Origin of the sequence: Methanothrix sp., from assembly GCF_030055635.1 — an archaeon.
In the GTDB taxonomy this organism is placed as follows: domain Archaea; phylum Halobacteriota; class Methanosarcinia; order Methanotrichales; family Methanotrichaceae; genus Methanothrix_B.
This window is the reverse complement of sequence record NZ_JASFYM010000016.1, coordinates 1-47,313: the sequence shown is the minus strand read 5'-3', so window position 1 is coordinate 47,313 and position 47,313 is coordinate 1. Positions and strand designations below refer to the sequence as shown.

Below are 47,313 nucleotides of genomic sequence, written 5' to 3'. Positions count from 1 at the left end.
TTTGATCTGAGCCTCAGTCGGATACAACCGGAACCTGTAAGCAGATCTCATCTCGATCGTTGCTCCTTCTATATTGCGTACGGGCTTACTCCAAAGATTGGAGTTTGCGCCCTGCTATTCTCTATCATCCGAGACCCATCGCCTCCATAATTCTTCTGTTGATCCTCCGCACATCGAACCGCTCCTCGGCGATCCTGCGGCTGGCTGCGCCCATCCGCTCTATCAGCTCCGGCTCCAGCACGAACCGCTCCATCGCATCCGCCAGGGCGCTGGCATCGCGGGGCGGCACCAGGAAGCCGTTAACGCCATCGATCACGGTCTCGCGGCATCCCGGGGCGTCTGTCGTGATAACGGGCCGGGCCATCGCCATCGCCTCCTGGGTGCTGCGGGGCACGCCCTCTCTGTAAAAGGACGGCAGCACGAAGACGCTCGTCTGAGCGAGCCAGGGGCGGACGTCGGGGAGGTGATAGGCGTGTGGCCCCCTTTCTGCAAATCTCAAGGCCCGCTCAGGATTTGAGCCAGCGTGTCTTCAAGTCGTTCTGCGAGCCTGGCGATGTCATGATGCTTTTCCACGTAGTCCCGCCCCGCGCGGCCCATCTCCTCTCGTGCATCCTGAGGCATGCTATAGAGCCTTATGATCGCCTCAGCCATTGCTTCCGGATCCCTCGGCTGTATGGTGAACCCGCAGTGTGCTGCATCCACGGGGTTTGCCGGCGCCTGCACGGAGGAGATCACAGGATTGCCAACCGCCATGAAGTCAAAGAGCTTGTTGGGGCTGATGCCGTATCTGAAAACTGCAACGTCTTCCAAGTTAAACAAAAAGGCATCAGCTTCACTAAGAACATCTGGTACCTTGCTTTTCGGCACAGGATTCCTGAACTCCACATTCTCAAGCCCAAGCTCTTCTGCCATCTTGATCAGCCTGGGCTTCTCCGGGCCATCCCCCATGAGGACAAAGCGTATCTCACTGAGGCCTCTCTCCTGGATAATCCTTGCCGCATCGAGCAGCACATCGAGAGCATTGGCCTGGCCGTGCGCACCGAGGTACATCACCTGGAATCCATCGTGGTTCGCTGGTTTCGTTGAAGCTCTGCTGAAGCGGGATAGATCCACTCCATTCGGGATCCATATAATTTTGTCGCGCGAGATCCCGCAGGCTGTGATGTATTCGTGAGACATTGGCAGCAGGGTGATTATGCGGGTGGCCCTATGGTACAGAAACCGCTCCAGTACCTGGAGAGCTTTTATAATCGGATGGCTGGGGCCCATGACGCCCATATCGATGATCGTCTGCGGCCACAGGTCTCGAACCTCCATCACAAAGGGCACTCGGAAGCGCCTCGCAACCATCCATGCTGCAAGGGGGTTCAGAAGATGTGGAGAGGAGCCTATGATCACATCAGGCGTTCCCACCTCCGGCGCGATCCTGGAGATCCTCTCCCCCAGCCGCCAGGATCGGAGCATGAACGCAACCATGTTTCTCACCCTGCGCCAGTCGTTCCGCTGGTATGGAGGTGTGCGGATCCAGACGAAACGCACGCCCTCGAACTCCTCGATCCTCCAGTCCTCACCCGGCTGCAGACGGACCTCCTTATGCATATGATGGTGGAAGCTTGTTGCGAAAATGCTCACACTGTGCCCGCGCCTGACCAGCTCTCTGCTCAGATCGTAGTGCCTGGTGCCTCCGGGAAGGTCAGGTGAGTAGGCGTTCTCGTTGAAGATCCAGATGTTCATTGTCTCAAAAGCTCCTCATACAGTCTGATAAGCTTCTTCCCCTCATTTTCCCAGTTATATCTTTCCACCACAGCGCGCTGGCCGTTCTCGCCCATCACTCGCGCCTCCTCAGGGTGTGTTATCAGGTACTCAATCGCCTCTGCTATCTCTCCGGGTTTCAGCGGATCGACAGTGATTCCACAGCGGGCCCCCTCGATGATCTGCCTCCATAGAGGAAAGTTCGAGGCGATCACTGGAAGTCCAGCGGCCATGTACTCGAAGAGCTTGACAGGGAGGCTTAAAACGTATCTGGGTTCAGGATGGAGACATACAAGACCTATATGTGATTTGTGCAAATGCTCGTAAACCCTTTTCGGTTGAAGCCATCCAAGGAAGCTCACACGCCTATATCCAGGCATCATCTGAAGCTCCCTCTCAAGGGTGGGGGGCTCAAACCGCCCGATAAGGTCCAAGCGCACGTTCCATGATGAATCCAAGATCTCTAGAGCTCGAATCAAATCAATTACTCCTCGAAGTCGGCTAATTCCCCCCACATAGACCAAAACATTATCTTTCTCTTCTTTTGATATTCTCGGGGTGATTGGCAGCATCCTCAGATCCGGGTAATTGTGTATCACAACTGGATCCAGCCGCTCGAACTTCTCGGCTATCCCCTCAGTGGCTACGACCACTGTATCTAGCGCTCTAGCCATGAGCTTCTCAGCGATGTTGAAAGCCATTGAGAGCGGGCGCCTGAGGGGCGCGGCGATCCAGTGCTTGGTGAGTATCTGCTGGGGCACGTCCTCGTGGACGTCGTAGATGACCTTCGCGTGTGTAAACAGCTTGAGCATGACACCCACCGGAAGTAGCTCCGGGTCGTGGAAGTGATAGAGGTCTGCTTGCTGGCGAATCGCAAGTCTGAATGCCTGCCAGGTGAGCCCCAGGATGCGGTGGAGGCGGTTCCTGGGCCTTGGCAGGGCTATTATCCTTATTCCATCAAGGACCTCGTTACGATCATGCTGCACTATCAGGGAGACGTCATAGCCTGCGCTGGCCAGAGTCCTGCACTCCTTGTGGAAGATGCGGGTGTCGAAGGAGGGGTGGACGGTGGTGAGATGGACAACCTTCTTCATGGGGTCACGTCCATGCAGCATTATAACCTGTAACGCCTCCGTCTGATACCGGTTGCTTTCACCAGTCCATCTTTAAATGCAAACAGCAATTTGGATGAAGGAAAATCCTCGTGCTGTCTTGGGGGGAGAGCTAGAATCTCCTCCCATTCTGAGAGGGATAGGCCAAGACGTTCCGCGATATACGTCTTATCCTTCTGGAGCAGCTCCTCATTAGGATACGGTGGTTTCTTTAACTCCTCCAGTGCCTGCTCCCGTGTTATTTGCCCTGAAAGTATAAGACTTGATAGATGCGCTTTTCGTTTGTCGATACCAAACTTGGTTGGGAGATAGTATCCCTGGAAAAATCTTGTTAAGACAGATTCGTAATGCTTGGCTCCGTAGTCCTGCCAACCAAACTTCTCAGCTAATATTCGTTTTGCCTTATTTTTGTTGTATGGCACATAGTTGAGGAGCCTCACCTCTCGGATACTGCGCACAAAGGGATAGTACAAATAACGCCGCCAGAAGCTCAGAGTCGGAAACTTCCTCAGAGGCCTGGTGCCGAAGCGACTGTGAATTGCAAGAAGATGGCGCAGATCACCCGCATTGTAGCCCCAAGATCGGGGAAGAACTGACTCGGTTGCAAGATTTCCTCCAGTTAGTATATAACGGACGTCTTCTTGGGCTGCCTTTTTATAGAGAGCTGCCAGAAAAGCATGGTCTTGAGGGATCTCGCAGTTCTTCACAGACGACCTATAAAAGGCCAGCTGCAGATCGCGCATCTCATCCCAATCGACAGTGATGATCTCCAAATCGAACCCAAGCTTGCTCACAAGGTTCTCAACGTTGCTCTTCGACTCCGGCGTGTCCCAGCCAGTATCGACATTTACTAGCAGTGGTCGCAATCCAAGCTCTGAGGCCAGATATGCTAGGTAAGAGCTATCAGTCCCACCGCTTATGCCCAAGATGGAGTCGTAAGGTTTTCCGTGGGCAGAGTTCTTTATAGAGGCAACAATCCGATTAAGTAATCTCCTACCTTCTGTAGAACCGGCGCGATCCAGAACGGGTTTCACGTTTTCGTCGAAGCTATGACAGAAACTGCAAATACCGCTTGAATCAAAGGAGATCTCTTCCGCAGTCGTGTCCATCACACAACGCGTACACATTTGATATGCAATCATGCAAAATCCCTCACAGTAAGTTTTCCTCCCTTGCAGCCTCCATGAAACACGATCTTAAGATAGCTCGAATTCAAATTATGAAGCGCTATGTTCAGCCCATCCTTTGTCGCGGAAACATCAGGGGAGATTGTCCTGTATTCCTTAAGGTCTCTGGTCTCGAGAAGTGTAAAGCAACACTGGCGGTAACAACCTTCGAGCTTGATGAAAATATCTTTTGGAATCGGATCTCCCAAATATACAACAATCCACCCAATCTCCGGAATATTCCATCCTTTGCCAAATACATGAGCTGGCAAGTTCCCCGAGCTAAAAGATTTCCAATCAGAGACCGCTATGGACCCTCTCGCATTTCCTAGAACTGCAAAGCCAGTTAGTGCCACATTATTATTGCCATTATCGTTGAAGATTACAAGCTTAACAAAACGGGCTAAAACAGGCTCGAAACTTTCAATTATTTGTATCTCTGTGTTATTGACTCTCTCCAATATCTTAATCCAATCCTTTCCATTCTTTGAGACTAGAACCTCAAGGTTGCGTGGCGTAGATTTGTTTGTGTAACCAAATACTGCTATTCCATCTATCTCCCTCAGTTCGTGTAAGTCTAAAACCACCCAGGTTGGAAACTCGTTATGTGACCAGAACTGGCTGCCCATCTGGAAAAACAGCTTATCTGGACCATGACCGATCGGGTCCGTAGAACCTGCGGTTGTGATGTTCCACATTGGTGAATCATAGCTGGCAAACTGCAGAGCATAATTGAGGAATATGGATTCCTCGGTAGCATCATAAAGCCAGAGAAGCTGGTGGACATGAAGCGTGTTATAGTCTCCAGATGGGGCATATATTCGTGGGTTGGTTGGATATTGGCTATAGTAAGAAAGAAACCCAGCGTCGTAGGTGGCTATATCTCTTTTCACCGCTGCGATCCCAATGTCAAGATATCGCTTTACATCCTCTCGACCAGTCCATTTCCAAAATGTCCATAACCCTTGCACTGCAGCGATATGCCCGTTCAGGATTTTTGCAGATGGCGCATCATAATCTGCCACCTCCTCGTACCAAGCCACATTATTCTCGAAAGTCGAGACGCCTCCCTCAGATGCTGGAACAAGGAAAGAACGAAATGTGTACTCTGCTGCACGGAGGTAATGTGGATCATTTGTAAGATCATATGCAGCCAGAAACACAGATAACACCCTTCCCTGTGAAAGAGCTGAGACCCATGGAGCTTTAGCTTCAAATGTTGGATTATTAAAATCAAACTCCCATACCCAGAACTCAATGCCTCTGTTTTGCCTTTGTGTTTTGTGCTCAAGTAGCCAATGCACCTGCTTATTAAATGCCTCGAGCAATGAAGGATCCTTGGTACTCAGGAAATCTCGGTACAGTGCGAGCGCATAGTTCGAAATAAAAGTAGGATTATATCGCTTCCCTGCTCCACCATGCAAAGAACCATAATCGGTCACAGGAACTCCGCTATCATCAAGAGAGATCAAGCGTGAACTCTTAACATACTGATCCGCACTGAAGCGCAATGTGAATGGATAAAGCGGCTTTTCCTGTAGCTTGCCCATCCAAAGCTCACCGCCTCCAGCCAGAACGCTCCACCCCAGCATCACCTCGCCATAGAGATAGTCTTTGTCAACACAATTTATATCGCTATATCGAGACCTGTACACCTCCAATGCATGGCTCAATATCGTCGCATCCCAACGCGAAAGCAGTGCAAAGGTTGCAGCTGCATAGTCGTAGGCTTGGGATTCACCATCAAGATTGTGGGCAAGATAAAATCCCTTACGCCAGTCCGGATCGCACAGCTCGTCTGCCATGACCGAGGATGGCCTCCATAAACGCTCCGCAAATGTTCGGGCGACCGCCTCGAGATCCTTATCCTCGAATACAATACCCATCTGCCAGGCCTCAACCATGAATCGCAGGGTCAGCGTGAAATGCGAGACGTCCTCTGTGGCCGGATCTGGAGAACATTCTGGATACAGCCCATTTACAGGGTTGCTCGCCCGGTTTTTCCAACCCGTATATGGTAAACTATCTCTAACCCAGTAAGGCATTGTCATGGTTCCGTCAGGATTAAACATCATCCCGGATCTTACCTTTCTGGCCAGAGCATTAGCTCTTTCGAGATACTGCATATCTCCTGTAGTCCTGTATAAGTCCTGTATAGCAAGAGGAAAAAGCGGCCATTTGCTGAAAGCGCATTGTAGGGTATCTCAAGTCCGCTGGCCCAGTACTTGCCGCTAGGCTCGAAGATAAAGAAACCACCTCCAGGGTCTTGCCGCCAGGAACTCTCATAATCTCTTGGGGGCTCTTCAAATGCGTGAACATATTCCTCGGCTTTCTGCCTGTATGATGAGAGGTTCTTCTCCCTGAATACAAGGTCAGAAAACCTCAGGAAGGGCGTACCGATAATTGGAGTGTGCAGCTCGTGAAGGACCATCCTGTAAGTTTCATTAAGCTGCCAGACTCCCTGAACAGGTGGAGCATCTCCAATGATACGAACACGTATCAAGCTAGATGGTGTTAGGTTTGCATTAATCACCTTCTCTGCAGTTTCCAGAGTGAGATTCTCGAAGATCACCACCATAGGCTCAATACGGCGGAAGTCGTTTCGCACTATAAGTGTGAACTGTTGGCCCTTCTCTGGGAGTATCTCCACCACCGTATGGTCATTGCCGACGCTGCGAACCGCCTGGACCTCCAGGGAAGGTTTGCCCTCCTCATCGGGGATAATCACCGGAACGCCAAGCGTGTAATAGGAACCTGTCTGCCAGCCAGGTCTAAGCCTTCCAGCATAATCTGGTCGTCCTGCCCGATCATCTCTGATGCTGAGAATGTGATCTGCGTGCTTAATAAAAATATCAAGATACCTTGGATCGGAGGTCGCCTCGTACATATTGAGAAGCGACTCCATGAAATATGCCTCGTTCCAGACGATTCGCCCATTCAGGTTGTTGTTGTAAAGTAATGCGTTCCCAGATTTTGTGGAGTTGAGGAGCTCATCGTATACCTGCTTTGCTTCCTTCAAATAATCCCCCATGTGGCGGTTCTCAAGTTGATCAAATGGAGTGCTGACATTAGTAAATCCCAGAAACCATAAAGCAGCAGCACACAACATCAGACCCAGGACCACCGCGATGATTAAAAGACGTGGATGCTGAATCATATCCATTTCATCTCATTAAAAGTTGATCGTCTACTCGAAATTTGCAGCAAAGTGAACTGGTGCAAGTATTTCCCTCATTCTCACTTGGCTTAACTATCGAGCGAAGTAACCATAACATCAGCATTGAAAGGATAAAACCATGCGTGAGCATTGATGTAAATAATGCAGATTCTGTGAGTGCGTATGCCGGCATCGAAATTGTTGCAGCTACGAAGTTAGATTGTAAACGTGACCCAACACTATCTATAAAACGAAGAATGACTCCGAGTATTACCGAAAAAAAAACCATTCCTAAGAATCCAAAATTTCCATAGGCATCCCCAAGATACCCCACGTCGGGCCAGAACTCTCTATGCCAATATGTGAAAGCAATCACCTGTGGCATATGAACGCCATAAGGATTTTTGATGAAGTATCTCAGGACCGAATCGGACAGCATGTAAAAAGGGTGGCTAGGTTGCGAGAAAAAGTCATAGTAGACTATATGAAGCGATGCTGGAACAAAGAATAAACGACGAATAAAAATCGATGGTATAAGCTCATTCCCACTCAACCCAAAATACGCATACGAGGCCAACATCGTTAAAGAGGCTCCCAAAAAAATATACGAGATCGCATTTTTCCTTTTCCAGATGAAATAGACTCCACTTGCGAGTAACGGAGCAAGGAAGAATGACTTATGGCCTGTCATACCGAATAACATCGATTGCAATACCAAAGCCAAACTGAGCAGCCAATAATTTTTCTTATACAATGCATAGCAGAGTAGCATTACGTTGACGATATTTGCCTGCCATGGAACAAAATATCCCATCAGCGGCCCTCGTGTTTGGACATACTCAGCACGAACTTCGTATACTGAACTAAAATCGAAGCTCAGCCTTTCAGCGCCCCCAGTTAGCGCCAGCCAGCCATATACATAAGCGGATAATCCAATTATTGCAGTCAAACCCAAAAAGAGAAGATCACGCCCGGGACGTGGCAGTCTCACCTTGGGCAGTAGTTCAATAGTAACTAAAAGCATGACAAAGCTTACAGATGCTTCATATACAAAAGTTGCAGGCGCATCTGCCAGCCCATACAAAGAGGTTAGTGGTAGCATAACTACGACTAAGTACAAAACTACGACGATGCCACTCGGTCTCCAATTATGATATAGCGATACAGCGACCATAAGTGCCAATAAAAATGCAATAGCATATGATTCGGCTAACCGAAGCATGCTGTTTGCATAAAGTGGAAACTCGCTTTCATATGTTTGTGTCACGTAACTATAATACAATAGATCCAGCATAACGCGGAAAAAAAATGCCATCATGCAGGCTAATATAACCCGAGCGCTTAGGCTCTGCTGGCTATAAAAAACTCCCTCAATTATATCTCTTTTGATTCTTGAATCCCCCTCTTCGCAGTCAATGCATTCCAGCCGATAAGCCAGAAAAGAACATACGCGGCCGACATCGCCACGCTGTACGCTGCAACCGCCCCGATATGCGAGAATCCCATAGCATTTGCTGTGAGCATTGCACCTACTACCATAACTAGCCTCGCACTATCCCAAGCAAAATAGAGATCCTGCCGTTCGAGTATATTAAGTGTGTGCTGCAGTGGAACTACAGCAAAACGGACTGCAAACATCACCCCCAGTATCTGCACATACCTTCCTGCTGTCTCCCAGCTCTGCCCGAAGACGACAGCAAAAAACCAGGGCGCCAATGCGCAGATCAAGGCCACAGGAATCGCTCCCATCAACGCCAGCCGGCCGGTCAGCTTGAGGAATAGCCGCCTCATAGATCTGTGATCATCCCGTGGGAGCCGTGCAGCCTCTCCGAAGTAAACCTGAGACACCGAGTCCACCACGATATTTAAGGGAGCTGCGATCACACGCTGCCCCAAAGCGAACCAGCCAGCTACATCGGCCCCATAAAATGCCGCAAAGAGAATCTGAGGCGCATTGAGACCAAGGGTATCTATGAGATCAGCTGTGCCTGAGAAGATTGGAAATCGCCGGTATCTTGCTATGGCCTCGCGTATCCCATCCAAGCTGACGGCTCCAAGAACTACGCGATCTCTGTTCAGGGCAGCAGAGGCGAGAGATGCGCTTCCAACGCACTCACCTGCCACCTGGCCCACTAAGAGACCCAGCGGGCCAGAGGCTGAAAAACCCAGGCCAACCTGGAAGAGTGCACGCCCCACTCCACGAGTTAGTCGAGTTCTACCGATGCGCACAAAGTCTCTCTTCCGAACGGTCCAGTAGTTCAGGATCTGGTATGCCCCAGCTCCTAGCATCCCCACGGGAATCAGCCACAAGTATTGCCCGAGTCCTGGGGTATTTGTCCATGTGACAATTTGATCTCTCAACATTTGCAGGAGAGACCAAGAGCATAGGGTTGTGCCGATCAATATAAAAAAACAAAGAGTCATGACGTTTGCAGCTTTCCTATCGTCTTCTGGAAGTATAATGGCATACTCATATCGCAGAGAGGCAACTACAATTGCTATCGCAAGTATCGATGAAAAAACGCCAAAAATTCCAAAATCCTCTGGAGAGTAAAGCCGGGTGAGAACAGGAAATACCATAACATTGATAGCCTGTCCGAGTGCTGCGCCTCCGGCAAGCACAGTCACACCACGGGCGAACCGCCCTTTGGGCAGCATCGATCTTGCAGTTTCCCTGAACCATCTCACCGTCGTATTCCATTCCAGCATTCCTATCATCCAGACCTATATCACGCGCTTGGATCGATCAGGCACTCCTCTACCCCCTGCTCCCGGATCGTGTACCTGCCGCCTTCGAGGGCAGCAAGCTTGATGCCGTCGCTTTCCATACATGTCACACAGTGCCCGATATGTGCGAGCGCAGCGCCTGTTGTGAGCCCAGCGCATCCGGCACCGATGATGGCGATGCGCATGATGTTCATGTAGTTACCTCCCAAGCCCTCGATGCCCTTCGATCGACTTGATCGCTCTGACGATTGCCGGCTGAAGGGTGCAGGCGCACGTCTTCTTACCATCCAAACCCTCGGCAGAGTTACAGCATTCAGGGATAATGCTTCCTCACCTCCAGCAGCCAGATTGCGCGCCTGCTCAATTCAGCTCAGATGTGCCCTCCTGCCGCGCCAGCCTTTACATCCCACACAGCCTGCCTCCGGCCCATTCCAAGCCCCCATCCTGGACCACACCATCTCGATGCCACTGTGCCTTCGATGCCTGCCGAGACCTCCCTATCCCCAGGCGGTCTAGACGCAGCTGCCTCCGAGCTCCCTTATCGCCCTCTTGATCTCAGCGATCTCCTCCTCGATCCGGGCGAACCTCCTCTCCATGTGCTCCTTGAGATCGGATCTCACTCCCCGGAGCTCCTCGATCGTCTCGTCCTGCTTCTCGAGCATGCGATCCTGTTTCTCCAGCATCAGATCCTGTTTCTCAAGCATGCGGTCCTGCTTCTCGAGCATTGCGTCTTGCTTCTCGAGCATCATCCTTCCTATTGACAGGTTCTCCTTGCCGACTTCCAGAGCCTCCTTGCTCACCGCCAGATTCTGCTCGCCCAGCTCGACGCTCCTGTGGAGAAGCCTTATCGCGACATCGAACCTCTCGCCGAGCTCCTCCTGCCAGTCCCCTCTCAGGATCCTGAAGTACTGGAACTCGCCTGTAGCTGCACCCCATTTCACCTCAAGCTCCTCAACCCTGATCATCCTTTCCTGGATGTTTATCGCCTGAACGAACTCCTTCAGCGCAGCCTCCTCTCCCTCGGCGATGATCCTGACATCATAAGGTTCCACGTTCTGGACGGTGCCGGAAATACCGAGCCTCCTGGCTATGCTCTGAACGGCATCCCGGTATCCGACCCTCTGGACGTCCCCCTTCGCGATGATCTCAACCCGATGCATATCACCACGCATCTTATCGCTCTTCATACAAATAGCTGATCAGAGGCGTTTGAGCAGTCGTCTCACGAGCACTCAACCCGCAGGCCCCTCCATCCTGCGATCCTAGGCTGAAGCTCTGCAGTGTAAAGGTCACGAAGATCTATGAGCAAATCCTGCCAGTCGTTCATCCCTGGCATGAACCCGCCCACAACGCCTAGTGGCTACTGAAGGCAGCCGCTGCTTCTGCGCTAGTGGAAGCATACCGGATCGAAGAAGCGGTAAGCTCTTCCCCTTCAGGGAATGGAGGAGATCACCCGAGCTCAAATCCGAGCGCATGTGCTCCCGGAAGTATCGCACCTTGGCGTTAACTTCTTTTTGATCTGCGACATGAACCTGGCTGGTGGTTCCATGAATGCAGATCCCGGGCTCGATGATAGGGATGTTGTAGAGTACTTCAAGCGCAGCTACAGAGCCGTCGACGGACTGTGGTTTATGAAGGTCGAGGAGCGCTACGGCTTCGATACCGCTCTTGAGATAGATGATGATGTCTGGAGGGTGATGCCGAAGATACAGGCGCGAGCCCTGAAGTCGATGATGAATGAGTCAGAGGGTCTGGAGTCTCTTACGAGATGCTTCGCAGCAAAGCTCTCCTTTGAGGACTTCGAGTTCAAAAGCTCATCGGACGGGAGATGTGTCAGTTTCCAGGTGAGAAGATGCCCATGGCATGAGATCATGGTCAGAGCTGGGAGAGCTGAGCTTAACGAGCGCGTCGGATCCAGGATATGCTGGAGCGAGCTGGAGGTCTGGGCATCAGAGTTCGGCGAGGGGATCGTTCCGAGAAGGGGCAGAAGGATCTGCAGAGGAGATGAGATCTGCGAGATCGAGTTTGAGCTTAAGAATGGAGCGGAGCATTAGTATATCGCTGATCGATACAGCTCTCCCGCACTGGGGCAGGCATGGCTCTTCAGCGCACTTCGAGTTATGCATACGGGGCGGATGAGGCATCTCCTCACATTCTCTTCTCGAAGAGATCGATCTCGTCGAGCGCTATCGCGGCGCAGCCGGTGGTTCTGAGGTAGTGCGCCAGAAGCCTTGACCTGATGCCTGCAGGATGGTAGAATATCACAGCCTCAGGGGATACATGATCGAGCATTCTCATGAGCCCGCGGAAATCAAGGTGGTCGCTCAGTCGTATCCGCTTCCATGACGCATCCGCCCTTCCGGTGAGCATGTACCTCTCAGGCGAATGCACATTTGGAAGGTTCTTGGGGGTCACGACGGAGACGCCCTCGCAATCCCTGAAATCGATGATATCGCCGGCATCTGGCATCAGAGCCTCTGTGAGCCTCCTCCCCTCCTCGTCCATGCCGATCGGATCTCTGAACCCCATCGCTCGTATCAGCGATACGGCGCGCTGCGCCTTGCCGAACGCGTATGCGCCGAAGGACGATCCGGCACTGAGCGCCTCCCAGAACCCGTTCAGATCATCATCGAATATGCAGGAGGAGTCCCAGGGATCGCCGTAGTTCGCCTCTGCCACCAGAAGATCGCATTTTGGGAGCGATCTGTAGTCCTTCACATCCCCTGTCACGAGGATCCTCACGCCCAGACTGTTCTCCCAGTAAAACGCCGATGACCCGATTGTGTGCCTGGTGGGGTATGTCCTCAGCTCGACGCCATTAACCTCCACCCTGTCTCCGATCTCGAAGCTCCTGCCAGCATAGCTCCTCTCATGCCTGATCTCAAGCGCGAGCGCAGTCTCCCGGGACGCTATCGCTCTCGGCGATCTCATCGCGGAGCTTCCATGATGATCGCTGTGCGCATGTGTTATTAGATATGCATCAGGCTGTTCACAGCCAGGAGCCCTGCTGGTGTCCACAGAGAACCTGTGATCATCGAAGAGCAGCGAGAGATGCGGAGCAGGGTTACCGTTTCCGTTCAGCCTCCTGATGGGCCAGACCCCTAACTCGCTGAACAGATCATGGATCCGACGCGCACCTATGCGACCGCCTCCTAGAGTATCTCATCGATCGCCCTGCTCAGCTCCTCTTTGGACGTGACGCCAAGCCAGCGGCGCACCTCCTTGCCGTCCTTCTCAAGAACTATCGTCGGCACCACCATGATATTGTACCTGTTCGCGAGCTCCACGTTGCTGTCGACATCTACCTTTTTGATCTCTATCCTCCCGCCGTACTTCTTCTCCAGCTCCTCCATTATAGGCGTCTGCATCCTGCAGGGGCCGCACCAGGTCGCGAAGAAATCTATCAGCACAGGTTTGTCCAAATCTTCAACCTCCTCAAATGATGTCAAACTTGACTCCTATCTTGAAAATCCTGATGGTCGGGAGCACGAGCATCTCCCGCCCGGTCCTCCTCTTTATCTCCGATATTATCTCATCAGCACGCTCCGCAGGTGCTGATATGGTGAACCAAAGATTGTAGCCGCTATCGTTCGGCCTGAGATAGTTGTGCGATACCTCATCGTACCCGTTCACAACAGAGCTCACGCTATCTGCATCTTCAGGAGATACCTTCATCGCGACGAGAACTCCGCTCATGCCGAGGCGTCTCAGATCCAGAATCGGCCCGATCCTGCGGATGAGCCCGAGCTCCTTCAGCCTGGAGACTCTTCTTATGAGCTCATCCTCCTCGATGCCCAGGCTCTCCGCGAGCTCCAGAAAGGGTCTCTCGACAAGAGGAAACGATTCCTGGAGCGCTGCGAGGATCCTCAGATCGATCTCATCCAATGGATCCCCTCCAGGCGCATGCCGGATCCTCCGCCAGATAATCGCCGGTGAGCGCATATGCCCTCGCTCTGCAGCCGCCGCACGTTCTTACATGACCGCAGCTCCCGCATCTGCCCTTCAGCTTTCGCTCCCTGAGATCTTTCAGGAGCTGTGAGCCGCTCCATATCTCCGAGAAAGAGCTCTCGCGTATGCTGCCCGCTGATACAGGGAAGTAGCCGCACGGAAAGACCTCTCCAGTTCTCGAGATGAAAACAAACCTTATTCCCGCTATGCATCCTCCAGCGCTGTGCCCCTGTGATCGGCCCTTCTCCACGAGCACCCTTCCGTACTGCGGCGCGCACGTGGGACGGATCTCGATCGATCGCTCTTCCGATGCGATTCTATCAAGAAGGGATCTCTGCATCTCCGGCGAGATGCCATCCACAGCTCTGCCCCTGCCTGTGGGTACCATGAAGAATACGTGCACAGCTGCCGCGCCCTCCCTCTCTGCGAGATCCAGAAGTGGATCCAGGTCATCGGCGTTTCTTGGTGTGACCGTCATGTTGATCTGGAACTCAACCCTCCCACTCAGCGCCCGCATGCCGCGGAGGGCCAGATCAAAAGAGCCCTCTCCTCTCGTCGCGTCGTTCGTCTCGGCGCTAGCTCCATCAAGACTTATGCTCACCCTGGATATCCCTGAGAGAAGAATCCGGTCCACGATCTCAGGTGTTATGAGCGTGCCGTTTGTGGCGAGGGAGACCCTGACTCCGGAGTTCACTGCGTACTTCGCAACCTCGAAGAGATCTGACCGGAGCAGGGGCTCGCCTCCGGAGATTATCAGCATCGCCCCTAGGGGGGCGATCTCTCTGATCAGGCGCTTGATCTCATCTGTGCTTAGCTCGTTTGCAGATGGCGCCGGCTCGGCAGACGCCCTGCAGTAGCTGCAGCTCAGGTTGCAGGCTCCTGTCGACTCCCAGGCTACGAGCAGCATTCAGAGCAGACCCTTTTTGTGGAGAAGCTCGGCGTTCAGTATGCTCGCTCCTGCCGCACCGCGTATTGTGTTGTGGCCCATGCAGATGTACCTGATACCAGGCCTGATCCTTCCCACAGAGACTGACATGCCCCTACCTGCGTTCCTGTCCAGCCTGGGCTGCGGCCTGTCCGGCTCATCCCTCACTATGATAGCCCTCTTTGGGGATGTCGGGAGATCATCCAGCCCTGGGTTGAAGTCCAGGAATGCCTGCCTGACCTCAGCCGGTGTGGGATCTTCCCTCATCCTGACCCAGACAGCCTCTGTATGGCCATCCATAACCGGGACACGATGACAGCTCGCGCTGACTGTGAAATCCGCAGGCACTATCTTCTCCCCATCAAACCTTCCCAGGATCTTCTGGGCCTCGGTCTCGACCTTCTCCTCCTCGCCTGCGATGTAGGGGATGATGTTGTCCAGGATCGCCATGGATGGCACTCCCTCATATCCGGCGCCGCTGACAGCCTGCATCGAAGCTACATGAACGCTCTCTATGCCGAACTGCATCAGCGGCTTGAGCGTTAGCGCGAACATGATGGTGGTGCAGTTTGGATTCGTGGTGATGTAGCCCTCCCAGCCCCGCCGCTCCTTCTGGACCTTTATGAGATCTATGTGATCAGGGTTGCATTCGGGTATGAGCAGAGGGACATCCGGAACCATCCTGTTTGTCGCGGTGTTCGAGGCGACGACGAACCCGGCCTCCGCGAACTCAGCCTCAACCTTCTTCGCCTCATCGGATGGAAGTGCTGAGAATACTATATCCGCGTCTACCTCCTTCGGATCGACCCTGACAACGGTCATATCCGCAAACTCATCCGGCAGCTCGCTCTCAAGCCTCCATTTCGCAGCCTCCCGGTACTTCTTCCCTGCGCTTCTGTCAGATGCTGCCAGGCTCGTGAGCTCGAACCACGGATGATCCCTAAGTCCTTCGATAAAACGCTGTCCCACAGCGCCCGTCGCTCCCAGGACGCCTGCCTTGATCTTTGCCATCAACGATCACCCTCTGAACTGAGATGGCATAGAGGGTGGTGTGGTATATAATTACTGCTCCAGAAAGGAGGCAGAGAAACCGCAGCACCCGCCAGGCACAGAGGATTCCGCGGAGGGCATCGGATCCCGGACTCGAATCATCGAATGGTCTGGCAGGAAATCAACAGCTAGCGACGCAGCATTTCACACATCCTTCAAAGCCAAATGCCATTGATCTCAATGATACGATTCCAGACCCAAAAGCTTATATTCGTCAAATGTCGAAGAGATTCTGACCGGTATGTTCGAGAGAGATGCGTGCATGTATGGTGTGGCTCAAATGAGCTGGTTTGGCGTTTACGACTGGGAGAAGCCGGAGCCGAATCCTGAGCCCAGGATGCCCAGGAGAAAGAGACCATTTATCAGCAGCCCATGGGGCTGCTAACCTCAGTATTTGAGCATGCCTATCGATAGTCGCTCCACGAATTCAAAGATTCTTCACCTGCCACATTGCTGATTCAGTTGAGACGACTTTTTTGATTGAACTGTGCTAGCAAACAACAAAACGAAATTCTTATATCCGTGATTAACCTTAGTGCTATTGGGGTTTGAGGGCAGTTATACGTATTTTAGGGCAGTGATGCGCATGATACCCAAATCCCTCATTAGATGGAGTGGTGGGCATGTCAGATCTATACAAAAAAATGGTTGACGAGGCCATGATGGCCCAGCGTGCAGATGTTGAGACCGTGAAGAGAAAGAGAGGCCAGGACTTCGTCGTATCGGATACAAAGGCGTATGTCGATGTTGTCAACAAGATGAAGGTCGCGGACGGCCAATCAAAGGCCGTGATAAAGCTACACGTCGACTCTGTGAACGCGCACTACGACATACTGAGCTCCCTCACGAAGACGATACGTCCGGAGGACGATCCCTTTGTGGAGCACTACCAGACGCCGGCCATAATGGAGATACTATACGAGGAGGACGAGAAGTTCAGGAAGAGCGTCGAGGCGTTCATACAGGCAGTGGGAAAGGCGGAGGCGCTGATCGGACTGGAGGTGGTCAGGAGGTACGGCGGGTTCTACGGTCCGACATGCGTCGTTGATTTCGCGCTGATCCCCGGATCGACGAGCAACGTCGTGAACAGGATACTGAAGACAGTGGATATTCCGGAGCACCACAAGCAGGCGATACTCGCAGCCAAATCCTGGGGCATGAACACATCCTATGGCATAGGCGAGGTCTTCGCGCACGAGATCGAGAAGGGGGCCACGCTCTCAGATGCGATCAGGAAGGAGATCGAGATGATCCAGATGGTGTACAGAACACCCATCGAGGCGCAGGCGAAGCTGATGGATGCTGCGGGACACACGTCGTTCGATGTGAGAAAGTACATGCAGAGCTACAAGAGCAGGATGAAGGGCGCGGTCAAAGCTGCAATGGATGATGGCGTGCACTACGGCAACATCGTCACGGTGCCAGCATACTGCGTTGGGGACATAGCGCATCACATCGCCCAGTCGACATTCAACATGTGCAAGGATGATGTGGTGATGGCGACCATCGAGGCCACAACAGAGGTCATGGAGTCGACGCTTAACAATGCTGTCGATAAGTTCAAGAATGAGTACCAGCCGCTCGCCCTTGCCACCGGCGCATCAGCATGCGCTGTCGAGCACATCCTGGAGCTCGATGGGTTCAACGCGATAATGATCGTGGATCTTCTCACCAAGAGATTCCACAACTACGTGCAGCTTTACCCGACGAGAAGCGCGGCTGCGGAGCTCCACAACTGCGACTTCATGGATATGATACTCAGAGGCTGGAAGTACCTCGACAAGGCAATGCGCATGAGGAACGGCGCGAAGACGAAGGTCGTCCCGAAGGTCCTGGGATTCGATGTCGATCTCGATCCGATACACAGGAATGATGTCCTGATGAACCCGCAGAGGTATGCGTATCCGGGATGCGCCATATCCGTCAGATTCTCCGCGCTCATGAGGCTTGCTGATTATCCATGCCTGCTCACAAGCGAGCCTGTGACTGCCACGATGATGACCAACATAATAGCCCTGCACAAGGAAAAGGCTGCATCGCCTGCAAGGGTGTGCAAGGACTGCGCTGCTGCGTCGCTGATAGACTTCAGGCATCAGTACTGCCAGTGGAAGGAAGCGGTGTGAGGGATTGAATGAGATGCTATCTCTGCGCCATCGAGGGCAAAACCACCGAGGCGGTCGCGATATGCATAGTCTGCGGGATGGGCGTCTGCATGGATCATCTCGTCAGGGATGAGATAGAGGTCTGGGAGGGAGGGTATCCCTTCCCCTCGAAGAAGCTGAAGAGAAAGCTTCCCAGGATCCTCTGCAAGCCATGCTACGCTGTATACCATGAGGGATGAGATATGTCCCTGGCTAAGAGATGTGTTGCTGAGCTCATCGGGACAGCGATTCTTGTCTACTTCGGCGCTGGAGCTGCTGCCATAACGCTCATGATCTCGAGGGGCTCCAGCCCGCCGAACCCCTTCAACATCGGGATCGGGGCTCTTGGTGGCCTCGGAGACTGGTTCGCAATAGGCATGGCGTTCGCCATAGCGATCGCAGGCGTCATATACGCTCTGGGGAGGGTCTCAGGGGCGCACATAAACCCGGCTGTGACTATAGCGCTCTGGGCCACCCGGAGGTTTCCGAGCAGCGAGGTGATTCCTTACATAGCGGCGCAGCTGATAGGCGCCTCTTTAGGATCCCTGCTCTTCGCAGCAAGCGCCGGATCTGATGCTGTGATTGTCGGCGGGCTCGGAGCGACAGCGCCGTTCCCCGGCATATCGTTCGGACAGGCTGTGCTCGCGGAGGCGATAGGGACGTTCCTGCTGATGCTCGTGATCATGGGGGTGGCTGTTGACGAGCGGGCGCCCCAGGGGTTCGCCGGGCTTGTGATAGGCCTGACAGTCGGTGGGATCATAACGACCACAGGTAACATCGCCGGCTCCTCACTGAACCCCGCCAGGACATTCGGCCCCTACCTGATAGACCACATCATGGGCGGCCCTGTGCTCTGGAGCCACTATCCGATATACGTCATAGGTCCGGTGCTCGGTGCCCTGGTGGCCGCGTTCCTCTACGATATGCTGGCAAAAGAATGAAAATATTTAATCTTTTATCTCGATTTTATTCTCCTTCTCGGCGTATCCTCCGATATCGTCTTTCACAGAAACGCGTATAACGTATTTGCCCTTTGCAGCATTATTCCACGTCCAGTAGCTATCTTTCTGATAGTTAGTTCCATTCACCCAGTTATTATTCTCGTCCCAGACCTCGAACTTGTACTGGAGGGGCCTTCCGGATGGATTTTTAACGGTGCAGGAGAGCTTCACATTACCTGGTTTGGTTGTAGAAGAGTCCTTTGGATCGAAGCTGGTGATTTCTAGCTTGGCTGCTTGAGATGGCGCTGGAGAACCACCGCCTCCTTTTTGTTGCTCAGTGCTCTGCGTGGCGCGCCCGCCGAAGTAGAATCCGATTATTGAAGAGATAGCTCCGGTCAGCGCAAGGAGTATGTCCTTCAGCATCGAGTTTTCCTGAGCAGAGGGGTTTAAGATGAGCAGGAATATGGCGGCGCCGAGGATGACAGAGAGCGTCAGGGCCATCGTGGCCCTGGCCACGCCCTGCATCCCGCTGGACTGAATGGTCAGAGCATCCTTTACCAGATTGATCAGCTCAGCCTGGTTGCATCCGGTCGACAACTTCTCCCCCAGCAGATTCCGGACATCTCTCATGTGATCGTAGAAGCCCTTGATGTTCCACAATATGGGGAGGCTTGCAAAAGCAAAAAGAAGGATGATGACAAGGTAGACTGACCATGGTTGCAATGAAGATGTGAAATTTTTAATCCCCAGCGTGGCGTTTTCTATCATGAGTGTGGCATTTGAGATGTTTGATACCTGCTGTGCGCTTGTTCTCAATGTGAAATTCAGAATTAAAAGCAATGACAGCACCAAAGAGAACACGCTCAACTTTTGGTTGTAACGTGGTAACATGGTGCACATATTGAACGATACTATATAAATAGATTTGTGATACCATCCTGTAAAACTCCCACCATAAAAGAGCACATCGCAGTTGCGGTTTTCCAAATCCTTGCTTATAAAATTTGTATCCATGTCACTTTCTTTCTCTAGTCCGCTTTTTGTGACTTCTTCTCCCGAATATCAGGGCGTTCTGTGCCTTGATTCTGTCAAGGCCCATCGACACAGTTGAAGCGATCTCAGGTTTGGTTATCGATGAATAGACCAGACAACACCATGCTTAAATACAATCCCCACGAATACAGCAGCGGATCTGTATGACGCGAATCTCCATCCTGTTCCTGGCTCTGATCGTATCTCTGATCTGCGCTGATGCAGCTGACTGGCTTGAGGGAGGGTATGTGGGGTCGCCCGACTACAGCGAGATAAGGCAGTACTTCACAGACCCGATATTCTATACAAAGGTACCTGTATCGCAGCCGCTGAGTTTTTACAGGCCGTACACTGGCGGATTCTCCTATCCGCTCACGGCAGTCCAGTCCGACTTCAGAAACAGATCTCTGGCCACGATGATCTGGGAGCCATTTGAGGTGAACTGGACGAAGACGATCTTCACAGCGAAGAGCAGCTCATCGCTGCGGGTCTTCAGGGACGGGACCTGGCAGAGCCTGTAATACTGACAGGCCCGTACCTTTTTATTCGAGCGGATATGGCGCCTGGTTATGGAGCTGGAGCCTTCCGGAGTATCAGGCAGGTGCCTCATGTCTGATGATCTTCTCCTTAAAGTGATGGAGATCCTAGAGAGAGCATATGGTTTGCCTGAGGCCAGAAGCGTGGATCCCGTGGATCTCCTGGTTATGACGATACTCTCGCAGAACACCTCTGACATGAACTCCGGCAGGGCTTTTGAGCAGCTGAAGAGCAGATTCAGGAGCTATGATGAGATCCTGAATGCCTCTGAGGATGAGATCGCGGATGCGATCCGTCCGGGAGGCCTGGCAGATATAAAGGCTGCCAGGATCAAAGGGGCTCTCGAGAGGCTGAGAGAGGACTTCGGCTCTGTGGAACTCTCGCCGCTGCAGAGGATGAGCCCGGAGGAGGCAAGGAGCTACCTCACATCGATCCCCGGAATCGGGCCGAAGACAGCGTCTGTGCTCATGCTCTTCGGCTTCAAAATGCCTGCGATGCCGGTTGACACACACGTCTACCGCGTCTCAAGAAGGATAGGCCTTGTGCCGGAGAACGCGAGCATAGAGGAGGTGCAAAGAATCCTGGAGGAGATCACGCCGCGCGAGAAGTACCTGTCCCTTCACATCAACCTGATCCGCCACGGCAGGCTCGTCTGCAGGGCCAGGAATCCGCTCTGCGAGAGGTGCGAGCTGGCAGGCCTCTGCAGATACATGCAGGCGCAGCGCAAGCAGAGCCAGCGCGAGCAGAGCTGATTCCAGCAGAAGCACGGCTCAAACATTCAGTACGATCACATACCTCAAGTGCAGAGCAATGTATGCCTCTGCCATTTGAGTGCTACTTTATCCTGCTCAGCAGGCGGTTGGCCTCCTCCAGATCGAACATCTCTGGATCGAAGGGCCTTCCCACCCAGTCCAGCATGCGTTCGTGCTCCGGATGATTTGGATCGGTGATGGCCTCCAGGAACTCGAAGTAACTGCTGACACCACCGCAGTCCTCGGGTGGGCTGGAGCGCGCCCCTGCCAGACAGACAGGATGCTTCAGCGATGGATCTGGAGGCAGGATCTTCTCCACAAGTATCTCGTGGAACCAGCTATCTCCAAAATCGTACTCGTAAACGAATTTGATCTTCTCTGCGGGCGCAATCTTTGAGAGCCTGATGCGAGCTTCGTTCTTAACATCACTGGGCAGAGGGTCATCTGGCAACGGAATCGAATAGCAGGTATCCCCGACGATGAACTGGTGGAGATGATAATCATCCCAAGGCATCACAGCCTGGATGACTTTATGCAGCTTCAGCAGCGTGATGTCTCCCCTGACCACCACCCTGCGCCATACCGGCGGCCTGATCTCATCCAGAGTTATCTTGAGCTGATAGATCGGAACATCTTTTTTTAAATTCATGAGATCACATCCGATCAGATGCTATGAATTCGTACCTATTTAACCTGCAGGTTGCAGCCTGTTGCGCATCTATCAAAGATTGCCAGTTATCGCTGTATCCTCATTCAAACCCATGAAGCAGAATGGTATGCGGATCGGGAACCGATTATATCTCCCCAAATATTCGTAATAGTGATATACCGAAAACTTTATATTCGACTTTAGACTAAGTATTGAACGGCAAAAGTCGAACTCGACACCCTCTTCTCATTGCTACTCCCTTCTACACCCTCCCGACTTTTGCCACCCCCTTTAGTTTTTCGCTGAGGAGCGTTCCCACCATGTCTCCTGTGGACCGGACGTGTGATGAGAAGCTCATGCCTCGCTGGTTGTGACAGAGCGTAACAGGCGCAAGCTCCGGTCTTCAGGCCGGAGAGGAGGTCACCAGTAGCCGAACTGGATGACCCGCTGACTCTGATGGTTCAGTGAATGCTGCAGGCAGGAGTTTTCGTATTCGATGATCCTACACGACCGGTAAGCTCAATCACGTCAATCCTGTTTTCCCGCTCCTGGTCAATCTGATGCAGATGAATGCTCGACTGCAAATCTCATTTGATCCAAACCGCTCACTTTTTAGATGAGTATTGCGTACCGGTTAACAATGCGGGTGATCCGGTTTGAAGGCTGTCATGATCTCCGGAAGGACCCTCGCGCAGGGTGCTGGATGCGAGGATAAGATGTCTCCACTGTACATCAACGAGGTCTCATGCTGCTACCTATCCGAGGAGGACTACAGGGCGCTGGGCCTCTCCGATGGGAAGAATCTGCTTCTGACCAGCCCACATGGAAGTGCGGTGCTGAGGGCTGGTGTGGACAGGGGACTGCCACAGGGCATGGTCTTCATACCCATGGGGCCGTGGGCGAACATGCTGATAGGCACAGATACGAAGGGCTGCGGGATGCCCGGATTCAAGGGTGTGGAGGTGGAGGTCACACCCACAGATGAGAAGGTTCTGGATATCCGCGAACTGATCTCAAGAGGTCGATGATATTGGAGATAGAAGATGTGCTCTGCACCTTCTGTGGATGCCTCTGCGACGATATCAGGGTAGAGGTGAAAGAAGGCAGGATCGAGAAGGTCAGGGGAGCGTGCAGGCTGGGCTCATCGAAGATCATGGGTCACAACAGGATAAAATCACCCATGATACGCGTGAACGGAACCCTGAAGGAGACGAGCTACGAGGATGCTTACAGAAAGGCGGCCGAGATCCTTGTCAGCGCGAAGCACCCGCTCCTCTACGGGTGGGCTTCCACAACATGTGAGGCGCTGAAGAAGGGAATCCTCCTGGCGGAGGAGATCGGCGGCGTGGTCGATACCACTGCGACTGTATGCCACGGCCCGTCGATCATAGGAATAGAGGAGAAGGGGCTCGTCGGCTCCACACTCGGTCAGATAAAGAACCGCGCAGATCTCATAGTGTTCTGGGGGTGCAATCCATCAGAGGCGCATCCGAGACACACGCTCAGGTACTCATCAAACGCGTGCGGCAGGTTCACCCCTGACGGCAGAAAGGGCAGAAAGGTGCTGGTCATCGACGTCAGGGAGACGAGAACCGCCAGGAATGCCGACAGATTTCTGAGAATCCAGCCAGGTACAGATTATGAGATCATATCTGCGCTGCGGATGATAATAGGAGGGAAGGCGGAGTCTCTGCCTGAAAACATAGCGGGCGTTTCCAGAAAAGAGCTCATCGAGATCGCGGAGATGATGAAGAGCGCGAAGTTCGGCGCGATCTTCTTCGGTCTTGGATTGACGCACAGCAGGGGCAGGTACAAGAACGTCGATAACGCTCTCTCACTTGTGTCAGAGCTGAACAGCCACACGAAGTTCGTGATAATGGCGATGAGAGGGCACTACAACGTCACGGGCGTGGGCCAGGTCCTGGCGTGGTCATCAGGTTATCCGATGGCAGTTGATTACGCGCGAGGTGCGCCGTACTACAATCCCGGGGAGACGTCGTGCTGCGATCTCCTGAGCAGGCGCGACGTCGATGCTGCCCTGATAATAGCATCAGATCCGGCATCGAACCTGCCCAGGGGCTGCGTCGAGGCTCTCGCGGAGATGCCGGTGATACAGATAGATCCCTTCGAGAATCCGACGACCCTCTTCGCGGATGTCGTGATACCCAGCGCGATCGCAGGCATCGAGGCTGAGGGAACTGCATACAGAATGGATGGCCTTTCGCTCCGCCTGAGAAAGCTCGTGGATACCGAGCATCCAAGCGATGTTGAAATACTCCAGGCAATTCTCGATAATGTGAGGAGGCTCAGAGATGATAATTAAGGGTGGCATTGTCTACGATCCTGCCAACGGGATCTTCGGCGAGGAGATGGACATATGCATAGAGAGCGGCCGGATAGCTGAGGATGCCAGGGGGGAGGTTATAGATGCCAGCGGTCTTCTCGTCATGCCGGGCGGGGTGGATGCGCACTCGCACATCGCAGGGCCGAAGTTGAACACTGGCAGGATAATGCGCCCCGACGACTCCAGGATCGGAACCGAGCCCAGGACACGGGTCTGCAGGCCGTCAACTGGATACACGGTGCCGAACTGCTACGCCATCGGCTACAGGTACGCCAGGCTCGGATACACCACGGCATTCGAGGCCGCGACGCCGATCATAGAGGCACGCCACACGCACGAGGAGCTGGAGGAGATCCCGATAGTTGACAAGGGCGCCCTCACGCTCTTCGGAAGCAACTGGACGGTGATGGAGTGCGTGCGCGATAACGATCTCGGAAGGCTTGCTGCATACGTTGCATGGGGATTGAGAGCAGCTCGCGGATACGGGGTCAAGATCGTTAATCCGGGCGGCGGCGAGGCCTGGGGTTTCGGATCGAACGTGAAGAGCGTGCATGACCCGGTGCCGCACTTCGATGTCACACCAGCTCAGATAATAAGGGCGCTTGCAGAGGTCAACGAGCGCCTCAGGCTTCCGCACTCGATACACCTTCACTTCAACAACCTGGGGAGACCCGGGAACTACACCACAGCTATCGAGACACTGGAGCTGCTGAAGGACATAAAGCCGAGCAGGATGCGGCAGGTCGTGCACGTCGCGCACATGCAGTTCTCAGCATATGGTGGTACCACCTGGAAGGACTTCGAGTCAAAGGCATCTGCGATAGCGGATTACTTCAACCAGACAAATCATGCGACCATGGATCTCGGCCAGATAATATTCGGCCCTGCCACAACCATGACAGCTGATGCGCCCCTGGAGTACGCAAATGCCAGGATCGGGCACCAGAAGTGGTCAAACCACGATATAGAGCTCGAGGAGTCCAGCGGCGTGGTGCCGTGGGTTTACATGAGAAAGATGCCCGTGAACGCTGTACAGTGGGCCATAGGGCTGGAGCTCGCGCTTCTAACCAGAGATCCGTGGAAGGTGGTCATGACAACAGACCACCCGAACGGCGGGCCATTCGTCAACTACCCTGAGATAATTTCGCTCCTGATGAGCAGGGAGAAGCGCGAGGAGGAGATGAAGACATTGCATGAGATGGTGAGATCGAGAAGCACGCTGCCCTCGATTGAAAGAGAGATGGACTGGTCAGAGATCGTGATAATGACGAGAGCTGCACCTGCGCGAATTCTGGGCCTCGAGGACAAGGGGCATCTGGGCATCGGCGCTGATGCGGATGTATCGATATACGATATAAAACCCGAAGAGATAGACCCGTCGAAGGATCATGCGAAGGTGAAGGCCGGCCTCTCCAGAGCGAAGTACACGATAAAGGGCGGCGTCGTTGTGGTGAGGGACGGCGAGATAGTTGCAGCGCCACAGGGAAGGACATACTGGGTAGATGCCGCTGTTCCGGAGAGCGATATGGATCGCATGCTGTCCTCTCTCAAAGAGAAGTTCGAGAGGTACTACAGCATAAGAATGTCGAACTACATGGTGCAGGACGCTTATATCTCGAATCCGTTTGTGGTGAGGGCAGGAGTGCAGCCTCTGAAGGAGGTGATCTGAGATGCGCACAATCACCATAAAGCTCCCAGAGCATCGCGGAGTTCCGGTGGAGGCGGAGAGGATATCTCCTGATGTTCTTGCGGGTCTCAGCATCAGGGAGATATCTGAGATAGAGGTATGGCAGGGCAACAGGAGACTGCATCTCTCGGATATCTTTTTGGTCTCAGGCGATCCTGATCCGGATACGCCGGAGAACACGAGAATCGTTATCGAGGGGGATCTCTCAAAGGTCAAGCGCCTCGGTGAGGGGATGTCCACTGGGGTTGTGGAGATCATCGGAGACGCTGGAATGCACGCAGGAAACAGCATGCGCGGCGGCATCCTGAGGATAAAAGGAAACGCCGATGACTGGCTCGGCAGGGAGATGCGCGGCGGCAGGATCGAGGTCGAGGGGAACGCTGGCAATTACGTTGGCGCCGGATATCGCGGTGAGCGGTGCGGGATGCGCGGCGGCGAGATAATTATAAAGGGGAACGCAGGTGCATTCCTTGGCGAGCATCTCTGTGGCGGGACGATCGAGGTCATGGGAGATGCCGGCGACTTCCCGGGATGCGCGAACCAGGGAGGAATCATCCGCATACACGGACATGCTCACCTCCCGGGGGCTGAGATGGTCAAGGGCAGCATAACCGCAGGGAGCGCGCGCGTGCTCCCCAGCTTCGTACACGAGGGGACTGTGGAGCTGGGTGGTTCGACTTACAAAAAATATGTCGGAGATCTGGTCGAAAATGGCAAAGGTGAGCTCTACATCGCCTCTGGCCAGATCGGTAAATAATAAATCATGTCAGCATATACAGCTTTGAGGTGTCGAGTTGATCGATCGCAGCAGGATCTATGAGATTCTGGACGGATATGAGATGGATGATGTGCGGATAGGCATGATCGCATCTCATTCCGCCCTCGATGTCGCTGATGGCGCTGTGGAGGAGGGGTTCAGAACCCTGGCGGTCTGCCAGGAGGGGCGGGAGAGGACCTATGTGAAGTACTTCCGGGCGGAGCGGGCACCGGATGGAAGGATAATCACAGGAATGATTGATGAAGTGGTGGTCTTAAAGAGGTTCAAGGATATCCTCGACCAGCAGGATCTGCTGATCAGAAAGAACGTCCTTTTTGTTCCGAACAGATCATTCACATCTTACTGCGGGATAGACTCAGTGGAGGATGAGTTTGAGGTACCTCTCGTGGGCAGCAGGAACCTGCTCAGATCAGAGGAGCGGGGCGACAAGATGGACTACTACTGGCTCCTCGAGAAGGCAGGTCTGCCATACCCGGAGCAGATAGAGCCGGATGAGATCGACTGTCTTGTCATAGTAAAGCTGCCACATGCCGTCAAAACGCTTGAGAGGGGTTTCTTCACGGCAGCATCCACAGAGGAGTACTATGAGAAGTCAGAGCTTCTTCTCCGTCAGGGAGTGATAGACAGCGATGGCCTCGAGCTCGCGAGGATAGAGAGGTACATAATAGGCCCTGTGTTCAACCTGGACTTCTTCTACTCGCCTCTGAGGGATCGCATCGAGCTTCTCGGGATCGACTGGAGGTTTGAGACGAGCCTTGACGGGCATGTGAGGCTTCCGGCGCCGCAGCAGCTGAGGCTGAACGAGAAGCAGATAAACCCTGAGTACACGGTCTGCGGCCACAACTCCGCGACTCTGAGAGAGTCGTTACTGGAAAAGGCGTTCGATCTCGCAGAGAAATATGTTGCAGCGACAAAGGAGTACTATCCTCCCGGGATAATCGGCCCGTTCTGCCTGCAGACGTGTGTCGATAAGGATCTGAACTTCTACATCTACGATGTCGCGCCCCGCATAGGTGGAGGAACAAACGTACATATGGCAGTGGGCCATCCGTACGGAAACGCGCTCTGGCGGACAAGCATGTCCACAGGGAGGAGGCTGGCCAGAGAGGTGAGGCTTGCGATGGAGAGCGATGCGCTCAGGAAGATAGTGACCTGATCTGACACATGGAACCTCTTTCGTCGAAGCCCAGGGAACCATTCTAATCAGGGGGGGTCACCTTGCCCGGATCTGAAGAGCACCCCCGGAAGCTCAGGCGCACGCTGGAGAGGCTCGCAAAGGAGGGGGAGCAGGTGCAGCTCGTCTACCCGGCGCTGCTGGAGCGGCACTGCGACAGGAACACGCTGGCGCTGGCGAGGCTCGGCGGCGACGTGAGGATATCGAGCTGGGTGGTCGTCACTGATAAGAACCTGCACTTTGTGAGGGCCGGCATACTCTGGGACAGCGTGCAGAGCATACCACTCGAGCGCATAACTGATATTGAATATGTTGACGAGTTTCACACCAACACCATCAAGATCCGGGTCGGGGAGCTGTCAGAGAACCTGGTATTCTACGATGAGCTCGAGGGTATACGTTTCTATCAGCACATGAAGTTCAAGAGATGGAAGGATACGTCTACGTCATCTCGCACTGCCTCCTGAATCCTCTCGTGAGGGTCAGGGGGCTCGGGCAGCCCGAGCTCTCTCACAAAGGCCCGTTAATACAGCTCCCCTGCCCGGAGGCGGTCTACCTGGGGCTGGACAGGTGGGCTGTGACGAGGAACCAGCTCGATATTCCTGAGTACCGGAGGTTCTGCAGGGAGCTGATGCGATCATCGCTGGATGCTGTGGAGATGCTCTCCAGGCATTACAGAATAGCGGTCGTGGGTGTTGCAGGGAGCCCGAGCTGCGGTGTGTTCACCACAACAATGGGCTACACGGGGGGAAGGGTGCGGGAGTCGGAGCACGAGGAGATCAGTGGCATGGGGATATTCATGGAGGAGCTGAGGCGCGCAATGGCTGAACGCGGGATCGACGCGGAGTGGTGCGAGGCGCGCAGCCGCGGGGATTGATCGGACGATCAGGATATAGAGAACATCCATGTGATTCCTGGAACAGTGGAGGGAAGGAATTTCCCTCAGGTTCTGATCGATTTCCTGGATTCCAAGTGTAAGGAAGTCTCAGAATGAATATAAAATCTGAGCATCTCATAATGTAAACAGATTCATTTTGGTGTGCTGCATGCCTATGATTGGTAAGACATTTGCCGTAGCGCTGGTTCTTGCAGCCTCATTGATCCTATCTGGCTGCATCGAGCAGCCTCGCGGGGATATCAGAGGCGATAAGCTCATTGTGGTCGCCACGATACAGCCGCTTGGTGAGTTTGTCAGGGCAGTCGGCGGGGATCGGGTCGATGTGATGGTGCTGCTCCCGCCAGGGGCTGAGCCGCACACATTCGAGCCCACGCCGGCGCAGATGAAGCGTCTTGAGGATGCAGATCTGTATGTGAAGAACGGCGCCGGTCTGGAGCTGTGGCTGGAGAGATTCTCCTCAGATGGAATGAAGGTCGTTGACAGCTCTGAGGGGGTCGAGCTGATCTACCTGAACGGCATCCCTGATCCCCACATCTGGCTCTCGCCCCGGTCTGCCGCGATCCAGGTTGAGAACATCTGCCGGGCCCTGATCGAGGTGGACCCTGAGGGCAGGGAGTACTACGAGAAGAACAGAGATGCGTACATAAGCGAGCTCAGAGGCCTCGATGAGTATCTAAAGAGCAGGCTATCCAGAGCGTCCGGCCGCATCTTCGTCGTGGATCATCCAGCATGGAGCTACCTCGCCAGGGATTACAACCTGGTCCAGATCGCAATAGAGGAGGGAGAGCGGGAGCCCGGGCCGAGGCGCATCGCCTACATAATAAAAACCGTGAAGGATAACAACATAAAGGCGATACTCGTCGAGCCTGAGTTCAACCCGAAGATGGCAGAGGTGATAGCATCAGAGGCTGGATGTCAGGTCGTGGAGATCGATCCACTTGCAGGTGATTATATAAATAACATGAGGTCTGTAGGAGATCTCATAGCAGAATCGACTGGAGCATGATGTCAGCTGTCTCTATAGAGGGTCTAACAGTCAGGCTTGATGGCAGGATCGTGCTTGAGGATGTCTGGCTGGAGGTGGAGGAGAGGGATTTTCTGGGCCTGATAGGACCGAACGGCGGCGGTAAATCGACCCTTCTTAAGGCCATCCTGGGGCTTGTGAAGCCCACCTCCGGGAGGATCACGGTATTCGGCAGAGATCCTGTAGCTGCAAGACCTCTGGTCGGCTATCTGCCGCAGCACAGCATCTTCGATCAGAGGTTTCCTGTGAGGGTCCTTGATGTCGTTCTCATGGGAAGGTACCCGCGCGTGGGCATGCTCAGGCGGTACAGAGCGGAGGATATAGAGGCCGCGAGGAGGGCGCTCGATGCTGTCGGCATGTTGGGGCTAGCGGATCGTGAGATAGGAGCTCTCTCAGGAGGCGAGCAGCAGAGGGTCTTCGTCGCCAGGGCGATCGTATCCGATCCGAAGCTGCTTCTTCTTGATGAGCCGACCGCTGGCGTGGATGTCGCGCAGCAGGGGGAGTTCTACGATCTCTTGAAGCATCTGAACAGCAGAATGGCCATAATAATGGTATCACACGATCTCTCCGCGATCTCAGCGCATGTCGAGAAGGTCGCGTGTTTGAACCAGAGGCTTTACTACCATGGATCCAAGGAGCTCACAGAGGAGGATCTCACCCAGGCGTATGGATGCCCCATAGTCGATATAATCGCGCATGGGATCCCGCACAGGGTTTTGAGGGAGCACAGGTAGGTCGCCATGAACACCCTGATAGGAGAGATGATGCAGTACGAGTTCATGAAGACCGCCCTTGTTGCGGGGCTGATGCTCTCCGTGCTCTGCGGCGTCGTTGGAGTGTACATAGTTCTGAATAGGATTGTGTTCATAGGTGATGGTGTCGCACATGCTGCCTTCGGCGGCATCGGCCTGGGATACCTCCTCGGAATAGATCCCTTCATCCTCGCCCTCGTAGCAGCGGTCCTCTCCGCCGCGGGCATCGGTGCTGTTAGCAGATCGAAGGTCTCGGAGGACACCGCAATAGGAGTCTTCCTCGCGATGGGAATGGCGCTTGGTGTGCTCCTCATGAGCATGAGCACAGGGTACTCAAGAGACCTCTTCGACTATCTCTTCGGAAACATACTCGCGGTCTCCTGGATCGATGTTAAGATAATGATCGTCCTGACGGTGATCATAACAGCTCTGGCGCTCGGGCTTTACAAGGAGTTCCTGATACTCTCGTTTGATCCCCACTACGGCGAGGCTCTGGGCCTGCCGGTGGGCAGGCTGAAGATGCTGCTCCTCTGCATGGTGGCGTTCACTGTTGTGATGCTGATAAAGATCGTGGGGATAATAATGGTGATAGCCATGCTCACGATACCGGCTGCCATAAGCAGGCAGCACCTCTGCGATCTACGGAAGATAATCGCTCTCTCGGTCATCCTGGGCATGATATTTGTGACTTCAGGTCTTATGGTATCCTATGCTTTTGACCTTCCATCCGGGGCGACGACCATACTCATAGCATCCGCTGCGTTCTTCGCCAGCACAGCAGCTTCACGGAGAAATGCGTTCGTATAGGAAAACGCACATGACGCAGTGTACCCGTTGGATGAAAAATGGTATGCATTCATGGCATGCATTCAATAACCATTTTCGTACCAAGCAGGCAGAAGACTCTCCTTTAGGGGAAGTGATGAATGCCGTACGACTTCAGCGGTAGCCATGTGCCATTTTTACATCGGTATCGCCTTGAAGTCAATGTTGCGGCGATTGCTATCGCTTTCATCGAGCGGGCCTTGTTCGCCAGCGACTCCAGCATGTGCTCATCCGAGCACCCATGGCCCGTAACGTTTAAAACCTAAAAGCGCATGAGCAGTCAGTGCTGATGCGCCGATAGTGTAGCGGTTATCACTAGGCGTTGCCAACGCCTAAACTCGGGTTCGAATCCCGATCGGCGCATGCACATCCTGCGTTTCGCATTAACGCTCATTAGAATTGCATACCTTGCAGCTTGCTGCGGTTGGGATGGCAGGAAAACCGACTTAAGGGGGCTGCATACTCTTAGCACGGTTGGGGATGTGGTTGCATCAGGCGTAACCGGACATTGTTTACCTGCTTATAACAGGCGTCACTCGATGTTTGTATATTTTTATTGTTTCCGCTTTAAAAAAAGACTGCGGGCCAGATCGGGTCGCATCAGATCTTCGCCGGCTTCTCCAGGAGCTTTCTCTTCACCAGCAGATCGCCCGACCGTGCGTGTGGCTTTCTCGATACCGCATCCCCTGACTTCTCAAGCTCCCTCGCCTCGTCCGCGAGCCTGGCAGCAGCCCGAATGACCTCATGTCCTGCGGCTGCTGCGAGAGCGATAGCCTCGAGCTCCTTGAGCTTGAAGCAGGCCTGCGCGTCGATGGATGCAGCTGTCTGGGCCATGTAGAGCGCTGCGATAGCCTTCGCCCTGGCATACGGATTCGCGAAATCCATGCGCTCTGCACAGAGCTCGGGCGTGGCGAGTATGTGCGGAAGCTGTACAGATCCGGCGGCCACAGACGCGATCGCCTTATCGATCTCCTCCTGCACAAGCCTGACAGCCCCGCATATGCTCAGGACCTTGAGCGCATCCGCATTGAATATCGCCATCTCAGCCGGATCTAGGAACTCGCGCTTCGCGCCTATGAGCGGATCCATCGGGAGGATGATGTAGCCGAAGCCCTCCGCCTCCATCGCATCCCTGGCATCCTTCTTCGTCGGGCCATCTGATATGACAACCAGAGGGATCCCCTTCAGCAGGTTCCTCGCAGCAGTCGGCCCGGGCGTCGCAGCGTTCGGGCTCACAACAACGACCATCTGCGGCCCCCAGGAGCGCATCTCCTCGGCCAGCCGCTCGCCCTCGCTCCTGGACATCTTCGGTCCATGCGATACAACCTTTGACTCGATCTCGGTCCTCTCCGCGATCTCATCCAGCGCGAGATCAACAACAAGAGACGATGCGATATTTCCGAGCTTGATAAAACCGATCTTGAACATGCTGATCTCGAGGTATGAGGTGGAGTATTAAATTTGCGATCACCCGGGAAAGAACCGCGGAATCGCTGTAGAAGCCTCAGGAATAGGCAGGTCCTCGCATAATGCGCCCACAGTGTCAGAGCACCCTGAAATCAACGATGCGGTAAGCGATCCGGCTGCAAGACCGCTGAATCAGGGTTCCGACCCACGAGCGCTCTTCTCAGCAGCTCTGGGAGGAGCAGCGCTCGACCGCGAGATCAGAAGCTCCAGGTACGACAGTCTGATCGGTTCGCCCGTGCCAATGCTGGAGATTATCTCGAGCACACGCGCCCTGTCGGTGGGGCTGTCACGATCCGCTGCTATCTCCGCCTCCACGAATCTCCCGAGCCCATCGACATCGTCGAGCGCCACGATCGCATCGCCAAGCCTGTACTTCGCGCGCCTTTTTCTGACAACAGCGAACCTGGAGAATCCCAGGGACTCGAGCAGCCTCTCGGCAGTGGCCGCATCATCAATTCTGAGGCTCAGCTCCAGGCGCGTCTTCGTCTCCGGATCCAGCTTCGGGCCTTTGTATGTGAGATACACACCCTCTTTCTTGATCCTTATTCGCAGCGCTTCGTCGCTGGATGCGAAATCGCGAACAGGGGAGCGGAAATAGATGTCCGTATGGTTCTCCACCCCCTCCAGCACGCCGCCCATCCGCAGGATCCTCTCCTCAGCGTCCTCCGGCGCCCTCGCCTTGGCTTCGACCTCTATCAAGAGCCCCTCCTGATCACCAAAGTCGCTCTATCAAGCCTGAGGACATCGACAGCCTCTCCCTTCGACAGCGTCTCTCTAACGATCTCCACCATCTCAGGCGTGATCTCTGCCCCATCAATCTCGACGCGCCCTGATGCCAGCATCCTCTCAAGCTCAGCCGGATCCATGGACGTGAGCTTCTTTATGATATTCCCAGCCTGGCCCTTGTACCTCGGACCTATCAGACGCATCACGGGCTTAACAGCGACCGCCCTGGTCTCTATCTCAGGCTGACCCTTCCTGAGCTGTATCGGGGCGTTCGCCACCCCTCTCAGATCAAACGTCTCCAGATCCAGCTCTGTGTAGATCTCTATGCCCGGCAGCGGCGCATTCAGCGCCATCCCCCTCTCTGCCTTGTAGCGCCTTATGGCAGCTGTTATCTCTCTTATCAGAGCCCCCTCTGGAGATTTGTAACCATCAGGGGACGGCCAGCTCTGGGTGTGGACGCTCTTTCCTGTGAGCGAGGTGTAGATCTCCTCGCTGATGAATGGTATGAATGGCGCCATGAGCCTGCAGAGGACATCCAGCACCCTGTAGAGAGTCGCCTGCGCAGCCCTCCTCTCCTCAGAGTCAGAACCGTACAGCCTGGACTTCACGATCTCTATGTAATCGTCGGCCAGCACCTCCCAGGTGAAGGTGCGTATCGCCCTGAACGCCTCGTCGAACTGGAAGGCATCCATCGCCTCTGTCACCTTTGAGACAAGCGCACTGAGCTCACCGAGCAGCCAGCGATCGATCTGTGTGGGGGGTGCGTCTGTCTCTGAAGCAAACGGAGCCGCAAACCTGTAGATCGACCAGAGCTTCTGCTGGAACCTGCTCGCAGCAACGATCTCCTTCCACTGGAACATCACGTCTGAGCCGGGCGAGCCGCCGAGGGCTGCCCACTGCCTCAGAGCATCAGCCCCGTTCTTCTCGAAGACCTCCTCCGGAATGACGAAGTTGTTCAGCGACTTGGACATCTTCCTGCCGTCCTCGCCGAGGACCATGCCGTTGATCAGTATCGTATCCCAGGGCTTCACGCCGACGAGCGCCATGGAGCGGAGGATTGTGTAGAATGCCCATGTCCTGATGATATCATGACCCTGCGGCCGGAGCTGCGCCGGATACCTCGGATCCTCTCGGTTCAGCCAGCCTGTGACGTGAAGCGCTGAGATCGAGCTGTCCATCCAGGTGTCGAGAACGTCCTCCTCGGGCTCGAACTCCCTAGATCCGCAGCTGCAGCTCACCGGCGGCTGTGTCTTCGTGGGATCGAGCGGCAGCCACTCCTCCTTCGCGACCAGCACCTCACCGCACTTTCTGCAGTACCATGCCGGTATCGGTGTGGCGAAGACCCTCTGCCTGGAGATGCACCAGTCCCACTCCATGGTTCCGGTCCAGTTCTTGAGCCTGAGCTTCATGTGCTCCGGCACCCACTTGATCTCGTCAGCGGTTTTGATGATCACATCAGGATATATGCGCACGAACCACTGTCTTTCAGAGAGAATCTCTATCGGGGTCTTGCATCTCCAGCAGAGGCCGACGTTCTGCTCCAGAGGCTCCTGCCTGTAGATTATACCCCTGGAGAGCATCTCGTCCACTATCGCCCTCCTGGCATCGTTGATGCTCATGCCCCTGAACTTCCCGGCGATCTCTGTCAGTCTGCCCTCCCTGTCTATCGCCTGCCTGAGCGGGAGGTTGTGCTCGACCCACCAGCGAACATCCTGCTTGTCGCCGAAGGTGCAGATCATGACAACGCCCGTGCCGAACGAGGGATCTACGGCCGGATCTGAGAGGACAGGGACCTCGTAATCGAATAGCGGAACCCTGACGCTCTTTCCAACGAATCCGATATGCCGCTCGTCATTCGGGTTGATCGCGACAGCGACACATGCGGGCAGAAGCTCGGGTCTCGTTGTGGCGATCTCCAGGTGGCCGTGATCAGATTCGAAGCGCATGTAGTTCAGCGTGGTCGTTCTGGTGTCGTACTCAACCTCTGCAAATGCTATGGCTGTGGCGCATCTCGGGCACCAGTTGACCGGGTGGTCCTCTCTGTATATCATCCCCTTCTCGTACATCTGCACGAAGGAGCGCTGCGTCTTCACGTAGTACTCAGGCTTCATCGTGATGTACTCGTTCGACCAGTCAGTTGAGATGCCGAGACGCGTTATCGTGCGTCTCATCCTCTCTATCGCCTGAGCGGTCATCTCCTCGCAGAGCCTGCGGAACTCCTCCCTCGGGACCTGGTTCTTGGTTATGTGATACGTCTCCTCAACCTTCACCTCTGTCGGGAGACCATGACAGTCCCATCCCTGGGGAAACATGACGTTGTAGCCGCGCATGCGCTTGTACCTGGCCACGAAGTCTATGTAGCACCAGTTGAGGGCGTTCCCAATATGGAAGTTCCCGGTGGGATAGGGCGGGGGCGTATCGATTATGTACTGCGGCTTCTCCGATCCCCAGTCGAAGTAATATACGGATGGATCCCACCTCTTGATCCACTTCTCCTCTACCTCTTTGAAGTTGTACTCCTTGGAGATCTCGCTCATCGGGATAGCTCCTGATAATTCTGTACTTACAGGATGTACGGAGGGTTGAACACAACGTTAATAGGATTATCGGTTATCTTCAGTGAGATGCATCTCCTGATATACCACGCGAACCAGTGCGATCCAAAGAAGTGCACGGGAAGAAAGCTGGCGCGCTTCGGAATTGCAAGACTAACCCACAGGATGGCAGATCTCAGGGGTTATCTGATTCTCAGCCCGTTTTCTGAGAGAGCACTATCTCCAGCAGACAGATACGCGGGAAGAGGGCTTGCAGCCCTTGACTGCAGCTGGGCGGAGGCTGAAAGGGTATTTGAGAGGATTCATGCGAACACGAGAGCCCTGCCGTTTCTCCTGGCTGCAAACCCTGTGAACTTCGGCAGGCCCTTTAAGTTATCCACAGCAGAGGCACTTGCAGCTGCTCTTTTCATTCTGGGCGAGAGGGAGCAGGCAGAGCTTGTGCTCTCGAAGTTCTCCTGGGGGCACACATTCCTCGAGCTCAACAGAGAGCCTCTCAAGGAGTACGCAGCAGCAAAGGATAGCGCCGAGGTCGTGAGGATACAGAGCGAGTACATGTGACTTTTCCCCGAATGGGCAGGCTTCTGCGCTTCGGCTCGCAGTCGAAGGCATCTATGATGCAATCCAAAAAGGAGCTAAGTAACAAAGTGGCAGAAAACATCACAATTAAATAAAAATTGTAAGTTTTGCTGTCTACTCTATCTTTACCTCCTTGCCCTTCCGCTTCTCCTTCTTCTCGAGCGTCAGGGTGAGCACGCCGTTGTTGTAGATGGCCTTTGCGCTGTCCGGATCGACCGGGCGCTCCAGCTGGATCATCTTGTAGAACCTCTTCTCGTCATCCGTCCTGATCTCGACGCTGTCCTCGGCGACGTCAAGCTTGATGTTGGACTTGTCCACACCCGGCAGCTCCACGAAGATCTTGTAGCTGTCCTTCTCCTCCATTATATCGACAAGAGGCTCGCGACCTATGCTGGCCTCGATGCCGCGATAGGATGGCCTGATGTTGCCGAACTCCCTGAAGATCGGCTCCTTCCCTGGCTCGACCACATAGCTGAAGCCGTACACAAACGGCCCGTACCTTCTGACCTTGCCCTCAGGGGTCTCCTCCTCTCTTACAAGCTCGCGAAACTCCTTCGGCATCTCGGTCTCGAACCTCTTGATCATCTCCTCGAAGGGGGACAGGAACCAGTCCTCCTCAAAGCGCTCCTTTCGCTCGAACGGGAACCCTCTCATGAAGCTCTCGAAGATATCAAAGATCGACGGATACCTTCTCCTCCACATTCTTTTCACCTCGAGATAGACTAGTTTTGAAGTACTATAAATAGTTTTCTGTAAAATGGGCACACGCTGGTTCATGGTAAATAATTTTGCTTTGTTTCAGGTGGGCAGCATATGTATTAGCAGAGTGAATTCGCGAAGATGCGTGCTGAATATGAACAGGGTTAGACGAACGATCTAACGAAAAGCTGTGGCCGGTTCCCGCTGGCGCACTCCAGATTTAAGTCGCGGGCGGGAAGCACAGCCTGGCCTGTCAGGAATCGGGATCTAGCGGCACAACGTCCATAAACCCTGCGAAGTCGCATTCCATTGATCTCAATGATACGAGTACGCGAGCCATCGCTGATACGACGATGGGTGTGCACGACTATATACCGGACGCGGAGAACAGCACATCTGATGAGAGAAGATTCAAAGAGCTCCAAGCCGAACCATACCGACGTCTCATCCGCTGAAGCTAAGTGGTGGGAGTCCGCTGAGGATCACAAATTCGCCCTGGAGGTTTTGCAGTTACCGCTCCGGCGGAAGATGCTGAGGTTCATAGGTCTGGAAGCCAGGAGCATAGATGAGATCGAAAAGGAGTTTGGATTGAGCACAGATCAGGCCAGGTACCATCTCGAGATGCTCGAAAAGGGGTTGGTTGTTGAGCGGGTGGGCGATAGCTACAGAACTACCATCACCGGTAAACTCTACCTGGAAAAGGTGGATTCTTGTAGTGAGATTATGCCGCCCAGCAAGGGACAGTCTCAACCAAGAGCTTGATCCTGCCTTCCCCATGAAGGGGAGGATCTCCCTGTGCTTCGAATGCTCTCGACTACGTCGAAGGCTTCAGAGATCCAGTTGCCCAGCAAATAAATGCACTCCTGGCCTTATACAACTTGTTTATTCTTGATTGACGATGTACTTTTTGTATGGACACGGATGATCGAGCCATTCATGCTGGAGAGTATTACAAGATATTGCGTGAGATGAGATGGCATGATGGCGTCAGATGCGTGTATTGTGGTTCTGAGCATGTTGCGAGGAAAGGCAGATGGCATGATACGCCGAATCAGCGATACCACTGCACGAGTTGCGATAGGTGGTTCAATGACATGACCGGAACAATTATGGCAAAAACACCAGCAATAAGCTCTGTGGATTCGTTGAGATGGATGATGCATATGTCAAAGCTGGTTCAAAAGCAAGAAAGTGCTGAACAGAGTGCCGGGGAAGCGTGGCTTAAAATCAAATGGCAGAGGCACATACGACACTGATAAGCTTCCAGTAGTGGTGACAGCTGAAAGAGGTGGCGGACTGAATGTTCAATCGCATAGTAACGTCAAAAGTACGCACTTACGTGTCTGACAACTTGGGGTCCGTGCAGTGGAGTTGCTGGAGACACCCATTCATTCGCCAAGAGCGCATGGCATGTCAGTGCCTCTCCGGGCAGGTCATGTTTAACAGCCCGGATTAGGGGATGTATGAGCGGGTAGGAGAGTGGGGGTTCAGTGTGGATCACAAAACAGAACGGTTACCCGCTCAGAGGCTAGGATATACTGGCAGTATTTATAGCTTGCTGTGTATGGGCAGAGCTTGTCCTTTTGGAAAAACTGTGCTCCTTATCGTCAAAGAGTGCTGCAGATATACGGTTCAGGCATATTGAGCTGCAGCACAATGATCAATGTGTAATGGCACGGCTCTCTTCTGAGAAAAACAACATCAACCGTTACATTTTGTCCCGTCTTGCCTGAAGGAGATGAGCTCAGGCGGGAGCTATCTTCACTCCCCCTGTACCTCTCTCTTCGCCATCTGCACGCGCTGCTTTGTTGTGTATCCTGTTGCCTTCTCGAGGAACTTCCTGAACCTGCGGTTTGTATCCATGATTATATCGTCAGGGGCGCCCGGGAGCGACTCGGTCAGCACATTCAGCTTCTTCTTCTCTATCCAGATCTGGCAGCTCTTCAGGGCGCCGTAGCTGAGTGTGATCCTCTCGCCGTTCCTGGTGATTCCTGAGGAGAACAGCTCCCTCAGGATCCCCTCTATTCTCTCTATGTCAGGAGTGTAACCTCTCTTGAACGTGTACTCCATGCTTTGAGGGAGATCTCCTATGGTAATTAGATCTTGCCGTCAGCTAGCAGCACGGAGACTGGTTCCCTCCGATCGTGAAGTAATCTGTCAGGACCTTCCTGAAGTCCACTATCACGTCCACCTTCCATGTGCCTGGAAGGTTCGCCACATCCTCTCCCTTTATACGCAGGCCGCTCCATATGCAGGAGCTCCACATGCCTGCGGGCCCGTCTATGGCGGGTATCACCCCGAAGCTTCTCTTGTACACACGCATGTTCGGCGAGTACCATCTCCACTCCACAGTATGCGCCCGCTGATCCCTCCAAACCTTGAGCCAGCATACCGCCTCCACATCATCCTGAGTGAATGTGTAGGTCCGGGACTGCGGCACGCCGCTCGGGCTCACCTTTGTGGTCATGGTGTGCTCGCTCAAGGGAAAGTAGAGCGGATGCGCATGCGCACAGGCTGTCAGGACAGATGCCACCAGCACGATCAGGATACCAACCCTCATCACACATCTGACCCCAGAATGGGTTTTTGATGCAGAGAACATCATCACTTCATCCCCTTCATTGCCCTGAAAAAGTATAAACACACCAAGTATTTTAAAATTATGTTTTGTGCATCCTGAGGGTCAGAATGTATACATATATTATAATATTTAAAATAATATGAATATGTTGACGTTACTGATCGGATACTCAATCATTTGCACTTCGGGACCACAGGTATCGTTGTGCCCTCGGATGACTGATAATCGGACAGACCTTGACGTCGATGGATCTGGGCCTTCCGGTGCAGATACTGCTAGCTCAGACACGCAACGGAGAATGCATGGCATCCCGAGCTGAGAAGCGATGAGCAAGTTACTTGGAGATTCCGCATGCCACACCGGCACATGAGAGCCCCAAGATGGCAGTTTGCGCCATCTCTCAGCTCTGTTGTGTCCTGGTGACTTCCTCTCCGGCTGAAGACCGGAGCTTGCGCCCTGTCACTCTCTATCAGCATTCACATGCTCTCAAGCGCCTCTATTCCGAGGGTTTCCAGGGTTGCGCTCAGGGCGTTTCTGGATGCCCTGACCAGGCCGAGCCGCGCATTCCGGAGCTCTTCGGGTTTGGCATCCAGCACAGGATCGTACCGGTAGAAGAGGTTGAACCTCTCCGCGAGCTCCCTCGCGTAGGTCGCGAGCTGATGCGGCTTTAGCTCCCTGGCAGCCCTGTCTATGACCAGATCGAACTCTGCGATCTTCTTTATCAGGGCGATCTCGTAATCATCCCTCAGGAGCCCTGGATCGAAGTCATCGAGATCTCCAGCCTTTTTGAGGATGCTGCACGCCCTCGCATGCGAGTACTGTATGAACGGGGCGGAGAGCTTCTCGAAGTCGAGAGCTGCCTTCCAGTCGAACATGGTCGCCTTGTCCGCGGATACCCTCACGATATCGTACCTCACAGCGCCAACAGCCACCTTTCCTGCCACTTCCCTCCTGAAATTATCATCCATCTCCGGCCGTCTCTTCGTGACCTCGAGGTAGGCCTGCTTCTCGACCTCATCGAGCAGCTCATCGGCAGAGATGAACTTCCCGCGGCGTGTTGACATCGAGCCATCAGGAAGAGAGACAAACTCGAATATGACGACCTCAGGCTCCTTTATCCCGAGAATCCGCAGCGCTGTGCGGAGCTGAGCTGATACGAGCTTGTGGTCCGCTCCGAGCACCTCCACAACGCGCCCGTAGTTCTCCGCCTTCCATTTGTGATACGCGAGATCCCTTGTTGTGTAGAGCGTCGTCCCATCTGCCCTTCTAAGCACCAGGCTCTTCTCGAAGCCCTCCTTGCTCAGATCAAGCTGGAGAGCACCATCCTTCAGGACGGTCCTTCCTGTCCTCTCCAGCATCTCCAGAATCTCATCGACAGAGCCGTCCCATACGAACTCCGACTCCCACTTGTAGGAGTCGTGATGGATGTTCATCCTGTGCAGGGTGCTCTCGATGCCCGAGATGGCGTACTTCGCTGCGCGCTGGAACTTCTCCACAGTCTCCGGATCCCTGGACTCGTAGCGCCTCATGAGCTCGTCCACCTCTGCGGAGAGCTCGGGCCGCTCGTTCATGATCCTGTGAGCTGCGATGTAGACGCGCGCTATCGCATGGTCCGGCTTGGAGTCGTCGAGATCGAGGTGATCGCATCCCCAGACCACCATTGCGGTCTGCCTTCCCATATCGTTCACGTAGTACTGTGCCTCGACGCTGTATCCGGCACGGCGGAGTATCCTGACGATTGTATCTCCGATCACGGAGTTTCTTATGTGCCCGACATGGAGCGGCCCATCGGGGTTCGCGGATGTGTGCTCAACTATGACCGAGCCCGACATCCTGCCCATCCAGGCATCCTCACCCTGGGCCTCAACAACAACATGATCCAGAAAGCTGCGGCTCATGTAGAAGTTTATGTACGGCCCGACAATCTCCGCGCGGTCGACCCAGCGCGACGGGGAGCCCATGGAATTGTATATATCAGCTGCAATATCCTTCGGGCTCCTCCTCAGAACAGGCGAGAGCCTGAACGCAATGGTTGTGGAGAGATCCGCATGCGGGCTCAGATCCAGGCTGTTCTCCAGTGATACGCTCAGGCCGCATCGATCGAGACCCTCTTTCAGTATCCCCTCGACCTCGCTCATGAAATCCAGAAACATATGAACACCATCTAGCAAGAATCTTGGAGAGCAACGCTAATGGATATAAGCATTCCGTCGCACGCATCTGAATGCAGAACTGCAATCGCTCCTCCGCCTCTTCAGAGTGCCGGTGCTTTTGGGGGAAGTCTATATCTGGAAGGAGTTCTCAGTACAATGGGGGATTCGATATGAGATCATGGATAATTCTTGCCATGCTCCTTCTCACCGTCTCATGCTCTGCAGGAGATAGCGCGAAGGAGGTCGTGGCCACAACCGCGATAAGCCTGCCTGTCGACTCTGTGACGATCTATCAGGACGGCCTCGTATTCGTAAAGCGGACGGGCAGCATGGACCTGACGGAGGGAATACACAAATTCGTCGTCGACCTTCCGGAGAATGCAGATACTAGTTCTGTTCTCTTCCTTGTAACAAACTCCTCGCTGGAGCGCATAGTCTACGACAAGATGCCTGTGTACACCATGAACGTCTCATCAACTGCAAGACAGAGATTCCTGCTCAGCTATCTGGTGAGGAATGGAGGTCAATGGGCTCCGAACTACTACATACATCTCCTCAACAATTCGATGCTCCTGACCGCAAATGCCCTTATAAACGTCGATCTCAGGGAGGACCTGAAGAACGTTCAGATCAGGCTCGTGGCGATGCCGGAGAGGGAGATTCCGATTCTGATGAGAGCCCCAGCCCCGACCGCAGCCAAAGCTGTGGAGCTCTCTGTGTATGATATCGCCGCAGCCGCTCCGACAGGCGAGCTTGAGACGCTCTTCGTGTTCGTTCTGGAGAACAGGACAGACCTCGTCGCAGGAAAATCGATAGGTCTGCCTCTCTTCGAGGATCTCGCACCTGCCTGGCGCGTTTACACATGGGATGCCTATTACAGTCCGGACGGTCCTGCGAGGGAGGAGATCAGGGCGAACAACACAGCTGATCATCCATGGCCCGATGGAAACGCGCAGATATTCAGGGACGGGGAGTACGTGACCACCCTGAGCATGCCCTACACTGCGAAAGGAGCCAACGCATCCCTGAGCCTGGGGCCATCCGCGGATCTCAAGCTCTCGAAGAAGCTCATGGACTACAACATCTCTGAAAATATCGTCTCCTTCGGAAACGGCACCGCAAAGGTGACCACGGAGAACTGGACATATCAGCTGGAGATCAAATCCAATACCGACAAGGAGATCGATCTCGAGGTAAAAGACACCATACCGATGGAGGCGAAGGTGATCGCTGTTTCCCCCGAGCCATCGGAGATGACCGCGACCCTCCTCAAGTGGAACCTGAAGGTGGCACCGAGAGAGGAGATGAAGATAAGATACGCATACAGGGTTGTGACCGTGGAGACCATCAAGGGGGAATGAGCTCATACCATCCTCTGTGAGCGTCACAGGGGATGACATCTATTCTTTTGTGGTAGTTTAGGGGTCTGGATCTGGTACGGGCTTATGTGCTCATGCACCTCTGTGACCAACTCGCCGGCCTGAAGACAGGAGCTTGCACCCTGCTTTATATCATGCTCGACAACATGACCTGCAGGTGAGATCGCAATAGATCCCACACAGCAAGTTCGATCTGCACCTCGGCCAGCCGCATCCCTACGGAAAGCTCTATACGGTATGCTGGAGGAGAACCTGAGCGAATGTCCCTGCTGGAGGTCAGATCGGTATCAAAGGTCTTCGATGTCGATGGAAAGAGCATGGAGGTACTCCGGGACATAAGCATGTCCGTAGATGAGGGCGAGTTCGTATGCTTCATCGGGCCGTCTGGATGCGGCAAGACCACGCTGCTCAGGATAATCGCAGGTCTCGAGTTCCCGTCCTCTGGAAGTGTGCTGCTCGATGGCGCCCCCATAAGAGGTCCCGGGCCTGAGAGGGGCATGGTCTTCCAGGAGTACTCCCTCTTTCCATGGCGCACAGTTCTGGACAACGTCGCGTTCGGCCCGGAGATCCGGGGGGTGCCGAAGGAGGAGCGGTACAGGCTTGCGAGGGAGTACCTGAAGATGGTAGGGCTGGAGCGGTTTGAGAGCAGGTACCCTCATGAGCTCTCCGGAGGCATGAAGCAGAGGGTCGCGATCGCAAGAGCTCTCGTCAACAATCCGAAGGCACTGCTCATGGACGAGCCGTTTGGAGCGCTGGATGCACAGACCAGAAACGTGATGCAGTCAGAGCTCCTGCGGATATGGGAGCAGGAAAGAAAGACGATAATATTCGTCACGCACAGCGTCGACGAGGCGATATACCTCGGTGACAGGATCATCGTCTTCTCCGCGAGGCCGGGCAGGGTGAAGGAGATCATCGAGATAGATCTGCCCAGACCGAGGAAGAGGACAAGCCTTGAGGTCAATACAATCAGGGACAAGATACTCCAGGATCTCAGAACCGAGATCAAGATCTGATTTGAGCGGAGAGAATGAGAACCAGAAGTGCGAGCTGGATGGAGCTGCCCAGAAGGGTCGTCGCAGGCGCTGGAGCTCTCGCGGATATAGGAGATGTCTGCGTTGATCTCCGCCTCTCCGGCAGGGCGGTTGTCATAACAGGTCCACAGACCCGATCCGTGGCTGGAGACAACCTCGCGGCGCGTCTCGGAGAGCGAGGCTTCGAGGCGGAGGTCGTGATCACAAGGGACTCCAGGCCTGCAGAGGTTGAGCGCGTGAGGTCATTTGCTCTGGACCTCAAGGCGGATTTCCTGATAGGAGCAGGCGGCGGGAGGTCGATAGACATAGCAAAGCTCGCCGCATTCCATCTCGACATACCGTATCTCAGTGTTCCGACAGCCGCATCTCATGACGGGATCGCCTCAGCGATGGCATCGCTCAACATGGACGGCGAGACGAAGTCCATTCCAACCCGCGCGCCTCTTGCGATCATAGCCGACACAGGGATAATATCCAGAGCCCCTCCCAGGCTGATGTCAGCTGGATGTGGTGATATAATATCGAACTACACCGCGATCCTCGACTGGAAGCTCGCGAAGAGGCTCAGGTGTGAGGATTACAGCGAGTATGCAGCCGCACTCTCGAGCATGACCGCCCGGATGGTCGTCGAGATGGCCCCGAGCATCAAGCCGGGCCATGAGCCCTCGGCGAAGATAGTGGTCCAGGCGCTGATATCCAGCGGCGTTGCAATGAGCATAGCGGGATCGTCCAGACCCGCAAGCGGATCTGAGCACATGTTTGCGCACGCCCTGAACAGGATCGCCCCGGGATGCGGGCTCCATGGCGAGCTCTGTGGTCTAGGAACGATCATAATGATGTACCTGCACGGCGGTGACTGGAGGATGATCCGCGAGACGCTCAAGGTGCTCGGCGCACCCACATCCGCACACGAGCTGAACATACCGGAGGATGTGGTGGTCGAGGCCCTGACCCAGGCGCACACGATCAGGCCCGAGAGGTACACGATACTCGGAAGCGGGTTGACACCAGATGCAGCAAGAGCGGCTGCAGAGGCGACAAAGGTGATATGAAGATTATTATTCAGGAGGTTAAAATATGGCCGAGCCGACAACTCAGATCACCCTGATAGGAACGAAGCTCGCGACGATCGGCATGGAGTTCATATTCAACGGACCCACGCCGGAGTGCGAGAGCTGCAAGCTCAGAAACACATGCATGAACCTGGAGCCCGGAAGGAGGTACAGGATACTCGGGATAAAGGGGGAGCTGGTCCATGACTGCCCTCTGCACGAGGAGGGTGTGCGCGCTGTTGAGGTCACGGAGAGCCCCACGATCGCGGCGATGGATGCGCGCAAGTCTTTCGCAGGCTCAAAGATAATCTACGAGCCGATAGATTGCGATGTGAGTGATTGCAGGATGTACGATATATGCCATCCCGCCGGGCTCAAGAGGGGCGACAGATGCACGATAGTGGAGGTCGTTGGAGAGGCGCCGGAGGAGTGCGCGAAGGGGTACACGCTGAAGCTCGTGGAGCTGAGGCGCTGAGGGCGACCTTCTCGAGAAACGTCTTCATACCTGTAACAGACCTCTGCAGAAACGCCTGTGGCTACTGCTCGTTCAGGCGTGATCCGGATCGCGCCAGGGTGATATCAAGAAGTGATGCCCTGAGATTGATGGACAGAGCGCAGAGGGCGGGCTGCTCAGAGGCGCTCTTCACGATGGGGGATAGGCCGTGGGAGGTGCGCGGCGACCGGATGGAACTCCTGGAGTACATCGTGGAGCTCTGCGAGCTCGCCCTGGAGAGGGGGCTTCTTCCTCACACCAACGCGGGAATACTCACACGCGAGGAGCTGGAGCTCCTGGCGCCCTACAACGCCTCGATGGGCCTGATGCTCGAGAGCACAGCACATCTTAAGGTGCATGAGAGATCTCCGGGAAAGAGACCGGAGGTGCGAATAAGGACAATATCCGACGCAGGCGCGATCAGGATACCGTTCACCACTGGCATACTCGTTGGCATAGGCGAGGGTCCTGAGGACAGGATCAGATCTCTTGAGGCGATAGCGGAGCTGCACAGGAGATACGGCCACATCCAGGAGGTCATAATCCAGCCTCTGGACCCGAAGCCCGGGACTGAGTCAGAGGGCATGCAGCCTCCTTCGATAGGTGATATGGCGGAGCTGGTATCGATCGCCCGCAGGGTCCTGCAGCCGGAGATATCCATTCAGGTTCCCCCGAACCTCGTGGATCCAGTTCCGCTGTTGAGAGCCGGAGCGGATGATCTCGGTGGAATCAGCCCCGTGACCCCTGACTGGATAAACCCGGAGAGGAGATGGCCCGAGATCGATGAGCTTAAAGGGATCGTGCTCGTGGAAAGACTGCCGGTGTACCCGAGATACGTGAGGCTCGGCTGGTACGGCAAAAGGACAGAATATCTCATCCGGCGGCTCGCAGATGAGAGCGGGCTGAGAAAGAGCTGAAGTAGACTGCGTGAGGCCTTTCTTCAATCTGGATGAGAATTGTCCTCATGATGGAGAGCATCAGGGCGCATCTCCGGACTGAATGCAGAGGAGTTCACTCCATATCAGCACCTTGAACGATCGCAGCATACCTGATGCTCTCAGAGAGGTCGATCGTTGGGTGGATTTACCGGTCCTTCTGGATTTATCCTGCATTTCGCATTAACATTCATTTTCCGAACAATTTTCTCTGCATGGCCTGCGGCAAACATTTTTAGCCGGCTCACAGGTTTGGAGAGAGGAGCAGCTTAGATGGAGACAGACACGCGAT

47 protein-coding genes, 1 tRNA gene and 1 pseudogene are annotated in these 47,313 nt (G+C 54.3%); 25 read left to right on the top strand and 24 right to left on the bottom strand.

The genetic code is table 11. The features are described from left to right. Nucleotides 1-124 precede the first annotated feature (124 nt). The 10 genes and pseudogenes from QFX31_RS07415 to QFX31_RS07370 all read right to left on the bottom strand — a co-directional run. Nucleotides 125-457 (bottom strand): annotated as a pseudogene (locus tag QFX31_RS07415) (glycosyltransferase); the annotation flags it as partial. A 38-nt stretch (nucleotides 458-495) separates the two neighbouring features. Continuing rightward, nucleotides 496-1,734: a glycosyltransferase family 4 protein gene (locus QFX31_RS07410; RefSeq protein WP_348531471.1), complete on the bottom strand. Its 1,239-nt coding sequence runs from the start codon at nucleotides 1,732-1,734 to the stop codon at nucleotides 496-498. Next, nucleotides 1,731-2,846 (bottom strand): glycosyltransferase family 4 protein, encoded by a 1,116-nt coding sequence (locus QFX31_RS07405; protein ID WP_348531470.1) that lies wholly within the window; start codon nucleotides 2,844-2,846, stop codon nucleotides 1,731-1,733. Before QFX31_RS07405 ends, QFX31_RS07410 begins: the two co-directional genes overlap by 4 nt. A 20-nt stretch (nucleotides 2,847-2,866) precedes the next feature. After that, entirely contained in the window at nucleotides 2,867-3,991 is a 1,125-nt protein-coding gene (locus QFX31_RS07400) for an N-acetyl sugar amidotransferase (RefSeq protein WP_348531477.1), read from the bottom strand. Nucleotides 3,992-4,002: 11 nt separating this feature from the next. Beyond that, the gene (locus QFX31_RS07395; protein WP_348531469.1) at nucleotides 4,003-6,156 is read right to left on the bottom strand and encodes a D-glucuronyl C5-epimerase family protein; all 2,154 of its coding nucleotides are present in this window, start codon (nucleotides 6,154-6,156) and stop codon (nucleotides 4,003-4,005) included. After that, the gene (locus QFX31_RS07390; RefSeq protein ID WP_348531468.1) at nucleotides 6,114-7,193 is read right to left on the bottom strand and encodes a hypothetical protein; all 1,080 of its coding nucleotides are present in this window, start codon (nucleotides 7,191-7,193) and stop codon (nucleotides 6,114-6,116) included. Before QFX31_RS07390 ends, QFX31_RS07395 begins: the two co-directional genes overlap by 43 nt. A 1-nt stretch (nucleotide 7,194) precedes the next feature. After that, a complete protein-coding gene (locus QFX31_RS07385) occupies nucleotides 7,195-8,409 on the bottom strand; it encodes a hypothetical protein (protein WP_348531467.1) in 1,215 nt (404 codons plus the stop codon). A gap of 152 nt (nucleotides 8,410-8,561) precedes the next feature. After that, a complete protein-coding gene (locus tag QFX31_RS07380) occupies nucleotides 8,562-9,905 on the bottom strand; it encodes an oligosaccharide flippase family protein (protein WP_348531466.1) in 1,344 nt (447 codons plus the stop codon). An 11-nt stretch (nucleotides 9,906-9,916) separates the two neighbouring features. After that, nucleotides 9,917-10,201: a hypothetical protein gene (locus QFX31_RS07375; RefSeq protein ID WP_348531465.1), complete on the bottom strand. Its 285-nt coding sequence runs from the start codon at nucleotides 10,199-10,201 to the stop codon at nucleotides 9,917-9,919. Between the two features lie 225 nt (nucleotides 10,202-10,426). Beyond that, on the bottom strand, nucleotides 10,427-11,101 hold the full coding sequence (locus tag QFX31_RS07370; RefSeq protein ID WP_348531464.1) for an acylphosphatase: 675 nt from the start codon (nucleotides 11,099-11,101) through the stop codon (nucleotides 10,427-10,429). Nucleotides 11,102-11,461: 360 nt separating this feature from the next. Here QFX31_RS07370 and QFX31_RS07365 point away from each other — a divergent pair, with 360 nt between their 5' ends. Next, nucleotides 11,462-11,968: a DUF6125 family protein gene (locus QFX31_RS07365; RefSeq protein ID WP_348531463.1), complete on the top strand. Its 507-nt coding sequence runs from the start codon at nucleotides 11,462-11,464 to the stop codon at nucleotides 11,966-11,968. Between the two features lie 94 nt (nucleotides 11,969-12,062). On the opposite strand, the gene QFX31_RS07360 is transcribed toward QFX31_RS07365, so the two are convergent. The 5 genes from QFX31_RS07360 to asd all read right to left on the bottom strand — a co-directional run bounded on the left by QFX31_RS07360 (nucleotide 12,063) and on the right by asd (nucleotide 15,798). Continuing rightward, entirely contained in the window at nucleotides 12,063-12,845 is a 783-nt protein-coding gene (locus tag QFX31_RS07360) for a hypothetical protein (RefSeq protein WP_348531462.1), read from the bottom strand. 221 nt (nucleotides 12,846-13,066) lie between these two features. Further along, nucleotides 13,067-13,363 carry a thioredoxin gene (gene trxA / locus QFX31_RS07355; RefSeq protein ID WP_348531461.1) on the bottom strand — a complete coding sequence of 99 codons (297 nt, stop codon included), beginning with the start codon at nucleotides 13,361-13,363 and terminating at the stop codon, nucleotides 13,067-13,069. Then, the gene (locus tag QFX31_RS07350) at nucleotides 13,350-13,799 is read right to left on the bottom strand and encodes an AsnC family transcriptional regulator (protein ID WP_348531460.1); all 450 of its coding nucleotides are present in this window, start codon (nucleotides 13,797-13,799) and stop codon (nucleotides 13,350-13,352) included. Before QFX31_RS07350 ends, trxA begins: the two co-directional genes overlap by 14 nt. Continuing rightward, on the bottom strand, nucleotides 13,792-14,769 hold the full coding sequence (locus QFX31_RS07345; RefSeq protein ID WP_348531459.1) for a radical SAM protein: 978 nt from the start codon (nucleotides 14,767-14,769) through the stop codon (nucleotides 13,792-13,794). Before QFX31_RS07345 ends, QFX31_RS07350 begins: the two co-directional genes overlap by 8 nt. After that, nucleotides 14,770-15,798 carry an aspartate-semialdehyde dehydrogenase gene (asd, locus tag QFX31_RS07340; protein WP_348531458.1) on the bottom strand — a complete coding sequence of 343 codons (1,029 nt, stop codon included), beginning with the start codon at nucleotides 15,796-15,798 and terminating at the stop codon, nucleotides 14,770-14,772. A 280-nt stretch (nucleotides 15,799-16,078) separates the two neighbouring features. Here asd and QFX31_RS07335 point away from each other — a divergent pair, with 280 nt between their 5' ends. From QFX31_RS07335 to QFX31_RS07320, 4 genes are all read left to right on the top strand, one after another. Then, complete coding sequence (locus QFX31_RS07335; protein ID WP_348531457.1) at nucleotides 16,079-16,222, top strand: hypothetical protein; 144 nt, start codon at nucleotides 16,079-16,081, stop codon at nucleotides 16,220-16,222. A gap of 238 nt (nucleotides 16,223-16,460) precedes the next feature. Beyond that, nucleotides 16,461-17,960, top strand: a complete 1,500-nt coding sequence (locus QFX31_RS07330) for a DUF2193 domain-containing protein (RefSeq protein WP_348531456.1) — start codon at nucleotides 16,461-16,463, stop codon at nucleotides 17,958-17,960. An 8-nt stretch (nucleotides 17,961-17,968) separates the two neighbouring features. Then, complete coding sequence (locus QFX31_RS07325) at nucleotides 17,969-18,178, top strand: DUF2180 family protein (protein WP_348531455.1); 210 nt, start codon at nucleotides 17,969-17,971, stop codon at nucleotides 18,176-18,178. A gap of 3 nt (nucleotides 18,179-18,181) precedes the next feature. Continuing rightward, nucleotides 18,182-18,919, top strand: coding sequence for an MIP/aquaporin family protein (locus tag QFX31_RS07320; RefSeq protein WP_348531454.1), 738 nt, complete (start codon nucleotides 18,182-18,184; stop codon nucleotides 18,917-18,919). Nucleotides 18,920-18,925: 6 nt separating this feature from the next. Here the strand turns inward: QFX31_RS07320 and QFX31_RS07315 are convergent, their stop codons facing one another. Next, a complete protein-coding gene (locus tag QFX31_RS07315) occupies nucleotides 18,926-19,810 on the bottom strand; it encodes a hypothetical protein (RefSeq protein ID WP_348531453.1) in 885 nt (294 codons plus the stop codon). Nucleotides 19,811-20,115: 305 nt separating this feature from the next. Between QFX31_RS07315 and QFX31_RS07310 the strand changes: the two genes are divergently transcribed. Together QFX31_RS07310 and nth are read left to right on the top strand one after the other, a co-directional pair. Then, nucleotides 20,116-20,472, top strand: coding sequence for a hypothetical protein (locus QFX31_RS07310; RefSeq protein WP_348531452.1), 357 nt, complete (start codon nucleotides 20,116-20,118; stop codon nucleotides 20,470-20,472). A gap of 48 nt (nucleotides 20,473-20,520) precedes the next feature. Next, nucleotides 20,521-21,240 carry an endonuclease III gene (nth, locus tag QFX31_RS07305; protein WP_348531451.1) on the top strand — a complete coding sequence of 240 codons (720 nt, stop codon included), beginning with the start codon at nucleotides 20,521-20,523 and terminating at the stop codon, nucleotides 21,238-21,240. 82 nt (nucleotides 21,241-21,322) lie between these two features. On the opposite strand, the gene QFX31_RS07300 is transcribed toward nth, so the two are convergent. Further along, nucleotides 21,323-21,889, bottom strand: a complete 567-nt coding sequence (locus QFX31_RS07300) for a plasmid pRiA4b ORF-3 family protein (protein WP_348531450.1) — start codon at nucleotides 21,887-21,889, stop codon at nucleotides 21,323-21,325. Nucleotides 21,890-22,545: 656 nt separating this feature from the next. On the opposite strand from QFX31_RS07300, the gene QFX31_RS07295 reads away from it, so the two are divergent. The 11 genes from QFX31_RS07295 (at nucleotide 22,546) to QFX31_RS07245 (ending at nucleotide 31,734) form a co-directional block, all read left to right on the top strand. Further along, nucleotides 22,546-22,917: a molybdopterin dinucleotide binding domain-containing protein gene (locus QFX31_RS07295; RefSeq protein ID WP_348531449.1), complete on the top strand. Its 372-nt coding sequence runs from the start codon at nucleotides 22,546-22,548 to the stop codon at nucleotides 22,915-22,917. A 2-nt stretch (nucleotides 22,918-22,919) separates the two neighbouring features. Further along, nucleotides 22,920-24,212, top strand: coding sequence for a formylmethanofuran dehydrogenase subunit B (locus tag QFX31_RS07290; RefSeq protein WP_348531476.1), 1,293 nt, complete (start codon nucleotides 22,920-22,922; stop codon nucleotides 24,210-24,212). Beyond that, nucleotides 24,202-25,902, top strand: a complete 1,701-nt coding sequence (locus QFX31_RS07285; protein WP_348531448.1) for a formylmethanofuran dehydrogenase subunit A — start codon at nucleotides 24,202-24,204, stop codon at nucleotides 25,900-25,902. The genes QFX31_RS07290 and QFX31_RS07285 overlap by 11 nt, the downstream gene beginning before the upstream one ends. A 1-nt stretch (nucleotide 25,903) precedes the next feature. Then, nucleotides 25,904-26,677 (top strand): formylmethanofuran dehydrogenase subunit C, encoded by a 774-nt coding sequence (locus QFX31_RS07280; protein WP_348531447.1) that lies wholly within the window; start codon nucleotides 25,904-25,906, stop codon nucleotides 26,675-26,677. A 37-nt stretch (nucleotides 26,678-26,714) separates the two neighbouring features. Next, a complete protein-coding gene (locus QFX31_RS07275) occupies nucleotides 26,715-27,854 on the top strand; it encodes a formate--phosphoribosylaminoimidazolecarboxamide ligase family protein (RefSeq protein ID WP_348531446.1) in 1,140 nt (379 codons plus the stop codon). Between the two features lie 62 nt (nucleotides 27,855-27,916). Further along, complete coding sequence (locus tag QFX31_RS07270; RefSeq protein WP_348531445.1) at nucleotides 27,917-28,339, top strand: hypothetical protein; 423 nt, start codon at nucleotides 27,917-27,919, stop codon at nucleotides 28,337-28,339. Continuing rightward, nucleotides 28,300-28,749: a hypothetical protein gene (locus tag QFX31_RS07265; RefSeq protein WP_348531444.1), complete on the top strand. Its 450-nt coding sequence runs from the start codon at nucleotides 28,300-28,302 to the stop codon at nucleotides 28,747-28,749. The genes QFX31_RS07270 and QFX31_RS07265 overlap by 40 nt, the downstream gene beginning before the upstream one ends. Nucleotides 28,750-28,918: 169 nt before the next feature. After that, nucleotides 28,919-29,776 carry a metal ABC transporter substrate-binding protein gene (locus QFX31_RS07260; RefSeq protein ID WP_348531443.1) on the top strand — a complete coding sequence of 286 codons (858 nt, stop codon included), beginning with the start codon at nucleotides 28,919-28,921 and terminating at the stop codon, nucleotides 29,774-29,776. Then, entirely contained in the window at nucleotides 29,776-30,528 is a 753-nt protein-coding gene (locus QFX31_RS07255; RefSeq protein ID WP_348531475.1) for a metal ABC transporter ATP-binding protein, read from the top strand. Before QFX31_RS07260 ends, QFX31_RS07255 begins: the two co-directional genes overlap by 1 nt. Nucleotides 30,529-30,534: 6 nt before the next feature. Continuing rightward, nucleotides 30,535-31,353 carry a metal ABC transporter permease gene (locus QFX31_RS07250; protein WP_348531442.1) on the top strand — a complete coding sequence of 273 codons (819 nt, stop codon included), beginning with the start codon at nucleotides 30,535-30,537 and terminating at the stop codon, nucleotides 31,351-31,353. 309 nt (nucleotides 31,354-31,662) lie between these two features. After that, nucleotides 31,663-31,734, top strand: a tRNA-Gly gene (locus QFX31_RS07245). Nucleotides 31,735-31,971: 237 nt separating this feature from the next. Here QFX31_RS07245 and QFX31_RS07240 read toward each other — a convergent pair. The 3 genes from QFX31_RS07240 to QFX31_RS07230 form a co-directional block, all read right to left on the bottom strand. Beyond that, the gene (locus tag QFX31_RS07240) at nucleotides 31,972-32,799 is read right to left on the bottom strand and encodes a F420-dependent methylenetetrahydromethanopterin dehydrogenase (protein ID WP_348531441.1); all 828 of its coding nucleotides are present in this window, start codon (nucleotides 32,797-32,799) and stop codon (nucleotides 31,972-31,974) included. A gap of 171 nt (nucleotides 32,800-32,970) precedes the next feature. Next, nucleotides 32,971-33,537: a class IV adenylate cyclase gene (gene cyaB / locus QFX31_RS07235; protein WP_348531440.1), complete on the bottom strand. Its 567-nt coding sequence runs from the start codon at nucleotides 33,535-33,537 to the stop codon at nucleotides 32,971-32,973. Next, nucleotides 33,534-36,107, bottom strand: a complete 2,574-nt coding sequence (locus tag QFX31_RS07230; protein ID WP_348531474.1) for a valine--tRNA ligase — start codon at nucleotides 36,105-36,107, stop codon at nucleotides 33,534-33,536. Before QFX31_RS07230 ends, cyaB begins: the two co-directional genes overlap by 4 nt. 81 nt (nucleotides 36,108-36,188) lie before the next feature. Between QFX31_RS07230 and QFX31_RS07225 the strand changes: the two genes are divergently transcribed. Continuing rightward, nucleotides 36,189-36,677 (top strand): DUF367 family protein, encoded by a 489-nt coding sequence (locus QFX31_RS07225; RefSeq protein ID WP_348531439.1) that lies wholly within the window; start codon nucleotides 36,189-36,191, stop codon nucleotides 36,675-36,677. Nucleotides 36,678-36,809: 132 nt separating this feature from the next. Here the strand turns inward: QFX31_RS07225 and hsp20 are convergent, their stop codons facing one another. Further along, the gene (gene hsp20 / locus QFX31_RS07220) at nucleotides 36,810-37,397 is read right to left on the bottom strand and encodes an archaeal heat shock protein Hsp20 (protein WP_348531473.1); all 588 of its coding nucleotides are present in this window, start codon (nucleotides 37,395-37,397) and stop codon (nucleotides 36,810-36,812) included. Between the two features lie 396 nt (nucleotides 37,398-37,793). Between hsp20 and QFX31_RS07215 the strand changes: the two genes are divergently transcribed. Further along, nucleotides 37,794-38,156, top strand: coding sequence for a helix-turn-helix domain-containing protein (locus QFX31_RS07215; RefSeq protein WP_348531438.1), 363 nt, complete (start codon nucleotides 37,794-37,796; stop codon nucleotides 38,154-38,156). A gap of 999 nt (nucleotides 38,157-39,155) precedes the next feature. Here the strand turns inward: QFX31_RS07215 and QFX31_RS07210 are convergent. The 3 genes from QFX31_RS07210 to argS form a co-directional block, all read right to left on the bottom strand. Beyond that, a complete protein-coding gene (locus QFX31_RS07210; protein WP_348531437.1) occupies nucleotides 39,156-39,464 on the bottom strand; it encodes a DUF5611 family protein in 309 nt (102 codons plus the stop codon). Between the two features lie 43 nt (nucleotides 39,465-39,507). Further along, a complete protein-coding gene (locus QFX31_RS07205; protein ID WP_348531436.1) occupies nucleotides 39,508-39,954 on the bottom strand; it encodes a hypothetical protein in 447 nt (148 codons plus the stop codon). A 497-nt stretch (nucleotides 39,955-40,451) separates the two neighbouring features. Next, complete coding sequence (gene argS / locus QFX31_RS07200) at nucleotides 40,452-42,128, bottom strand: arginine--tRNA ligase (RefSeq protein ID WP_348531472.1); 1,677 nt, start codon at nucleotides 42,126-42,128, stop codon at nucleotides 40,452-40,454. Nucleotides 42,129-42,298: 170 nt separating this feature from the next. Here argS and QFX31_RS07195 point away from each other — a divergent pair, with 170 nt between their 5' ends. From QFX31_RS07195 to cofG, 5 genes are all read left to right on the top strand, one after another. Then, a complete protein-coding gene (locus QFX31_RS07195) occupies nucleotides 42,299-43,489 on the top strand; it encodes a DUF4139 domain-containing protein (protein ID WP_348531435.1) in 1,191 nt (396 codons plus the stop codon). A gap of 278 nt (nucleotides 43,490-43,767) precedes the next feature. Next, nucleotides 43,768-44,523, top strand: a complete 756-nt coding sequence (locus tag QFX31_RS07190; protein ID WP_348531434.1) for an ABC transporter ATP-binding protein — start codon at nucleotides 43,768-43,770, stop codon at nucleotides 44,521-44,523. Nucleotides 44,524-44,537: 14 nt separating this feature from the next. After that, nucleotides 44,538-45,593 (top strand): NAD(P)-dependent glycerol-1-phosphate dehydrogenase, encoded by a 1,056-nt coding sequence (locus QFX31_RS07185; protein WP_348531433.1) that lies wholly within the window; start codon nucleotides 44,538-44,540, stop codon nucleotides 45,591-45,593. Nucleotides 45,594-45,618: 25 nt separating this feature from the next. Further along, nucleotides 45,619-46,068 carry a UPF0179 family protein gene (locus QFX31_RS07180; protein ID WP_348531432.1) on the top strand — a complete coding sequence of 150 codons (450 nt, stop codon included), beginning with the start codon at nucleotides 45,619-45,621 and terminating at the stop codon, nucleotides 46,066-46,068. Further along, on the top strand, nucleotides 46,023-47,003 hold the full coding sequence (gene cofG, locus QFX31_RS07175; protein ID WP_348531431.1) for a 7,8-didemethyl-8-hydroxy-5-deazariboflavin synthase subunit CofG: 981 nt from the start codon (nucleotides 46,023-46,025) through the stop codon (nucleotides 47,001-47,003). Before QFX31_RS07180 ends, cofG begins: the two co-directional genes overlap by 46 nt. Nucleotides 47,004-47,313: the final 310 nt, after the last annotated feature.

Coding starts and splice junctions, on each gene's coding strand:
- QFX31_RS07215 (WP_348531438.1), top strand. CDS start 37,794: ATGAGAGAAGATTCAAAGAGCTCCAAGCCGAACCATACCGACGTCTCA.
- QFX31_RS07250 (WP_348531442.1), top strand. CDS start 30,535: ATGAACACCCTGATAGGAGAGATGATGCAGTACGAGTTCATGAAGACC.
- QFX31_RS07225 (WP_348531439.1), top strand. CDS start 36,189: ATGCATCTCCTGATATACCACGCGAACCAGTGCGATCCAAAGAAGTGC.
- QFX31_RS07315 (WP_348531453.1), bottom strand. CDS start 19,810: ATGTTACCACGTTACAACCAAAAGTTGAGCGTGTTCTCTTTGGTGCTG.
- QFX31_RS07280 (WP_348531447.1), top strand. CDS start 25,904: ATGCGCACAATCACCATAAAGCTCCCAGAGCATCGCGGAGTTCCGGTG.
- QFX31_RS07185 (WP_348531433.1), top strand. CDS start 44,538: ATGAGAACCAGAAGTGCGAGCTGGATGGAGCTGCCCAGAAGGGTCGTC.
- QFX31_RS07300 (WP_348531450.1), bottom strand. CDS start 21,889: ATGAATTTAAAAAAAGATGTTCCGATCTATCAGCTCAAGATAACTCTG.
- QFX31_RS07240 (WP_348531441.1), bottom strand. CDS start 32,799: ATGTTCAAGATCGGTTTTATCAAGCTCGGAAATATCGCATCGTCTCTT.
- QFX31_RS07190 (WP_348531434.1), top strand. CDS start 43,768: ATGTCCCTGCTGGAGGTCAGATCGGTATCAAAGGTCTTCGATGTCGAT.
- asd (WP_348531458.1), bottom strand. CDS start 15,798: ATGGCAAAGATCAAGGCAGGCGTCCTGGGAGCGACGGGCGCTGTGGGA.
- QFX31_RS07395 (WP_348531469.1), bottom strand. CDS start 6,156: ATGCAGTATCTCGAAAGAGCTAATGCTCTGGCCAGAAAGGTAAGATCC.
- QFX31_RS07180 (WP_348531432.1), top strand. CDS start 45,619: ATGGCCGAGCCGACAACTCAGATCACCCTGATAGGAACGAAGCTCGCG.
- QFX31_RS07285 (WP_348531448.1), top strand. CDS start 24,202: ATGATAATTAAGGGTGGCATTGTCTACGATCCTGCCAACGGGATCTTC.
- QFX31_RS07320 (WP_348531454.1), top strand. CDS start 18,182: ATGTCCCTGGCTAAGAGATGTGTTGCTGAGCTCATCGGGACAGCGATT.
- QFX31_RS07370 (WP_348531464.1), bottom strand. CDS start 11,101: ATGAAGAGCGATAAGATGCGTGGTGATATGCATCGGGTTGAGATCATC.
- hsp20 (WP_348531473.1), bottom strand. CDS start 37,397: ATGTGGAGGAGAAGGTATCCGTCGATCTTTGATATCTTCGAGAGCTTC.
- QFX31_RS07330 (WP_348531456.1), top strand. CDS start 16,461: ATGTCAGATCTATACAAAAAAATGGTTGACGAGGCCATGATGGCCCAG.
- QFX31_RS07310 (WP_348531452.1), top strand. CDS start 20,116: ATGACGCGAATCTCCATCCTGTTCCTGGCTCTGATCGTATCTCTGATC.
- QFX31_RS07345 (WP_348531459.1), bottom strand. CDS start 14,769: ATGCTGCTCGTAGCCTGGGAGTCGACAGGAGCCTGCAACCTGAGCTGC.
- QFX31_RS07260 (WP_348531443.1), top strand. CDS start 28,919: ATGCCTATGATTGGTAAGACATTTGCCGTAGCGCTGGTTCTTGCAGCC.
- nth (WP_348531451.1), top strand. CDS start 20,521: ATGGAGCTGGAGCCTTCCGGAGTATCAGGCAGGTGCCTCATGTCTGAT.
- QFX31_RS07335 (WP_348531457.1), top strand. CDS start 16,079: ATGTTCGAGAGAGATGCGTGCATGTATGGTGTGGCTCAAATGAGCTGG.
- QFX31_RS07210 (WP_348531437.1), bottom strand. CDS start 39,464: ATGGAGTACACGTTCAAGAGAGGTTACACTCCTGACATAGAGAGAATA.
- QFX31_RS07360 (WP_348531462.1), bottom strand. CDS start 12,845: ATGAGATCGCCGAGAGCGATAGCGTCCCGGGAGACTGCGCTCGCGCTT.
- QFX31_RS07325 (WP_348531455.1), top strand. CDS start 17,969: ATGAGATGCTATCTCTGCGCCATCGAGGGCAAAACCACCGAGGCGGTC.
- QFX31_RS07410 (WP_348531471.1), bottom strand. CDS start 1,734: ATGAACATCTGGATCTTCAACGAGAACGCCTACTCACCTGACCTTCCC.
- QFX31_RS07375 (WP_348531465.1), bottom strand. CDS start 10,201: ATGGTAAGAAGACGTGCGCCTGCACCCTTCAGCCGGCAATCGTCAGAG.
- QFX31_RS07400 (WP_348531477.1), bottom strand. CDS start 3,991: ATGTGTACGCGTTGTGTGATGGACACGACTGCGGAAGAGATCTCCTTT.
- QFX31_RS07380 (WP_348531466.1), bottom strand. CDS start 9,905: ATGATAGGAATGCTGGAATGGAATACGACGGTGAGATGGTTCAGGGAA.
- argS (WP_348531472.1), bottom strand. CDS start 42,128: ATGTTTCTGGATTTCATGAGCGAGGTCGAGGGGATACTGAAAGAGGGT.
- QFX31_RS07390 (WP_348531468.1), bottom strand. CDS start 7,193: ATGGATATGATTCAGCATCCACGTCTTTTAATCATCGCGGTGGTCCTG.
- QFX31_RS07255 (WP_348531475.1), top strand. CDS start 29,776: ATGTCAGCTGTCTCTATAGAGGGTCTAACAGTCAGGCTTGATGGCAGG.
- QFX31_RS07205 (WP_348531436.1), bottom strand. CDS start 39,954: ATGAGGGTTGGTATCCTGATCGTGCTGGTGGCATCTGTCCTGACAGCC.
- QFX31_RS07265 (WP_348531444.1), top strand. CDS start 28,300: ATGGAAGGATACGTCTACGTCATCTCGCACTGCCTCCTGAATCCTCTC.
- QFX31_RS07405 (WP_348531470.1), bottom strand. CDS start 2,846: ATGAAGAAGGTTGTCCATCTCACCACCGTCCACCCCTCCTTCGACACC.
- QFX31_RS07365 (WP_348531463.1), top strand. CDS start 11,462: ATGAATGCAGATCCCGGGCTCGATGATAGGGATGTTGTAGAGTACTTC.
- QFX31_RS07195 (WP_348531435.1), top strand. CDS start 42,299: ATGAGATCATGGATAATTCTTGCCATGCTCCTTCTCACCGTCTCATGC.
- QFX31_RS07385 (WP_348531467.1), bottom strand. CDS start 8,409: ATGCTTCGGTTAGCCGAATCATATGCTATTGCATTTTTATTGGCACTT.